The organism is Paenibacillus sp. J2TS4, assembly GCF_018403245.1.
GTDB lineage: Bacteria > Bacillota > Bacilli > Paenibacillales > NBRC-103111 > Paenibacillus_L.
In genome coordinates, this window is sequence record NZ_BOSH01000014.1 from 114,155 (window position 1) to 171,825 (window position 57,671).

The window sequence follows — 57,671 nt, forward strand, 5'->3', positions numbered from 1 at the left end:
GTCCGCAGAAATGGGAGCAAGGGGACATTACACTCGCAACTACTCACCAGCTCCTTCGTTTTCACGGGTACTTCGATATGGCTATCATCGATGAATTGGATGCCTTTCCTTTTCATAATAATCCCATGCTTCAGTTTGCGGCACGCAAAGTGTTGGCTGAACACGGCAGAACGGTATTTTTGTCTGCAACCCCGCCTTTGCCGATGCAGAAGGCAGCCGCCCGCAAGAAGCTTCCTCACGTGAAGGTACCCGTTCGCTACCACAGACACCCGCTCCCGGTACCCGTCATTATTCGGACCAAACGAATTCAGGATTACATCAAGAAACAAAAGTTGCCTTCGGGCTTATTGAATGAATTGCAGGCCTCCTTACAGAGAGAAGCCCAAATATTTGTCTTCATCTCCAGAATCAAATGGGTCGAACCGATGGTAGAGCTGCTGAGACAACATTTTCCCGATACCGTTATCGAGGGGACCTCTTCCATGGACCCTCTTCGCACGGAGAAAGTGATCCTGTTTCGGGAGAACAAGATTGGCCTTTTGGTAACGACGACTATTCTGGAAAGAGGAGTGACGGTGCCACGTACCGATGTGTTCATTCTGAACGCGGATGCAGAGTTGTTCGACGAGGCTTCATTGGTCCAGATGGCCGGTCGGGCCGGCAGATCGAAGGATGATCCGAACGGCAGGGTGTTCTTTGTAGCGGAGGATAAGACCCGTTCCCAGGCAGGGGCGATTAACCAGATGAAGCTGATGAACCGTTTGGCCCGGAACAAAGGATACCTCGTGAACTCAAAGGAGGAATGAACATGCCCGACTCACCCGCTTTCTCGATTTATAATAAAATTAGAATATGGGCCCGTCAGGCAGGTGAGTGGATGGCGCCTCCGTCTGAGGAATGCGTATACTGTCAAGCCACTATCCGCTCCTGTTCCAATCCGTTAGGGCTTTGTGACTCCTGCTACAGTAAAATCCCCTGGATAACCGAAATCGAATGTGAACAGTGCGGCCGAGCGGAGTCATGCTCGGATTGCGTTCGCCGTAAAGAAACCTATTTTGTAAGAAATCGCAGTGCCGTGAAGTATGATCCGGTTATGAAGGATCTGCTCGCATTGTATAAGTATCGCGGCAATGAGAGATTGCTTTCCGTATTTTCAGCCATGCTGGTTCATGCCTTTAATCTTCACTTGCAGAGGGAATCGCTTCAAGTGGAAGATTTTCAATGCATTACCTATGTACCGGTGAATGAAGAGCGGTTGGAGGAAAGAGGATTTAATCAAGCAGAGTGCTTTGCGTCCGGGCTGGCGGCGAAGCTGGGTCTCCCTCACCGGGGTACTCTCATCCGTACCCGGAACACCCCTAAGCAAAGCTTCAAATCGAGGAAAGAACGATTGTCCGATTTGGAGGATGCCTTTACTCTCCATCCTTCGGTTTATGAGGACCCGATGTTCGCCCCATTCCCAGGGCGGCCCGCACTAAAAATTTTATTGATTGACGATGTTTACACAACAGGCAGTACGTTGAATCAATGCAGCCGCTTATTGAGTTCAAGCTTGAATGCTCGGGTGTACGGGCTGACCTGGGCCAGATGAGCGCTGTCGATCGATAGTTTGATCTCTATACAAAAGTGAAGAAAGCCGATAAACTATATTAAATAGACAAGGAAGGCTCGTTCAAGGATGGGAGGCTATTTAAATTGGGGATGAATGTCGACAATTGCCCTCGCTGCGGTAAAATTTTTGTAAAAAACTACAAGGATGTATGTCCTGCCTGCATCAAGGATATTGAGCAGCAATATGAGGCCTGCTATCATTTTTTGAGAGAAAATCGAAAGGCTAATTTACAAGAGCTCCATGAGGGGACGAAAGTTTCCTATAAACAAATCATAAAATTTATTAAAGAAGGTCGAATTTCGATCTATGACATGCCCAACATGACTTATCCTTGTGAAGTTTGTGGAACCATGATCCGCGAGCATACCATGTGCGATTCTTGCCGTAAACGGCTGGTCAGCGATATTCATCATACGATGTCGGATGACAGACTGGCCCAGGATAAGAATAACGGAGGCTTCAACATTCAAGATCGATTAAAGAACCGTTTGAATTAAATCTAAACAATAGAGTCCTTGATGCCGATAAAAAATGTAATGGTTTTATCGGCTTTTCTTTTACCAGCTTAAATAAACGCATCCGTCCACGGAAGACGGCAAAGCAGGCTATGTTGTAAACGGGGTGAAAAGGATGAAAATAAACGACATACAGCGCATAGGAGCGATCAATCCCTACCAGAGAAATCAACACTCTTATGCTCAGGTGCAAGCGAACAAGAAGGGCAAGCAGAAGGATGAGGTGCAAATTTCGCCGGAAGCGAAGGAGCTTCTAAGCTCCCGGGCAGCATCGTCCCATGCGGAGGTCAATGAATCCCGCGAGAAGAAAATTGAGGATCTCAAACAGGCCGTATCCACCGGAACGTATCATATAGAAGCGGGAAAAATAGCGGAGAAGCTGTATCCCTATATTAAGTAAATCGAGCTGAGAATCATTAAGCAAATGTTCAAAGAGGCAACTTTTCAGCACCGAGAATCTTTTGTGATTAAGTAAAGCTTCGGGAATTGGGTGAATTCTATGGCAATCAAGCAATTAGTGCTCATTCTGAACCGGTTGACGGAAGTCCATGAGGCTTTGTTGGAAACCGGACAAGAGAAGAAGCAAGCGATAATTCAGAACGATGTACCCTTGCTGAACCAACTGACCAGTAAGGAAAACAAGCTGATTAAGCAGATGGGGCAGTTCGAACAGCAGAGGACTCTCGTAACCAATGACTTCCTGCTGTCTAAAGGCTATAAGGCGAGCGATCGGATTACGGTGGCGGAAATTGCCAAGCTGATTTTTAACGCGGAGGAGAAGGGTTCTCTGTTGGAAGCTCAGGAAAAGCTCGTTAACGTGCTGCATGAATTAAAACGGGTGAATGAAATCAACCAAGAGCTGGTCAGACAGTCCTTGGATTTCATCGAATTCTCTATTGACGTTATGTCGGGATCCGAAGAAGAGTGGTCTTACAGACATCCCGATCAATCAGCGCCCAAGTCGCAGAGAGCCGGACTATTTGACACTAGAGCATAAAGGAGTGATAGAGAATGAGATCGACCTTCCATAATTTGGAGACGGTCCGGAGGAGCTTGTTTACCCATCAGACTGCACTGTCCACGACAGGTCATAATGTGGCGAATATTAACACACCGGGCTATTCCAAACAAGTGGTGAACATGAGGACTGCTCTTCCGCTGGAACCGGTAGGGATGCAGCGGACGAACATTCCAGGACAATTGGGGACCGGGGTGGAGTTCGATTCGATTACAAGGGTTAGAAATCAATTTTTGGATGATCAATTTCGTAACGAAGTTAAGCACTATGGAAGCTGGTACATACGTGCGGATGCTTTGAGCAAGCTCGAAGGGATTGTTAACGAACCGTCGGACACCGGATTAAGGACGGTTATCGATAACTTCTGGAAGTCGTGGAACGATCTGGCTAAAGATCCAGAGAATCCGACCGGGCGCAAGCTTGTTAAGGAGTCGGGGATCGCTTTGGCGGATGCCTTCAACTTCGCGAGCAAGCAGCTCAAGGATCTTCGTGACGATTTAACGAGCAGCATTGACGTTCGAGTGACGGAGATTAATTCCTTGGCCGAAGGAATTGCCAGCCTGAACCGTGAAATTCAGCGAATTGAAGGTCTGGGGCATAATGCCAACGATCTGCGGGATGAGAGAGATTTCATGACCGACCAATTGGCTCAGATTGCGAACATCACCGTACAGGATGGGCCGCAAGGATACACCATTGATTTGGCCGGCGCCAATTTGGTACAGGGGAGGAACTTCACCCCGACTACAGCGGCTAATCTGGAGGCCGCTTTTGGAACCGGGGCGCTTAATGGCGGTGAAATTCACGGCATGATCGTCGCCCGTGACCGTCATGTTGCTGATTATTTGAATCAGCTCGATGAATTGGCCAATACAATTGCAAACGGTGAGGTAACGATCACCCTTCCGGAGGGCTCCGTGCTCCCAGATAATACGACCGTATCTCGAGTCATGCCGGATGGCACTGTACAGCCGGTTACTCTGACGGGAGCGGCTAGAGAAATCGGTCCCGGCGGTATGAAGATCGTGGTGAACGGCCTTAACGGCCTGCACAAGCTTGGCTATACATTGGGTGATCCCATACAGCAAGGCGGAGATTTCTTCGGCTCCAAAGATGGAGGACCGATTACAGCGGAAAGCTTCCAGTTGAATCCGGATATTGCCGCCAACCCTGAGAGAATAGCCTCTTCTTTGCGGACCGATTCATCCGGAGGAAGTGAGAAGGTAGTCAAAGGCAATAACACGCTGGCTTTGTTAATGAGCGGTTTGCGGGATGCCTCCTTTCAATTTGGGACGGGAGCCAATGCCTCTTCCGGGACGGTTGACGAGCATTTTCGATCGATTGTGGGGCAGATGGGCGTTCAATCCAAGGAAGCTCAGCGCTATCTGGACAATCAGGTATCCAAGGTGGCTCAAATCGACGGGGGCCGGCAGTCGGTCAGCGGAGTGTCCATCGACGAAGAGATGGGCGACATGATTCGTTTTCAACATGCGTACACTGCGGCCGCCCGGATGATGACCGCATTTGATGAAATGCTGGACAAGGTCATTAACGGTATGGGAGTCGTCGGCAGGTAATCGTCCTAATGATGAAGGAGGGATAGTATGTCTCTAAGAATAACCCAGGGCATGATGCACACTCAGCTCATGCGTGATCTGAATCGGAACCTTGGCCGCATGCAAAAGCTTCAGGAGCAAATGAACTCCGGAATGAAAATCAACCGGCCATCGGACGACCCGGTAGGCATTACTTATGGACTAAGATATAGAAGCGAATTATCAACTAATGATCAGTATCAGAAGAATGTCAGTATGGCTAATTCTTGGTTGGAATTTTCAGATAAGATGCTCACTCAGACCGAAGCTGTTTTTCACCGTTTAAAGGAACTGACCATTAAGGCTTCCACAGGATCAAATCCTCAAGCAGCGCTGGATGCGATTAGAGTAGAAGTGGAAGAACTGCGTGATCAATTAATAGATATAGGAAATAGTAAGTTGAATGGCAAATACGTGTTTAATGGGCAGTTTACAGATGAAGCCCCGTATACCGCTGGCAACGCAGCTGATGACCGGACAGACTCGAGCCGTATTCCGCTAGTGCTTGGAGCCGGAGTAGAAGTTACAATTAATATATCTGGTAACGATATATTTGGGGAACCGGGTACTGATGATAACGCCTTTAAATTAGTGGATGATCTCATTACTGCGCTACAAGACGGCGATTTTGCCGGTATTTCTGCCTCATTGGATAAACAAGAACAGAGAATGGATAAAGTACTCGCCATGCACGCAGAGATCGGAGCCAGAACCAATCGCGTAGAATTAATTGAAAACCGTCTTAAAGATTTAGGATTGAACTTGGAAGCTATGCAATCCAAGGTAGAAGATGCCGATTATGGTGACTTAATTATTAAATCTAAAATTAACGAGAGCATTTATAATGCTTCTCTGTCCGTCGGAGCTAAAATTATTACTCCCAGCTTAGTTGATTTCTTGAGATAGGAAGGAGATAGGTCGCATGATTCCTTTTCCTTCTATTCAGATACGTCAGCAATACGGCAAGATCGGGATTGACGCCGATTTGGGACAGTATACGATTCGACAGCCGAAGGCAACGTTGGAGATTCAAACAACGGCCGCACAATTAGAAATAGAGAGCCCTCCAATGGAATTTGAAGTAGATCAGAACCGGGCCTGGGATGCCATTAATGGAGGAAAATATGAGAGGTTTAATAATCGCATTTATTCTCAAATGCCGGATATTCTGTTGGAAGGCATCGCCTTGATGGTGGAGAAGGGGAATCGAATGGCTGCTATACATGTGAGAACGAATGCTATAGCCGATTCCGCGGAGTCTGCCCAATATAATCATGCCAAGGTTCAATACTTTGGACCGGCATCTTTTGATAATGTGGATGTATACATTACAACGCATAAGCCAATCATCAGGATGATAGAAGGTGGAGTGGATATATACTCCCGTCCTAACCGGCCAGAAATTGAATATGAACGAGGGAAACTTGATATTTACATGCGACAATACGCCCAACTGGAAATCATCCCGCCACAAGTGGATACGAAACGATAGTGCGATATATAATCTAGCTATAGTACATAACTATGGCTTTTTCTTTTTGTACGGCAGATTGATAAACGAGAGGGGATTAGAATGAAAATTACAACAAGTCGTTTTGGAGAATTGGATATTGAAGAGAGCTCTATAATCTATTTTACCCAAGGAATTCCGGGTTTCGAGGAACTGTCTAAATATGTGCTGATTTACCCTGAGGACTCGCAGCCATTTGCTTATCTGCAATCCCTGGAGTGGGGGGAACTGGCCTTCATTGTTACCGATCCTTTTCTGTTTAACCCTCAGTATCAGTTCGAGGTTACAGATCATCAGAAAGAAGAACTGCAGATCAAGAGCAATGAGGATATTAGCGTATGGGTAATTGTGACGGTAACTAACCGACTCCAAGAGGCTACAATGAATTTAATGGCACCGATAATCGTTAATGCTAAGTCAAAGAAGGCTAAACAATTCGTACTTCATAATACTTCATACCAAACAAAGCATCCGTTGCTTCCAACCACGGCAATAGATACAAGGGGGGATAGCGATGCTCGTTCTCACCCGTAAAAAAGGCGAGTCCATTATGATAGGAGATCAGATTGAAATGGTTATTCTGGGAACGGAAGGAGATACGGTTAAAGTGGGCATTGTCGCCTCTAAGGAGATAGAAGTTTACCGAAAAGAAGTATATCAGGCTATTCGCCAGGCTAATACAGAGGCTTCTTCTAACGAAATCGACTTGTCGGAATTGAATCGAATGTGGAATGAAAGAGATAGGAAATAGAAGATAAACATAGAAAACAGATAGATAAATGCCTGGATATGGCGAAAATATTGGAATAATAGGAGAATATGCCTGATTATCGACCTTTATAAATTGGTGAAAATAATACGATATAAAATATAGAGCCTGTTACCGGGGCGGCCGACCTGGTAATCGGGAAACCACAAGGATGTGGGTAAACAACACTTCAAGGAGGAAGTATACAATGATTATCAACCACAATATTACTGCATTGAACACCCATCGCCAAATGGGTATGAACAATCTGAACGCTGGCAAGAACATGGAGAAGCTCTCTTCCGGTCTTCGCATCAACCGTGCGGCTGACGATGCGGCTGGGCTGTCCATCTCCGAGAAAATGAGAGGCCAAATCCGTGGTATGGAGCAAGCTCAACGCAATTCCCAAGACGGAATCTCTCTGATCCAAACCGCCGAAGGTGCCATGAACGAAGTATCCGCTATGCTTACTCGTATGAAAGAGCTTGCAGTTCAGAAGGAAAACGGCACTTACAATACTCAAGATAAGGCTAATATCGATAAAGAGCTGACAAATCTGATTGAAGAAATTGCCAACATTCAAGACAAAACTTCTTTCAACGATATCAAGTTGTTGGATGGCACTCAATCTAGCATTAGTATTCAAATCAACCATGCAGATGGCGATACAATGACTATGACATTGGTTAATTTGGGAACCGAAATGGGATCGATTAGCCTTGAAACGGTTGATGTAAGCGAAGCCACAATTTCCAATATTGATGCGGCTATTGACAATATCAGCGCTGCTCGCGCTCAGCTTGGTGCGTACCAAAACCGTTTGGAGCATACCGTTAATAACTTGGGAACAACTTCCGAGAACTTATCTGCAGCTGAATCCCGGATCCGCGATACGGACATGGCTAAAGAAATGGTCGCTCTGTCGAAGAACAACATTCTTCTGCAAGCTTCCCAAGCTATGCTGGCTCAAGCGAACCAGCAGCCGCAAGGCGTTCTGCAGTTGCTTCGTTAATCCGATTTTCAATTATAGAGACCTTAGTTTTTCTAAGGTCTCTTTTTTCAATCAATAGACGAATGAGGTATAAGAATGAATAGGCCTAGCATATCTTTATGTATGATTGTCAAAGACGAGGAAGATTGTTTGGAGAGATGTTTAAGAAGCGTTCAAGGACATGTGGATGAAATCGTCATAGTAGACACTGGGTCAACAGATAGAACAGTTAATATTGCCGAGTCTTTTAATGCTCGCGTTATTTATCATGAGTGGAAACAGGACTTTGCTTCCGCGAGAAACAAGTCCATAATGTATGCTACTAAAGATTACATTCTGCAATTGGATGCGGATGAATATTTAGATGATCGAACGGATTTCGTAGAGGCACTATCTAGTAAACTTGATTTTTATTATGTAAATATTCGCAATTATAAAACCGACGGATTATCCGTTGCTCATAAAAGCGTCAGGCTTTTCAAAAGAAGACCTGAACTTAAGTATATAGGTAGAATTCACGAACAAATAGATATTAGTGAACCAAATGTTCACGGTGGAACTGCAGAGGTCTTAATTCACCATACGGGTTATATGGCTAACATTTATAAAGAGAAAAAGAAACATAAACGTAACATGGAGATTCTTATCCAAGAGGTTCAACAGAATCGAACTGGATTTAATCTATATAATTTGGGGAATCAATACGCCCAGGAAGGAAGCTATAAGAAAGCCCTTTCTGCGTTTCAAGATGCATTTGGTTTGGGAAAAGATCGTTCGTATATACCTGATTTGCTATCACAAATGGTGATCTGCTTAACGCATTTGAAACGATATGAAGAGGGACTTCGTTTAGCTAAAGATGCCATTGCAGTATATCCGTCACATGCTGATCTTTATGCCGTTCAGGGAAATTTGTATAAGCAGATGGAACATTATGAAGATGCATTAATATGCTACAAACAATTTTTGGAGATAGAAGGAGGTCGACGATCTACTTTTACCCAAAGGGTTGAATCTTTTTTGGTGGAATATTTAATGGCTCAGGTGCACCTAGAGTTAGGGGATGAGGAGGAAGCGTATCAAGCCATCGTCAGGTCCTTGAAGCTAAATAGAAATTACATGTATTCCATGTTGATGTTGGTCCAATGGATGCGATACCGACATAAGACTGGCACGGAGATAATTTCAACGCTAAATTCTATTGCCCCGAATTCAATCGATTATAACACCCTATTTTCTTTGCTATATAGCATCAGACATCCTGATCTATTGCAAGTGATTCAATCGGGTAATTTTAAAGTTGATAATTGCGTGATAGCAGTTGCTTATCAATATGCTGGCCAATATGATGAGGCGCGAAAGCTGTGGCATGACATCGGGGAAGTACGTGAGGATAATGGTAAAGATGTATTACTGCTAGGCATCCTTACCCAGGATTTTCAGTTATTACAGATGTTCAGAGCGATAATCAATCTAAGCGATAAAGAATTCAAAGCCATTAAGGCTATTATGAACAAAGAACCGCTTCAAAGTCTGACTTCATCATCTTCATTGGAGGCTAATTTGTTAGAGCTTGGTCGAGGGTTCATCCTGTTGCAAGAATTTGACTGGTTTGAATACTTATCTACCCAACTGAGCGGAATTTCGGCCAGGTATCGTTATCTCTTTTCCAAACTTATGTATGACTATAATTTCTCGGAACCGGCAGTAGATTTAATTCTTCCAGGCTTGCGTGCTGAGCCCCATAACCCCGATTTGCTGCAATTATTAGGCGATATCTGTATGAAGTGCGGATATTACAAAGACGCTAGGGATTGTTATACCGATCTGGTTAAATTTAAGCCCGACATGGCTTCCTATACCAGGCTGATTCGTTTATTGAAAAATCAAGGCGACAAACATCATATGCATAAATCTAAGCAGGCATTGCAAACGAAGTATCCCTTGTCAAAATGGGCGGCTATGGCGGAATAAACATGGAAGGTGGAAAGGGGAGATATTTTGATAAAGCTGTCACTAGTCATGATTGTCAGGAATGAAGAGAAAAAGCTAGAACGTTGCCTGAAGAGTGTACAAGCGCTAGTGGATGAAATCGTCATTGTGGATACCGGTTCGGAAGATAGCACGTTAGAAATAGCGAAAGCCTACAATGTGAAGTTGTTCCAATATCCATGGAATAACCATTTTTCCGAGGCTCGAAATTTCGCTTTAAGTAAATCGACGGGAGACTGGAACTTAATATTAGATGCGGATGAGTGGGTAACTAAAGGGAATCGTCAGCAGCTAAATACAATTATGGACAATCAACAAGCCATTGGCCGTATCCGTATTACCAGTTCATTTTTTGACGGGGAAGAAAGCTACACCCACTGCTATACTTCCCGTCTCATTCCAAGAGGCATTTTTTATAAAGGAAGGATTCATGAACAGATTGATTCTGCTCTACCCCGTGTAGATTGTGAGCTGGAAGTAGCTCATGACGGATATTACAAGACCGACAAATCCGAAAGAAATTTGGCACTTCTGCTAAGTGAAATTCAGGATTATCCAGATGATCCCTATTTACACTATCAAACAGCTAAAGAATATTATGGAATTTCTGACTATGAAAATGCGAATAAACATTATGTCCTTTCGTACACTTACCTAAGCGGATACGAGAATTATTACCCTAATGTTGTGGTTGATTATTTATATAATATAATGAAGTATGGGAATATGCAGAAGGGATTGGAGATTATACAATCGGAAGAAACCCGGATGAGGGATTTTCCGGATTTTTATTTTGTATGCGGTCTATTCTATATGAACCTGGTATCAAGTGATGTGTCCAAGTACCTTCATCTGCTCCTCCAAATTCAATCAAATTACATCAAGGCACTCGAGATTGGAGAAACATCCAAATACCTCACCGTGGAAGGAACGGGCAGCTATGCGGCCGCCTACAATTTGGGAGTGTTTTATGAAACAACAGGGGATACACAAGAAGCCATTAGGTATTATAAGGAAGCCGAGAAATACAATTATAGGCCTGCCCTAAATCGTTTAGCAGCTCTAAATCATTAGTACTTGCTCGTTGCCAATCTCATCGGTGATACAGCAGCTAGAAAAGGCCATCATCATGTACTGGTAGTTTTATAATGCATACTGCGTCAACCAAACCAGCGGTAGCCTTCTGAAAGGTTCATATAGTTTATGAAAAAGATGTCTTCAGTGATCTGCGCTTAACCGAAGACATCTTTTCCTTTATATGATTTTGTTAGGAGTAGCAGCGATATATTGTTGAAGCAGCTCCTTTTCCTTTATCGTCGTAAATGGACAAGTTATCACTTCGTTGTAATGTTGTTGTAGAGCGCAAACCATGGAATTAAACAAGTCCATACATTCAGTTAGATCGTATTTAATAATTTTTTCACACATGGAGATCATATAGGACCATTCAGAATATTTTGCTCTTGCCGTAATTTCCGGAACAGCTTTGCTTAAAAATAACGTCCGTTCATGAAAAGCTGCAAGATACTCTTCCAATAGATCAGGAGATAGCTTATTAGTTTGAATGAAACTCGTCATATTTCCGCAATGCTTGGTAAAGCGGTACAGAGGGACTCCTTTGGCTGCCACAGTATTAGCTTTTGCAAATACTTTATATATAATATGAATATCGTCCACAAGCACGTTCTCTTTAAAGTTTATGCCTTTGAACAGCTCTTTCCTAAATAACTTGGCAGGGGGAGCTACATTATATTTTTCTCGCTTTAATAGCTCGTCAAGCCCCTGTACTTTATTTAGAACCAGTAAATCCTCAAATACAAAGTAGGGCTCTAATTCACCGTTATAATCGTTCCAACTGCCGCAGATGGCAATATCGGCATGATGTCTATTAGATAAATTCCATAAAAACTCGAGCATTTGAGGCTCGCAATAATCATCATCATCTATAATGGTAACGTAATCGCATGAGGCTAATTCAAGCCCTTTGTTTCTTCCAGCGGGGGCCCCATTATTTTGGATAATATGGAACAATTTTATTCTATTGTCCCGCTTTGCATATTCCTCGCAGACTTGATCACTGCCATCCGTAGAACCGTTGTTAATTAGAATAAACTCAAAGCTTTCAAATGACTGTGCGAGTAGACTTTCTATAGACCGGGAAAGAAATGATTTTCGGTTATATGTGGACATAATAACACTGATTGCAGGTAGTCGGTTACGCATGATTCCACTTCCTCAATTTATACTGCTGGTTTCGTTGAAGTCATCGATATTCAATAGATTCTGCTTGCAAATTGAGAGTCGCTAAGTCCAAAGTCCTTAAGCTGCCTGGTTATAGAATCTGCAGCATGCGGGCTTTGTGTTGACACGATTACAAATATATCATTGGTACTGTCAGACGAGCGGTTATTAAGGATACCTGGCTTACTTACCGGCAGTCCATTAATCTGAGAGCCATCTTTGAATTCACTATTATCTAGAAAGCCTTTAACGTGATAACCCGCTTGTTGTAATATCCGTGCAGTACCTTCTCCATTATATCCCGTAGGAAATATATAGATATCTTTTTGCTCTTTTCCATAAATCAGTTCAAGAGTTTTTTCAATTGTAAATGTGCGATACAAACAGAGTCCCAGGTATTCCCCGTAATTGTTTATAAAGTTATACAAATCTATTTTTTCGGGTATATCACTTAACATGGCGAGAATGTCCCTGTTTCTTTCCAAAATATCAGATGACTCATGCAGTTGTTCCGTATCCAATGTGTCGACCCGCGTTGCGAATAAACCTAGCAAAAAACGAACACGGGAATAAATAAGATGGCAACGGTTATCCGTGTATTTTTTTTCTTTCAAAAACCGGAGTAAGTTCAAAGCTACGGTTAGATGAGATTTACTGTTAGCATAAGTTTTAATAGATGTTATCGAACCTGTAGCCCGGGGGCGATAGCAGTAGAAAGGCTCGGTAAGCAAACTAAACGAGTCAGAGCAGCAAATCACCCTGGGGAACCATTCCTCATCCTCCGAGTGACAGCCTTCTGGAAACATAATGTGATTGGATACTAGCATATCCCGCTTAACAATGAGTCTCCATGGTGTGCACAGTAAGTTAGGCAAACTGAGCAAATATTTGGCCATATCACTTGAGTTGCTGTTTTCAATGATTTTCGGGTCTAGCTGTATATCATTACATACAAAAGCCCCTTTTTCAGGCATGCAAATAAATTGCCCGATAATTGCGGAAGGAGAGGAGCCCTTTAGCAAATTAGTAATATGAGAGAATGCGTCCTTTACATAAACATCATCGCTGTCGCAGAAGTGTACATATTCCCCGGTCGCTATATGTAAACCGGCGTTCCTTGCCCCTGCGGGAAGAAGATTTGATTTAAGATGTATGGCTTTAATGGATGTGTAATTTGCTGCATATTTGTCACATATTCGGCCGCTATTATCCGTGGAGGCATTATCGACTAATATAATTTCATAGTCGCTGAAAGTTTGATTAAGTATACTTTCGAGACAGTCATTAATATATTTTTCCACGTTATAGACAGGTATGATTATACTTAACAACGGCAATATCTGATCACCTCAAAGGAAATATCTGCAATCGATTATTAATTTGTCAGGATACTTTCTGTCTATTCCAGCAAAACTATCCCAAGCAGTAATGATAACAAGAATGTCTGAGCTTTCACATATACTCTTTAAGCTATTACAATAAGTAATTTCTTTAAAGTTATATTGTCTATCAAAGGCCTCGTTGGCAACAGGATCGAATGCAAGAATATTGTTATAACCGGCATCTAATAAAAGTGAAATGATTTTCGCTGATGAACTATCCCGAACATCGTCTGAACCGGGTTTAAAAGATAAACCAAGAATTCCAATTCTGTTGGAAGGCTTGGCCGCTTGCTTAATCTTGTCCGCCATATAACGAGGCATCGATTCATTGATCTCGATTACATTCTGCAGCAAAAGCGGGTCATATCCTTTAGATACGGCTTGCGCATGCATGGCTCGGGTATCCTTCGGAAGACAATAGCCGCCATACCCACATCCCGGATATACATAGGAAGCCATATTACTTCCATTCCAGCGTTTATCCAAGTGGAGGATCCGAAATGCTTCTTTGATCTGAATATCTCCAATAACATCTGCTATTTTGGACATTTCATTTGAATAACTGATCATAGTTGCTAGAAGCGTATTAGATAAATATTTAATAAACTCGCCTGTATTAAGAGAGACGGGGAAGAATGGGGCATCAAATTCGCTATATAACGATCGAAGCATACTCTCTCCTAAAGCATCCGAGACACCGCAAACAATACGATCAGCATGAATGGCGTCATCCCAGCATTTTCCTTCCCGTAAAAACTCCGGGTTATTCGCGACACTAAAATTTTCACCTGGAGTCAATCCCTTTTCTATAAAATAGGGAATAATCCGCTCTTTTGTCGTGGACGGGGGAACGGTAGATTTGACAACGATAACACGATGTTTTCCATCGTTCAGAATCGTTGAAAATAGATCAATGGCCGAATAAATATACCTTAAATCGGCCGCTCCTTGTTCATCGCTAGGTGTACCCACACATAAAAAAACAAAGTCGCTTGCCTGAACTGCGGCTTCGACGTCATTTGTAATTGAAAAATTTTTATCGATATGACGTATTAGTGCACTGTCTAATCCTGGTTCAGCAAAAGGTAGTTTACCAGATCTAATCAAGTGCACTCTCTGGTGATTAATATCAAAACCGTAAACTTTATGGTTTTTCTCGGCGAAGGCCAAGGAAGTAGTAAGACCGACGAAACCTAGACCAAATACTGTAATGGTATATTGCATGGATAGACGTCCTTTTCATATTATTAGTTAGAAGATGCTTCTTTGTACCGGATGCCCTCTAAATAAACACGTTGCATACGCGGTGCTACGGTGTCAACGGAGTAATCATTAAGACGGTCTATGTCAACTACTCTACTGTCATGCTTTTCTATAATAGATAGAATGTATTCTGCCCAATATTTTTCACCCTTCTCAAGCGGAATGTAATCAACAAGACCTAGATTTGGTTCCGGTTGGCAAGCAGTAGATACGAAGCAAGGGACGCCCGCCGCTTGTGCTTCAATGAGTACATTGCCAAAGCCTTCATATATAGAAGGCAGCAAAAAATAATCGGATGCTGCCAAAGCAAGAGGAATATCGGTATTGCTATCAAGCATGGTAACGTGATTTTCAAGTTTAAGTGTTTTAATATGATGTTTTATTTCACCTTCGAGAGGACCCGGTCCGGTAAGCAATAGATGCAAATCATCTCGCTTTTTTACCATTTCTGCAAAAAAATTGAGAAGGAAGATTTGATTTTTTTGCGGCGCATATCTTCCTACATGGATAAAATTAATATTCTCAGAAGCAACATTAAGCTGCTTACAGGCTTCTGTTTTATCGCATGGTTTTGCCATAAATTTTTTTATGTTTACGGGATTTTCGGGGACCTCTGCCCTATTATCCTTCATGATATCTTTACCGAATAAATACTCGCAGGCTGCCCGTGAACATCCCCAAATATGGGTAGCGTATCGTTTGCAGAATACTATTCGCAGCTTTCTGGTTAAAACTCTCATCAGATTAAGTTTTTTTGTTTCGTCAAATCCAGTGTTTCTACTATGAACAATTCTAACGGGTACGCCTGCCAATTTAGCGGCTATGATTACAAAACCATCAAGATGCGGGTACACAATATGTACAGCACTGTAAGGGCCGTTATTTTTTAATATTTTGTAGAAACTGTATATGGAGTAAAAATCCATATAGACACTCCATTTTTTATTCCCTTTATGCTTAGTTTTTTCAAACAGATTAAAAATTTTACCGCCGTATGATTCAATTTCATTATGAAATCGGCCTTTTTGCGGTTTTCTTACAACGAAATCGATTAACAGCTTTTCCCTTTCGATTCCCCGATAAATATCCATTATGGACTTTTCTATACCGCCTATATCAATAGGTACTCCACTTACAAATAGAACTCTGTTTGGATTCTTGTCCATATTTCCCCTCGTTCATTGAAATAGCTATTGTCTCATGCAAAGTTTTCAGAAATTTACTCAATGGTTGCGTAACAAACGGTTTCCGAGGAACTATTGTTATAGTGTCGCAAATAAAATTTATATTCTGGAACGAGATTATTTAAAAATATCGGAATTTCCACAATATCAAGCGGATTGTGATAGACACAGATCGCTAATTTAGGCCTATATTTCCGAATGCTGTCTTGTGCACCTTTGAGTGCTTCCAACTCAGCTCCTTCAATATCCATCTTAATAAATGTTACGGGATCACCGTTCAGTATTTCATCAATCGATGTAACGGGAATTTGGATATTCCCTTCATTGCTGATTTGGCTGGTGCCGGAATTTGTTGATTGGAAACGCAAAACTCCATGTTTCCTCCAAAGACCATAGGGAAGCAGCTTAATGTTGCTGTCTTGAGAAAATTTGTCCATAAATTGTTGATGCTTTGTTTTTTCGGGTTCGAATGAGTAGATCTTGGCAAAGTTGCCGTTTGTGACTTTGAGAAATTCAATAACCGTGTCTCCTGTATAAGCACCACCATCTATAAAAATTTCATTCTCGGTTAGAGTTAAGATTTCCGGATCAAAGTATTGAGGGGAATGGCTTTGTAAAGGGATTAGATATTGATTGTCAGCTGTAATACAATAATTGATTCTATCGTAAAAAACTTTTCGCGAATATTCGTCAGCGAGTAGATTGTAAACTTCAGAAAACTTAGCTAGATGGTTGTTGACGACATTAAAGTAATCTTTAAAATTTTCAAAAAAAGGAGTTTCCGATACTATGACATTATTTGCTGAGGGCTCGACAACATTATTATGCAAATAGTGTTCCTTCAGTTGTTGGAATATTTGTTCGCGATATTTAAAGGATGTGATAATAATATAGCTATCACTATATTTGGTCCTCAGCTCTTCGAAGCTAATAACAGGGAATCCTTCTATTCGACACCCCCATTTACTAGGATTATTATCGCAAAAAAGCAATTGCCCGGAGAGATTGAATTTTTTGAAATATTCCAGATTTATTAATCCAATAATGCCTGTGCCGAACAATATAATAGGTTTGTTCTTGTTTTTTAATAGATGGGAGCAATTGTTTAGCAGAAGTTCAATTTGATTTGGGCTATTCGAAATCTTATTTATAGAAAATTGATCTACCATTCAATTTCTCTCCTGTCGCATTCGTTTAGGTAATTCAAATATCTTTTGATCCCATCCTCAATATGAACTCTCGGTTCGAATTGAAGTAATTTCCTTGCTTTGGATATATCCGGACAGCGACGATTAGGGTTATCTGTTAAATAATCTTTGTCTGGATGAATGTCAAACCGAATGTCGCCTCTATAATCTAAAAACTCCCGACCGATTTTCTGATACAATTCTGCTAACTGAAGAATGGAAAGCTCAGGACTATCGGAGCCAATGTTAAATATATCGAATTTTCCGTATAAGGCACATTTGATATACCCCACTGTAGCATCGGCTATATAATCAAATGTGCGAGTAGGCTTGCCATCCGAGTAGATAATTAAATCTTCGCGATTAATTACTGCTTTCGCGAAATCGGCCACCACTCTTTGATCATTAATTCTCATTCCTGGACCGTAATTATTGAAAGGTCGGACAATAGTAATCGGCATGTTGTATTGACGGGCAAAGTTATAACATAATGTTTCTCCAAAGCGTTTGGATTCGTCATAGCAGGCTCTTGGCCCAGATGTATTTACATTCCCCCAGTAGCTCTCATGAGTAGGGATTTGTGAAGGGTCTGGATCACCATATATCTCACTGCTGGAGTAAAATAGAAAACCTTTAATTTGATTATTCTTATAAAAATCAAGTAAACGCCGGAGACCTGTAACATCCGCGTCAATAGTTTCAATCGGATGCTGCCGATAATAAACCGGTGATGCAAGAGAAGCCATATGGAAAATAAGATTAGAACTCTTGGCAAAATCAAAATCACATGTAATTACATCGAGTTTGCGCAGATCGAATAGCGGATGCTCAATTATTCGATCGAGCCAACTTGGCTTCCCGAACATATAATTGTCGATACCGTACACTTTTTTTATACCGAGCCGTTCACCATATTCAAGAAAAAAATGCAGCAATGTATAACCGAGGGAACCTGCAAATCCTGTTATTAAGACAGTCGATTCTGCAAGTCTTTGTTTATCTATGTCTGATAAAGAACGATAAATCAAATCGATATCCTGTTTCGTAATGACTGGAATTCCCATCTACCTGTTATCTCCTTATCATTCATTTGGCAATGCGGCATCAGTCCCACAGTTTCCATGGAGCCTTATGCTCCTTCCAAAGCTGTTCGAGGACTCCTTTGTCACGTTGAGTATCCATGCATTGCCAGAAGCCGTAGTGCTTATAGGCGCTCAATTTTCCCTCTTCGGCAATTTTAACCAACGTATTACTTTCAAAGATAGTCTGGTCGTTTTCAATATAGTCAAAAACTTGCGGTTCGACGACCATGAATCCGCCATTGATCCATCCGCCATCCTCTTTTGATTTCTCTGTGAAACGTTCCACTCGATTTGTCACGTCTTCTATATCGAGCACTCCAAAACGACCACCTGGTTGAATTGCAGTCATAGTAATATATCCATTGGAATTGGTATGATATTCTTCGAGCGCCTTTATATCAACATCAGATACTCCATCGCCGTACGTTAACATAAATCGTTCATTATCTACATATTTCTTAATTCTCTTTATCCGGCCGCCTGTCATCGTATCCAGCCCTGTGTCCACAAGGGTTACACGCCAAGGCTCCGACACATTATTATGGATTGTCAGCATGTTTTTATTGACAAAATCAAAGGTTACGTCCGATGTGTGCAGATAGTAATCGGCAAAAAACTCTTTTATTACATACCCCTTGTAACCAAGACAGATTACAAAATCGTTATAGCCATAGTGGCTATAAATTTTCATAATATGCCACAATATGGGCCTTCCGCCTATTTCAATCATAGGTTTTGGTCTTAAATGACTTTCTTCACTTATTCTTGTTCCATATCCTCCGGCTAAGATAACGACCTTCATACTTAAAGTCCACTTCCCTTTTCTAATAGATGGTTTCTAATTCCCTTTGAATCATGATTCGAGTCGAATCATCTTTGCAAGCCTCTGCTGCTTGGTGATAAAGTTTTCTAGCTTCTGCTTTTAGCCCTGCATTAAAACAAGCTTGTGCTGCTAATGTCAATGCATTGGAATCGTCGGCATAAAACACTCTCAATACTGTCGCGGTTTCAAGCGCTGTAAGCAAGTCTCCGTTTAATGTCAGGAGGTATAATTTACTGCAAAGCGCTTCCTTATCAAGCGGGCAAACATTGAGTATTTGAAGAAGCAGTTCAGCTGCTTTTTCATAATTTTCTTCTGAAATAAATGTTTTAACAAAATCATTTGCTTTTGATATAGGGTTAAGATCCATCGGTTTAGTACTATATTTATTTATCAGTGATTTAAGCTGATCATAATTTTCATTTCCTACATACCGGATACAGATATTGGTTGCTTGGGCATAATCGGAGTTAATTAAAGCACGAAGCAATTCAGGATCTGAAGCCAGGAATTCATTCTTAATAGGATGGTCCTTGTCCTTTACAAGGAAGTCCTTCCCCGTAAGTGAAAGGAAGCTTGGCAGTAACATGGCTCCAAATTGATGTTTATTGTTTTGGTCGCATATAGACGAGAGATAGAGCAAAAAGGCGTTGGGAATATTTGCTCGCGGCGAAGCCGCCATGTTTATAGACCTGAACAGGCGGCATAAATAGTGATTAGCCACATGGGCAGGCTCAGGCTCGTTCATGTTATCGATTATTTGGTCAATACTATTTTGAACGTCTATAAAAATATTGTTTATTAATCCGTTGTCTTCAAGGACTTGATAGACAGCCCGATCGGATAATATGGTCTCTATTACCTCTAGTCTATCTTGGATGGAGGTAGACGTAGCTTTGGCAGCAACTTCAAAACAATCCTTTAGCGATGCGTATAATACATTGGCGATGAAATTCAAATTTTGGTCCGTCAGTTGGTTCCACGATTTTAACAGCGATCTGCTCTCATCATAAATTATTTTATAGTCGAGATACCTTGTTTTATCAATCTGTGCGTTGTACAAGGAGTTTTTTCTCATTCTATAATAGTGCAGGACTTTATTCAGGCCGACAACCGATTTAGAGACACGTAAAAAATCGAAACATATGACCGTATCTTTGCCATTAACCAAATTTACTGGTCTTGTATTTCTATATTCCAATCGTTTGCTAATCGTAGAAACTTTAAATAATTTCCCCCAAATCGGTCTAAAGCATCCGTAAATTTGCGGGAGCATTTTAGCTAAACTAGTAATATCATCGGTATAAAAATCAGGAGGACAACGCGTACCTCGCATTTGAATATTCTCCTCCTGGAACATCTCTGTCCCGCCGACAGCGATATCCGCGTCATGCTCTATAGCGGCTGTATACATTTCTTTCAAAAAATCACGATGAAGAAAGTCGTCACTATCCAATACGCACCAATATTCCGATTGCAAGCTGCTGCAATATTCAACAAATTCAGGATTAAATGGTTCATTAAAAACAATAGAGTTTCTTTCGTTTTTGAATAATTTTATTCTGCCATCTTTTCTTGCATAGCCTTCTAGAATCTCACTTGTTCTATCTGTACTTCCATTATCCAATACTACCCACTCGAAGTTGGCAAATGATTGGTTTAGCACGCTCTCTGCACATTCAACAATATAATTCTCTACATTATAAGCAAGTGTTTGTATAGTTACTGCCGGTGTTTTCTTATCCAATTGAAGTTTCTCCTTTATGGAACGTGTCATCGACTTATAGGTCACGTATTATATATATCGGTAGAAAGCATCCTATTCTAAAGATGATTAATTAATTTCCCCCATAGAAATAAATGGAATAAAATAAATGGGGATACAGCTGGGGCAAATAATATAAAATCAAATTATTTTCTAAAACTTCTAACACATTAGCCCCGTTTAACCGATATATACATTAAAATGTATATCTTTCAGGAGGTAAACTTCATGGCCTCTAACCTGCAAATTGGCCCTGTCGGGTCTGTTACGGGGACATCCTTCCCTAAAGAAAGAAGCCAAGAATCGGACCTATCCACAACTGCTAACTCGGATCAGTTGAGGAGAATTAAGAACATACATCAGGCAGAGCTTCAGGGAGAGAAGATTTCCATTAGCGATGCTCAATTAATGAGAGCGATTGAACGGGCGATCAAAGCAATGGAAGGCCCGTATACGATGTTTGAAGTATCCGTGCATGAGAAGACGAATGCCGTTATGGTCAAAGTGCTTGATCGGGATTCCGGTGACCTCATTCGGGAGATTCCACCGGAGAAAACGTTGGATCTGGTAGCAAAAATGATGGAGTTTGCGGGCATTCTGATCGACGAGCGCCGCTAATGCTAACGATGAAGTGGAGGGATAAGAGTGCGGATTAATGGATTTTCCGGAATGGACATCGATAAGATGGTAAAAGAATTGATGCAGGCTCACCGGAAGCCGCTGGATAAATTAACTCAACAGAAACAAACCATAGAATGGCAGAGGGAGAAGTATAGGGAAATCAACTCGAAGCTTGTCGATTTCCGTAACAATAAGCTATTTAATCTCAATATGAACAGCACATTAGGCGCTTTGAAATCGACGGTTACCGGAAATACAGCAGCTGTTTCAGCCAAAGCAGTATCTGGTTCAACAGCAGGCTCTATAGAGATTCAAGTGGAGAGCCTTGCATCAGCAGCCAGAGCCACAGGAGAAAGTATAGGGACTAATATAAACCCTAATGATATAAAATTAAGTGACCTTCACTCAGGTACTATTGGAGAAATTACCATAAATGGAGCAATAATAGAGTTAAGTCCGGATGATACGATTCAAACAGTGATAAATAAAATTAACAATAATAAAGACGCCAAAGTAACGGCTTTTTTTGACTCCCAATCCGGGCGTATGTCTATGATTTCTAAAGAAACAGGAAAAATAAACACTGACGGCAACATCTCCTTCGGAGATAATAATCCGTTGGTTGAAATTTTTAAATTGAACTCTTTCGAACCGGGTACAGATGCATCCGTAACGATCAACGGTATAAAAACCACCCGCTCCAGCAATACCTTTATGGTCAATGGAGTCGAAATTACACTCCATGCTCCTACCGGAACGCAATCTTCCATGATTACTACTTCCATGGATGCAGATAAAGTAGTCGACACGATTAAATCTTTCATAGAAGATTATAACTCACTACTTAAATTACTAAACGATACGGTGGAAGAGAAAAAGTACCGCGACTTTCAACCATTAACCAGCGATCAGAAAAAAGAATTAAAGGAAGATGACATTAAACGCTGGGAAGAGAAGGCCCAAAGTGGCTTACTCCGTAACGACAGCATTTTGAAAAAGATGATCTCCGATCTGAGGCTGGACATTATGTCCCCGGTAACCATCGGTAAGGATGCGGATGGCAACGACATTAAGATCATCCTAGACGAGGTCGGGATAACGACGGGCAAATGGGAAGATAAAGGAAAGCTTGTACTTAAAGATGAAGCTAAATTAAGAGATATGCTCGAGAAGAATCCGGAGGATGTCATTGCCTTATTCACTTCAAAAGGAACACCGGATGCGGATGGCAATACGCCCAAGAACACACAAGGAATTTTTCAAAAAATGTACGATGATGTTAAAGCGACTCTCGATTCTTTGTTTGAAAAAGCGGGAACTTCTAGATTTACCGACGCGCTGGAAGCCCCATTGAATGAGGAAAGTGTTATTGGAAAAGAATTAAAGAGTCTGGATCTGAAAATTAAGGATACAAATAGAAAATTATTGACGTTGGAGAACCGTTATTATAGACAATTTACCGCTATGGAAGTAGCCATGAACAAGTTTAATGCTCAGTCCGGTTTCCTGATGAATGCCTTCGGTGGATAATAATTGAAGGAGTGACAGCTATGATTTCTACGCCACAGAATAAGTATTTGAATCATACCGTTCAGACGGCGACTCCTGCACAGCTGCTGATCATGCTGTATGATGGCTGTATCCGTTTTTGCAAGCTGGCGATTCATGGGCTGGAGCAGAACGACCTCCAGCTAGTAAACACCAACTTGGTTAAGGCCCAGGCGATCATCAATGAATTAATCGTGACTCTCGATATGAACATTCCTCTATCTCAGGATTTACGACAAATCTACGATTATTGGAACCATCAGTTAATTGCAGCCAATATGGGAAAGCAAAAGGAGCCTGTTGAGGAAGTACTAGGTTTTCTGACGGAAATGAAAGAAACATGGGTACAAGCGGCCAGAAGCATAAATGCTGCTAAGCCCGCAGGCGGTCCCTATGGATAAGCTGATTGACGAATTGGATCTTCTGACGGTTCAATTCGTGGAACGAATGGATCAAGCTACTTACGAGGAAGTCGAGAAATTTGTCGAAGATAGAGAAAAATTAGTTCTATCCATTCGACAGAAGTGGACTTTAAAAGATAATCAAGATGTTGAGCCGTACAAAAATAAAATCGCCCGCGTTTTAAGCTACGATTCTGCAATTGAGGCTGTTATCCACAAACTAAAAACGGAAGCGGAACAGCATTTGGGGAAAAGTGCTCAAGCCAAGAGGCAAAGGGCAGCTTATGAGCCTCAAGTTTCTCCGGACGCATTTATGTTCGACAAAAAAAATTAATCCACATCAATTACCGTTGGAGACCTTCCGGCGGTTATTTTTTTGCATGATTTGGCTCCGACAGGACTGAGATATACACACAATCAGTTATCCTCAACCTGTGGATAATGTGCATAACTTTGTGAATAACTAATGAAAATAAGGTTTCATCCTGTGAATAAAAGAGTTGATGAAATGTGAATTGTGTATTTTCTGATAATTTGGTCCCAATTGTATATTATTGACAATCAATTGACACGAGTGGTATAGTCAAGTTGTGAATGCGCTTCACATTTATTTGAATAAGGAAGGGAATGTTCCGAATGCAAGGTAAAGTGAAATGGTTTAACGCAGAAAAAGGATACGGTTTCATTGAGACGGATGAGGGCGGGGACGTATTCGTACACTTCTCAGCGATTCAACAAGAGGGTTTCAAGTCTTTGGACGAGGGACAGGCTGTAGAATTCGATATTGTAGAAGGCGCTCGCGGTCCTCAAGCAGCTAACGTAACCAAAATCTGATTCTCCGGCTGACAGCCGCTGCTTAATACAAAAGTTACTTATAAAAGATAGCACTTAACCCCCGGATTTTCCGGGGTTTTTTCATGCTTATTTGCTTTGAAGTGCGACGTCAAATGGATTATAATGAAGGTAGAAGGGAGGAGTTGTTACCATGAAATATAACATTCGCGGCAAGAACATTGAAGTGACCAACGCATTGAGGGAATACGTTCAGAAGAAGCTGGACAAGATCGAAAGGTACTTTGAGAGTCCGCTTGCTTCCGAAGCCAACGTAACCTTAAGCGTGATCAAAGACAAACAGAACGTGGAAGTAACTATCCCTCTTACTGGCGTTATGTTAAGGGCTGAGGTCAGAGGCAGCGACATGTACGCATCCATTGATCTGGTTGTGGACAAACTGGAACGACAAATCCGCAAATATAAAACGAGAGTAAACCGCAAGCTCCGTCAGGAGAACGGATTGAAGAATTATTTCGTGGAAGATCCGGCGTCCCAGGGACGAATTCATGAAGAAGAGGAAGATTTCGAACTGGTCCGCACCAAGCGCTTTAACCTGAAGCCTATGGATGTGGAAGAGGCCATTCTCCAGATGAACATGGTAGGCCACAGTTTCTTCGTCTTCTCCAATACTGACGATTCGGAGAATGTCAATGTCGTATACCGGCGTCAGGATGGTACTTATGGTTTGATTGAACCTGCTAAATAGCAATTATTTCCAAAGCCTGTTCCTCTCTAAGGGGGATCGGGCTTTTTAAGTTACAGGGCAGCCCCCTTTTCTTTCCGGTTGTTGCGGCTTTAAGAGCAAACTGTTACAATTTCTGTATACTTGTCTTTTGTGAATTTTCACTTGTGAAAGGGGTAAACCCATGCTTGGACTTGTAAAAAAAATATTTGGCGATTCAAATGAACGTGAAATAAAAAGAATGCTCAAAACCGTAGACCAGATCAATCAACTGGAGCCGAAATTCGAGGTCCTGTCGGATGAGCAGCTGCGTTCCAAGACCGACGAATTTAAATCGCGGTTAGATAAAGGGGAAACGCTTGACGATCTGCTTCCGGAAGCCTATGCCACCGTGCGTGAAGCTTCCAAGCGGACTCTGGGCAAGCGTCATTTTGACGTTCAGCTTATAGGGGGAATGGTTCTTCACGAAGGCCGCATAGCGGAGATGAAGACCGGAGAAGGAAAGACGCTGGTCGCTACCCTGCCGGTTTATCTTAACGCGCTTTCCGGCAAGGGTGTTCACCTCGTCACCGTGAATGATTATCTGGCTACCGTCGGCTGTGAGGAAATGGGGCAAATCTATAACTTCTTGGGCATGACCGTCGGGCTTAACCTGAATAATATGGACCATGCGGAGAAGCAAGCGGCTTACGCATGCGATATTACTTATGGGACGAACAATGAGTTCGGCTTCGACTATTTGCGGGATAACATGGTCCTGTACAAGGAGCAGATGGTCCAGCGTCCTTTAAACTTTGCTATTATCGACGAAGTGGACTCCATTCTGATCGATGAAGCGCGTACGCCTCTGATCATATCCGGACAAGCGGCCAAATCGACCGATCTGTATTACGCGGCCGATCGGTTTGTGAGCGGATTGAAGGAAGAAGAGGATTATACGATTGATATTAAAATGCGTGCTGTAGCCTTGACCGAGGATGGGGTTGCCAAGGCGGAGAGAGCATTTGGCATCGAGAACTTATTCGATCACCAGAATGTGACGCTCAATCATCACGTCACTCAGGCTCTTAAAGCACACGTCATTATGAAGAGGGACACCGACTACGTCGTGCAAGAGGATGAGGTCGTCATTGTCGACGAGTTTACAGGGCGGCTGATGACCGGCCGTCGTTACAGCGAAGGCTTGCACCAAGCGATTGAAGCCAAGGAGAAGCTCAAGGTTCAGAATGAGAGCATGACCTTGGCGACGATTACGTTCCAGAACTACTTCCGGATGTATCGCAAGCTGGCGGGTATGACCGGTACGGCTAAAACGGAAGAAGAGGAATTCAAGAAAATTTATGGCCTCGAGGTTATCGTCGTGCCGACGAACCGTCCGATGATCCGTAAAGATATGCCGGATATCGTCTATAAGTCGATTAACAGCAAATTCCGGGCGGTTGTGGATCAGATCGTAGAGAAGCATCAGAATAAGCAGCCCGTTCTGGTTGGTACCGTCTCGATTGAGAACTCCGAGCGTCTGTCGGATATGCTTAAGAAGAAGGGCGTATCGCATAAAGTGCTGAATGCGAAGTATCATGCCGAAGAGGCGGAGATTGTATCTCGCGCCGGGCAGCCCGGTTCGGTGACGATAGCTACCAACATGGCCGGCCGCGGAACGGATATTTTGTTAGGCGATGGAGTGGCTGAGCTTGGCGGTCTGCATATTATAGGTACGGAAAGACACGAAAGCCGGAGAATTGACAACCAGCTTCGTGGACGTTCCGGCCGTCAAGGCGACCCGGGCTCGTCTCAATTCTTCCTCTCGCTGGAGGATGAATTGATGCGCCGTTTTGGCGCCGAGAATATCATGGGCATGATGGATCGGCTCGGGTTTGAAGAAGACCAGGAAATCGAAAGCCGTCTTATTACGAAGGCGATTGAATCCGCGCAGAAGCGGGTGGAAGGCAATAACTTCGATGTTCGTAAAATCGTCCTTCAATATGACGACGTTATGAATCAACAGCGGAACATCATCTATAAGCAGCGCCGGGAAGTACTCGAATCGGAAAATATCCGGGAGATTACATTAAACATGATCTATCCGGTTATTGAGAGAATTATCGAGGCTCATTGTCCGGGGGACCAGGTTCCCGAGGAATGGGATCTGCAGGCGGTCGCCGATTACTCCAACTCTACCTTCCTGCAGGAAGGAACGCTTACGGCCGATGAACTGTGGGGCAAAGAGAAGGAAGAAATCGTCGAATATATTAAAGAGAAGATGCAGAAGCTGTATGAGGAAAGAGAGCAGCAAATTGGCGAAGACTACATGCGGGAGTTTGAAAAGGTCGTCGTCCTCAGGGCGGTAGACAGCAAGTGGATGGATCACATCGATGCGATGGATCAGCTCCGGCAAGGGATTCACTTGAGAGCCTACGGCGGAACAGATCCGCTGAGAGAATATCAATTCGAAGGGTTCGAAATGTTCCAGCAAATGATCGAGAGCATTCAGGAAGAGGTCGCTACCTATATTATGAAGGCTCACGTCGAAACGAATCTGGAGAGAAAAGCGGTGGCCGAAGGCCAGGCAGTCGACCCGAGCGGAGAACCGCAGGCCAAAAGACCGGTTGTCAAAAAAGAGGATAAAATCGGACGCAATGAGGCTTGTCCTTGCGGAAGCGGGAAAAAATATAAGCAGTGCTGCGGTAAATAAAGGTTAAATAATAGCATATTAGTTCCATCGGTGGCCGCTTGACCTGTTGTGGCTGCCGGGAGCTACGATCGTTAATTTGTGAAAGAGGTGCATAGCATGATCGAAGGCGGATGGAAACAGAGCTTGAAGGAAATGGCAAGGCGACTACTTGAATTACGGGGGTCTCTTTGACTTAGATTACAAGCATGAGCAGATTGCCGATTTTGAAGAAAAAATGAGCGCCCCTGATTTTTGGGACGATAACGATAAGGCCCAGAAGCTGATTGCTGAGCTCAATGCGGTGAAAGATATTGTCGCCGAATTTGAGCAACTGTCCAAGGAATACGAGGACTTGGAAGTTATGATGATGCTGGCTGAGGAAGAGGACGATGAGAGTTTGGCCTCCGAGCTGGAAGCCAGCGTAGCCCAATTGGAAGAGAAGCTTCAAGGCTATGAGCTTCAGCTTCTGCTGAACGAGCCGTACGACCGGATGAACGCCATTCTTGAGCTTCACCCGGGAGCCGGCGGCACCGAATCCCAGGACTGGGCGGAGATGCTGCTGCGCATGTATCGGCGATGGTCAGAGAAGCGGGATTATAAAGTTGAGGTTCTTGATTATTTGCCCGGGGATGAAGCTGGAGTGAAGAGCGTAACCCTGCTAATCAAGGGACACAATGCTTACGGCTACCTCAAAACGGAAAAGGGAGTGCACCGGCTGGTCCGCATATCGCCTTTCGATTCTTCCGGCAGAAGGCATACCTCCTTCGTGTCGTGTGACGTGGTGCCTGAAATCGACGATGACGTCGAGGTGGGCATTCGGCCCGAAGAATTAAAGATCGATACTTACCGCTCCAGCGGTGCCGGGGGTCAGCACGTTAATACGACGGACTCCGCGGTTCGCATTACCCACTTGCCGAGCGGGATTGTCGTCACTTGCCAGACTGAGCGTTCCCAGATCAAGAACAGGGAGCGGGCCATGAAAATTTTACGATCCAAGCTGTATGAGAAGAAAATTGAAGAGCAAAGACAGCATCTGGCGGAAATTCGCGGCGAACAGCGGGAAATTGGCTGGGGCAGCCAGATCCGATCTTATGTTTTTCACCCGTACAGTATGGTCAAGGATCATAGAACCCAAGCGGAATCCGGCAATATCGGCGCGGTTATGGACGGAGAGATCGACTTCTTGATCGATGCCTACCTCCGTCATCAGGTCGATGCGAAGCCGAAGCGGGAGTCCTCATAAAGTGAGGCAGGTTGTAACATCCTACACATGAACCTGGAATGTGTAGGATGTTTTTATGAAAAGAGGTGGGCCCGTTGAAAATTAACAAAGACCGAGGCAAGTCGGCGATTCTTCCTGCTGCCTCGCCTATTAAGGAATATTTGCTGCTGCTCATTGGCGCTTTCATCATGGCGGTCAGCTTTAATGTCTTCCTCAATCCGAACCAGATCGCTTCCGGCGGAGTGACGGGTATCTCCACGATCATCCAGCATTTGATCGGCATTAAACCTGCTTTTATCCAATGGGTGCTCAATCTGTTGTTGTTTGCCGCCGGCGTTAAATTTCTGGGTAAGGACTTTGCTTATAAAACAGCGGTGGGCACCGTCGTGTTCCCGCTATTTGTGCTTTTGACGGAAGGAATGCCTGTCCCCACGGAAAATGTGCTGCTGGCTTCGCTATATGGCGGCATTTTAACCGGAATCGGGTTAGGGATTGTATTTAAAGCCAGAGGATCAACAGGCGGCCTGGCTTTGGCTTCCCAGCTTATTCACCGCTATACGGGAATCAGTCTCGGCGTAGCCGTAGCTATGCTGGACGGGCTAGTGATTTTGACAGCGGGTCTTGTCTTTTCTCCGGAGAAAGCTTTATATGCCTTAATCGGTTTATATGTAACGAGCAAAACGATCGACTTGATCCAATCCGGCATCAATTTCTCCAAAGTAGCTTTTATTATATCGAAGGAAACGGATACGATTTCTCAAGCTGTGCTCGTTGATCTGAACCGGGGCTTGACCAAGCTGAACGGGCTGGGAGGATATACAGGGGATGAAAGAGTTGTCTTAATGATCGTGTTAAATCAGTCGGAGGTTTCGAGGTTAAAAAGTATTGTAAAAACGGTTGATCCTAACGCCTTCGTCATTATAAGCGATACGAAGGAAGTTTTAGGAGAAGGGTTTCAAGTAAACCAATAAATATGTAAAATAGAAGAATCGATATAAAATAGAGAATCCGCATGGGGGCACAAAGATTGAAGCTTCGGAGGGGATTGAAGATGGTTGCGAAGTTTCTTTTTTTTAGCTTGCAGGCAGGCTTGAAAAATGTTGTGCTCCGGGTAGATCTCTTATTGAATTTTTATACCTTCAGACGTATAATAATACATAAGTTTTTTGTCCAATTATAAGGATTTATAAGATTCACACTTATAATCATGCTTATAATTCACCGCGAAACGTCAATCTACCGTTAAAAGACGGCGGCAGCCGTTTACGCTTGGTTTGCATGGAAGAGGGGGAGTTTTAATATGAATACACCAATAAGAGCAGCGATTATCGGCGCGACAGGATATGGTGGGGTTGAACTCATTCGGTTTTTGCTAAGGCATCCCAAGGTGGAAATCACTTCGGTCATTTCCTCTTCGAGCGCCGGGACTCCTTTGTCCGATGGGTTTCCTCATCTAACCGAAATTATTGTGGACCATCTGGATGCCGTCGACATTCCTTTAATTCGGCAAAAGGCGGATGTCGTTTTTGCTGCAACACCGCATGGGGTAAGTACAGAACTGGTGCCTCAATTGCTGGAAGCCGGGTTGAAGGTTATCGATTTGTCGGGAGACTTCCGCTTGAAGTCGCCCGCAGCCTATGAGCAATATTACAAGCGCAAGCCGGCGGCTGACGATTATTTGGCTAAAGCGGTTTATGGTTTGGCCGAAGTATATGGCGAGAATTGCCATGACGTCGATTTTATATCGAATCCTGGCTGTTATCCGACCGCTACCTTGCTCGGGCTGATTCCGGCGGTTAAGGCGGGCTGGGTCGATCCATCGACCATCATTGTGGACGCTAAATCCGGGGTTTCGGGTGCCGGACGCGGATTGAACCAATCTTTCCATTATCCGGAAATCAATGAGAACTTCCGGGCTTATAAAGTCAATCGTCATCAGCATACTCCTGAAATTGAACAGGGGTTGAGTGAGGCAGCTGGACAGGAAGTGGTGGCCACCTTCACAACGCATCTGGTGCCTATGACGCGGGGAATTCTTTGTACGATGTACGCCCAATTAAACGGCAAGCGGAGCGAACAAGAACTAATCGAATTGTACCGGAATTACTACAAAGGGCGCCCGTTCGTCCGTATTCGTGATTTAGGCCAATGGCCGGCCACTAAAGAAGTGTGGGGTTCGAACTATTGCGATATCGGGTTCTCCGTAGATGATCGCACCGGAAGGGTGACGATTATTTCCGTCATCGACAATCTGGTCAAGGGAGCCGCGGGGCAGGCGATCCAGAATTTGAATTTGATGATGGGCTGGGACGAAACGACAGGATTGGAGTTTACGCCGGTATATCCGTAATTTGCTGGTATACCCGTAATGATGAGGGATAGGTGAATAATAATGAGCGATAACAAGCAATATGTCGTTATGCCTGAAGGCGGGATAACGACGCCCGCCGGATTTCGTGCCGGCGGCCTTCATTGCGGGCTGAAGAAAATGAGCCGCTACGATTTGGGAGCGATCGTATGCGAGGTGCCGGCAGCCGCGGCTGCGGTCTACACGCTTAACGCTTTTCAGGCGGCTCCGCTTAAGGTGACCAAGGAAAGCTTGGCCGCCGGAGGCAAGCTGCAAGCTGTAGTGGTCAACAGCGGCAATGCCAATGCGTGCACGGGCCTCCAAGGGGAGGAAGATGCCCGGTCCATGCGCGCAGCGGCCGCCCAAGCGTTCGGCGTGGAGGAGCACCACGTTGGCGTCGCCTCCACCGGCGTAATCGGCGAATTGCTGCCGATGGATAAATTGGGCGGAGGCATCGCCCAGCTTCCCGAGCGGCTGCGAGCGGACGGGAGCGACGATTTCTGCCAGGCGATTCTGACGACGGATCTGGTGCAGAAGATGATCTGCGTCCAGATGAACGTCAGCGGCCGCCCGGTTCATATTGCGGGAGCAGCCAAAGGCTCGGGCATGATTCATCCGAACATGGCGACCATGCTCGGATTCATCACAACGGATGCGAACATCGAGGCTGACGTGCTGCAGAAGCTGCTGGGCGAGGTTACGGATTCGACGTTCAACATGATTACAGTTGACGGCGATACTAGCACGAACGATATGGTCGTTGTCATGGCGAGCGGATTGGCCGGCAGCGAGGAGAAGCTTGATCCGGCTCATCCGGACTGGGAGGCGTTCGCGGCCGGCTTCCGGCATGTTAGCGAGTACTTGGCCAAGGCGATTGCCCGTGACGGAGAAGGAGCGACCAAGCTGGTGGAAGTGCAGGTGAACGGAGCGGTCTCCGTTGAGGCAGCGCGAGCCATTGCCAAGACGATTGTTGGATCGAGTCTGGTCAAGTCGGCTTGCTTCGGGGCAGATGCCAACTGGGGGCGGATCATTGCCGCCGCTGGAAGGGCCGGACAGCCCATCGATGTCGACAAGGTCGATATTCGGATCGGCGACATTTCGGTGCTTGAGCAATCCCGCCCGGTTCGTTTTGACGAAGAGCGAGCTGCGGAGTACTTGAAGGGCGAGCTGGTGCAGATTCACGTCAATCTAAACATGGCCCATGCTCAGGCAACGGCATGGGGCTGCGATTTGACTTATGATTATGTGCGGATCAACGCTGCCTACAGGACATGACCGAAGGGACATCTATATAAAATGAGCTAAAGAATATATAGATCATGTAGTGGAGAAAGAAAGATGCTTCCAGGGCGAGTTTTGGCTTTGTATTCCTACCATCCGAAGGCCCATCTATATAGAAGGAATCTGTTGGTTTCGGGGTCCCCGAAAAGTACCTGGAATTGCTTCGAAGCTCATCTTCACTTTTTGGGGAAGGAGTATGATGTTTGAAGCTTCGGAGGCACTTTCCTTCGGAACGGAATGATCGCTTTCTTAAGTGCCACTTATATAGATAGAAGGATTTAAGAGAGAAGGTTTTAACTATGAGTCATCATTGTTTTGTTATTAAATGTGGAGGAAGCACCTTGGCGGCTCTTCCGGCCTCTTTTTTTAACGATATGAAGAAGCTTCAGGACGAAGGCGCCATCCCGGTTATCGTCCACGGCGGAGGACCTGCAATCTCGGGGATACTCGATCGATTGGGGATTGAGAGCGAGTTTGTAAATGGTCTTCGCAAGACGAGTGATGAGGTGCTGGACGTCGTCGAGATGGTTCTTGCCGGGAGGATCAATAAAGAAATCGTACGCAAAATCCAGGAATCAGGTGCCAAAGCGCTTGGATTGTCCGGAGTGGACGGCCATTTGATCGAAGCGGAGCCGGTGGCGAACTCCGAAGAGATCGGATGGGTTGGCGATGTCACTTCCGTCAATGCCGATCTGGTGCGCGGGATCGCAGCCATGGGCTACATTCCGGTCATTGCTCCGATAGGAATTGGCGAGGACGGCAGTCAGCGGTTTAATATTAACGCCGATACGGCTGCTGGAGCCGTCGCTTCCCAAATCGGAGTCGACCGGATGATCGTCGTGACGGATGTGCCGGGGATTATGGCAACCGTCAATGGACAGAAGGAGGTATTGCCCTCTGTCACGGTGGAACAGATCGATCAGATGATCGAGTCCGGGGAAATCTATGGTGGGATGATTCCGAAGGTCCGAGCGGCGGTGCAATGCATTCAAGGCCAGGTTCGTGAAGTGGTGATCGTGGACGGATCGGTACCGGAAGTGTTGAGCAAGACTGTGCGAGGAGAAGCGATTGGGACGAAAATCGTCAAAAATGGGGAGGGAACAAGCGATGGGGGAAGTAAGTGATAGCAAAAGTTCGTTATTTCCGACGTATGCCAGATACCCGATGGCAATGGTTAAAGGAGAAGGGAGTCGTCTGTGGGACGATCAAGGGAACCGCTATTTGGATTTGATGACCGGGCTGGCCGTTACCAGTCTGGGCCATTCACCGGCTAAGGTGAAGGAGAAGCTCGTGGAGCAGCTGGATGACCTGTGGCATGTCAGTAATCTGTTCCATATTCCAAATCAGGAGAAGCTGGCTCGGCTGCTCACGGATAACAGCTGTATGGATGCGGTTTTCTTCTGCAACAGTGGAGCGGAGGCGAATGAAGCGGCTATCAAGCTGGCCCGCCGTTACCATCAGAAGGTATTGGGGACCGGACGATATGAAATCATTACATTCAAGCAGTCTTTTCATGGTCGTACGCTGGCGACTCTGACCGCTACGGGACAAGAGAAGGTGCAGGATGGCTTCCAACCGCTTCCTCAGGGCTTCGTGTATGCACCGTTTAACGATGCCGAAGCGCTTGCTGGATATATTAACGATAAGACTTGTGCCATTATGCTGGAGATGGTACAGGCGGAGGGCGGAGTACGGATTGCCGATCCCGCCTTTGTTAAAGAAGTGGCGAAATTATGCAAGGAGCACAACTTGCTTCTAATTGTCGATGAAATTCAAACCGGGCTGGGGCGTACAGGCAAATTATTCGCATACGAGCATTATGGGATTGAGCCCGACATTATAACATTAGCAAAAGCACTGGGCAGCGGGTTTCCGATCGGGGCCATGCTGGGCAAGGAGAAACTCACGGAGGCTTTCACCGCTGGAAGCCATGGATCTACCTTCGGTGGGACGCCAATCGCTACGGCGGCTGGAATAGCTACCGTCGAAATCATCGTGGGTGACAAGCTGTCCGACAGAGCGGCTGAGATGGGTCAATATGCGGTGGAGAAACTGAAGGCTAAGCTGGAAGGTCACCCTATGGTTAAGGAAATCCGCGCCATGGGCTTATTGATTGGAATTGAATGTACTCGCCCGGTTGCCGATCTGATAGCGGAAATTCACGGGCACGGAGTATTGGTCGTGTCGGCTGGTCCGGAAGTGATTCGCCTGCTGCCTAGCTTGTTAGTGACGCATGAAGAACTGGATGAGGGAATCGAAGTGATCGGCAAGGTGCTGGCAGGACATACGATGGCGGTTAATGAGTAAGTAAATTTGGAAGGAGCGATGACATGACAAATTCGACTCAAAAGGATACTGGCTTGAATTTAAGAGGAAGAGACTTTATTGGATTAGCGGATTATTCTTCGGAAGAAATTCAATATTTGATCGATTTGGCGGTGGAGCTGAAGCGCAAGCAAAAGGAAGGGGAGGTGTATCAGCCCCTTAAAGGAAAAACATTGGGAATGATTTTTGAAAAATCGTCAACACGCACAAGAGTATCCTTCGAAGTCGGAATGTTCCAACTGGGGGGGCATGCCCTCTTTTTGAGCCGCAACGACCTGCAAATCGGTCGTGGAGAGACGATTTGGGATACAGCCCAGACTCTCTCCCGGTATTTGGACGGGATCATGATTCGTACGTTTGCTCACCGGACGGTAATCGAGCTGGCCAGAGGAGCCACCATTCCGATTATTAACGGACTGTCCGATCTATCCCATCCTTGTCAGGCTCTTGCTGACTATCAGACCATTTATGAGAGAAAAGGCAGTCTGAAGGGACTCAAGCTGGCCTACATCGGTGATGGAAATAACATGGTTCACTCGCTTATGGTTGGGGGATGCAAGCTCGGGATGAATGTCTCCGTGGCTTCTCCGGAAGGCTATGGACCCGATCGGGAAATGATCGAGGCTTCCCGGGAAATCGCAGCTCAAACCGGCTCCCAGCTGCAGATCGTCACCGATCCGAAGGAAGCCGTGGCCGATGCGGATGTCATTTATACCGATGTATGGGCTAGCATGGGCTTTGAAGAGGAGCAGGCTGAGCGCGTAGTCGCGTTCCGCAATTATCAGGTAAACGAAGAATTGGTGAAATACGCTAAGCCGGATTATTTATTCATGCATTGTCTGCCGGCTCACCGGGGCGAAGAGGTTAGCGAAGGGATTATCGATGGAAGCCATTCGATCGTATTCGATCAGGCGGAGAACCGTCTGCATGCGCAAAAAGCAATTATGGCCGCTATTCTGTAGCTAATAATCATGGCCGCATGGGGTCGATGTCGCCGCCATTCGGCCAAGAAAGCTTGATAGAACTGGATGAAACTTGATGGAACTAGTGAAAGAAGGGTGAACGATAGTATGGCTAAAGACAAAATTGTTCTCGCCTATTCGGGCGGCTTGGATACCTCCGTTATTTTGGCTTGGTTGAAAGAAACCTATGATGCAGAGATTATTGCATTTACGGCGGATATCGGTCAACAAGACGAACTGGACGGCCTGGAGGAAAAGGCGCTGAAAACCGGCGCATCCAAAGTTTATATCGATGATTTACGCGAAGAATTCGCACGCGACTTTATCTTTCCGATGTTCCAATCGGGCGCTTTGTATGAAGGGCAATACTTGCTGGGCACCAGCATTGCTCGCCCGTTGATCGCCAAGCGGATGGTCGAAATCGCCAGAGCGGAAGGAGCGACAGCTATCGCTCACGGCGCTACAGGCAAAGGGAACGACCAGGTGCGCTTTGAGCTGACGGCTGCTGCGCTTGCTCCGGAAATTGGCGTGATTGCCCCGTGGCGGCTGGAGTCGTTCCGCGAGCAGTTCCCGGGCCGTGCCGAGATGATCGCTTATGCCGAGAAGCATGGCATCCCCGTGCAGGCGACGGCGTCCAAGCCTTATTCGACAGATCGCAATCTGCTGCATATCAGCTTCGAAAGCGGAATGCTGGAGGACCCTTGGTTCGACGCGAGTGCCGAATCCTGCAAGGAGATGTATGTGTTGAGCGTATCCCCGGAGGATGCACCGGACGCTCCGGAATATTTGGAACTGGAATTCGAAGCAGGCAACTGCGTCGGATTGAATGGGCAAGCGATGACTCCTCTTCAAGTGATGGAGACACTGAACGAGCTTGGCGGCAAGCATGGGATCGGCCGGGTCGATATGGTCGAGAACCGCTTTGTCGGAATGAAGAGCCGGGGAGTTTATGAAACTCCGGGCGGGACGATCCTGTTCCAGGCGCATCGCCAGATGGAATCGTTGACGATGGATCGGGATGTCATGCATTTGCGCGATTCTTTAATCTCGAAGTACAGCACATTGGTCTACAACGGCTTCTGGTTTGCACCAGAGCGGCTGGCCCTTCAGGCATTGGTGACCGAGAGCCAGAAGAATGTGACCGGAACAGTTCGCGTCAAGCTGTATAAGGGCAATGTAATTGCTGCAGGGGTGAAGAGCCCGGTCAGCCTGTACAATCCGGATATCGCTACGATGGAGGCGGATCCGACGCAAGCTTACAATCAGGCGGATGCCGCCGGATTTATTAGCCTGAATGCACTGCGTTTGAAGGTTGCTTCGGGTGTAGAGCAGAATAAACGGAAATAATAACCAGCGGGCCGCCTGATGCGGCTCGCTTGTTGATGGAAAGGAGCAGCACAGGTGTCTAAATTATGGGGTGGCCGGTTCACCAAAAAAACGGATCAGCTAGTCGAAGAATATACAGCATCCATTCTGTTCGATAAAGAATTGGCTGAAGAAGATATTCAAGGCAGTCTGGCGCACATCGCCATGCTGGCCCAATGCGGCATTGTTCCGACGGAAGATGCGGATACGATTAAAGAAGGGCTGCTCAAGGTTCTGGAACGGATTCGCCGCGGGGAACTGGAATTCTCCGTTAGCGACGAGGATATTCATATGAACATCGAGAAAGCGCTCATTGAGGAAATCGGTCCGGTTGGAGGCAAGCTTCATACGGGCCGCAGCCGGAATGATCAGGTCGCAACAGACATGCATCTATACCTGCGCAAAAGAGTAGTTGAATTTGTCGACATGCTCCACAAGCTGCAAGAAGCTCTCATTGGGCAGGCCAAGGACAATCTGGATACCATTGTGCCTGGCTATACGCATCTCCAGAGAGCTCAGCCTATTTTATTCGCCCATCATCTTATGGCTTATGTCTCCATGTTCCAACGCGATATTGAGCGCCTTCAGGACAGCTATAAAAGGATTAATATCCTTCCGCTGGGAGCGGGGGCATTGGCGGGTACAACCTTCCCGATTGACCGTCATTTCGTTGCCGAACAGCTTGGATTCGACCGGGTGTATGAGAACAGCCTGGATGCGGTAAGCGATCGTGATTTCATCGTAGAGTTTCTGTCCAACGCTTCGCTGATCATGATGCATCTGTCTCGCCTGTGTGAAGAAATGGTCATGTGGTCAAGCACGGAGTTTACCTTCATTGAGCTCGACGACGCTTTTTGTACGGGCAGCAGCATCATGCCGCAGAAGAAAAACCCGGACGTGGCGGAATTGGTAAGAGGCAAAACCGGCCGCGTCTACGGCAATTTAGTCGGCTTATTGACCGTCCTCAAGGCACTTCCTTTAGCCTACAACAAGGACATGCAGGAAGATAAGGAAGGGATGTTCGATACCGTGAAGACATTGCAGGGCGCGCTTCAATTATTCGCCCCCATGGTCTCCACGATGAAAGTCAATCGGGATCGGATGAGACAAGCCGTCAATCAGGATTTCTCCAATGCGACGGATATTGCCGATTACTTGGTGGGCAAAGGCATTCCGTTCCGACAAGCGCACGAAATCATCGGCAAGACCGTGCTGTATTGCATTCAGAACAAAAAATATTTGCTAGATCTGTCGATGGATGAATTCAAGCAATTCTCCGAATTATTCGATGATCAGATCTATGAAGTGCTTCAACCCGAGCAGGTCGTCAACGCCCGTAATGTTTACGGGGGAACGGCTTCCGGGCAAGTGACGCAAGCCATCTCCCGAGCGGAGGAGGTCTCCGCGAAGACGGCGGATTGGGTCCGACAATATTTGGAGAGATGAGGAAAACAGGAACAGACCTCCCTTGCAGGAGGTCTGTTTTGCCACATATAGAATTATATAAGCTGCTGTTCCCATTCTCAAAGTTCTCCGATAGGAGTTTTTCTCAACGAGAGCGGACGGTGATGCTTCCAATCTCGGTGTAGATTTTAACCGGAGGGCCATCACTTCCGAAGGAAGCCGTATAGTTCGACTTATCTTGTTGGTCTACAGTCATTTCAGGGAGATCGGTGCGGATGCTTCCAATACTGGTCTGCAGTTCAACCTTCATCGGGGTCATCTCCTCGACGGTCACTTGAACGGCGCCGATTTCCGTCTGAATGTTTATGGGGTGAAGGACAGAAGTCATATCGACGGACACCTTTCCTATGCTACTGTTCACGTTCATATCCGCTTTGATCTCACTTAATTGAACGCGTCCGATATCGGTTTGAACTTCCAACTGCTCTCCAGAATAATGGCTTAGCTCTACGGATCCCGTTTTGCTGCTCAAGTAGAGCTGGTTTGCTTCCAGGTCGGCTATCCTGACGCTGCCTATGTCTGAAGAGGCTTTAATATCGGCATAGATCTTGTCTGGGATCTCCACCTCCAATTTCGTGAGCAGATTATCTCTCTCTTCGGATATCCAATCTTGCAGGAGACTGAGATTAATTCCTTTCTGCTTAGGATGGCGGACCTCCACGGTCAATTTATCTTTTTCCTGCTTGGTGATAAGCTCAGGCTTATATTTATCAGTGGTGGTGCCGTTTAAGCGGACCGTAATGAGGTCCGATGAGCTTGGGACAAAAATGATATCGGCGATATCAGTATAGATGTCAAGCTGATGGATAGAGGTAGAATCAAACGCACGCTCCTGATCCGTATGATTGCTTTCAGCCGAGACGGTGGGCTTCCAGGCAAAGGTTAAGCCCAGTCCGATAGCTCCTACCAGGAAGCAGACTAAAGAGAATAAGACCACGACAACCACCATTTTTCTCTTCATGTCTATTCCCCCCTTATCAGATTGACATTAATCCTAATATATTTGCTTACTATGATAACGTACCATTTAATCGAGTAAACCATCGCAATTCCTATCAGCATTCCAAGACCGAAGGTAGACATGGACAAAAAGAGCTTATGGACCATTAACGTTTCTGTAAAAGGCGGAAGCCATATAAAGATAGACATGGCAAGAAGGGCAATGGAAACGATGGAAAGAGCTAACAGCACGGCGCTAACGACCATAAATGGCGTCAAGACAACAATTAAATTAAACAGCCCTAGGGCAACACTGGCCATCAGTGCTCTCGCCCCTTGGGCCGAACTATGATTTGATATATGCTGATGCTGGACGAAGCGGGCATACGAATGATCATCCTGAGAGGCATATCCTAGATAGGAGGCTACCTCATTTTCGTCCTTGCCGTTTTCGGATGCAGTTTGGAACAAATCTTCATAAACTTGAATAATCTGCCGTCGTTCTTGTTCTGGAAGTCCTTTCAGCTTGTATTCCAGATTACGGAAGAAAGCTTCCTTCGACATTGGTTTTGTCACCTCTTCGTTGATCCGTAACCCTAGGTTACAAGAAGAAGAGAACATTGCCAAGTCACTGAAGTCATATGACTTGTCACAAAAAAGAGAGCGAAATAGGCTCTCAGCTTATCTGAAACCGGACGGTGAAGAGAGCCTATCCCACAGCGGATTAACGCCCCCGGAGCCCGTCTTCCACAATGGGGGAAGATTCTTTGCTTGGGTTCTCTGCTTTGGCGTCGTTAGGAGTCGCGATTAATACAGGCTGCGCGGCATAGGTATCTTTGGAAATAAGTTGGGATTCTTTTTTCTGCCCATTTTCGAATTGAATCCGGTAGGTTTCGACAATGTACCCTGGTTTTCCCTTCTGAATTAACTGTTCTTTAGTCAGGGAAGGATTGTACACATATTTGATGGAGGGCTCCACTTCCTTCACGACAACCGACTCAATATCATAAGTAATATGACTCGGAGCCCGACCGAACACTTTGACGGTGAGCCGATTTTCTTCCATCTGGGTCTTGATCAGCAAGTAATGACCGGTATTGTTGCGGAATTTGAAGTTGATATAGCCATCCGCGTAGGTGGCGTCCTGACCTAATTCGACATAACTGACAGGCAAGGTATGGTTCCTTCTTTCCACAATTTCGAGTCCGCCTCGCAGAACAGCGTTATACAATGTGCTGGATACTTGGCAAATTCCACCGCCTATTCCGGTCACGAGCTGTCCGTTGACAATCACCGGAGCCTCCTTGAACCCGAATTGAGTTTCCGCTTGCCGTACCGTCTGGCCATAGTCAAATTGTTCCTCTGGCCCAAGCAGCGTGTTGTCCACTATTTGAGCGGCCGATTGTATGTTGTGTACACGCCCTGCCTCATTTGTTAAATAGAGGGTAGTGAATTCACTCAGCTTGCGGTCGATTCCCTGAGCCTCAAGATCGGCAGCGCTAATTTGAGGATTTTCTGCCAATAAGGGCAGCTTTAGCGATATTTGATCGGAGCTGTCGACCCATCCGTTCCATTCGTTGTCGAACCATTCCAGAATGGTTCTTTTCAACACTTGCTCATCAACGCGAAAAGCGGCTTTTTCTGGAATAATTTCAACCTGATCGTCCTTGGTAATCACTCTCCGGGCATCTTGAGGGGATTGTTCATACATCGGGGACCATACAGATTTCAACATTTTTTGCATTGCAATGTCATTAAAAGATAAGGTAAGCTTTAAAGATGAGCCAGAGAGCGTCCAGCGGTTTTTGGCCTGCTCCAAGCGATTTCCGGATCGAAGCAGCTGCAGGGAATCAAAAAAAGCCTGCATGTCGATTTGTATACCGAGCTGCTCCATTGTCAATGAAGCGGGAACGGCCTCGGGGCGGTCGGAAGTGAAGGAAATAGTGATCCGGGAGAAATCCGAAGCAGTTTGCTTAAGCTTGGCAGCAACTTGAAAATAGGGCTTTCCGGCAATTTTCCAGCCGTGCAGGCTCATTCCTCTCGGAAAGCTTTTTTGCGCAGTATAGCCGATGAGAGAGAAAAAGATTAAAGCCAGCGCGGTCAAAGCCGAAATAATAAATAATAGAGCTCTCCTTGACCATGGCATGAGATGAACCTCCCTTCATTCACTTTGCAGAAACGGGCCTGGATTGGGACAAGACTTTTACATGAACTATATTTTCTCGTAACATTTCGGACTTAAAGGAGAAGAAGAGTTTAGAGCAGCCTCTCTAAAGGATTGTATGAGGGATGTCCTTGATATATTTCAACAACTCTCCTGGCAGCATCGTTCGTCACCGATCGGGAAACAAGGCGATGATGTGAAAAAAAACGAAGAAATGTTACCTTTTTGTTACCTTTCTAAAGGAATTTAAAGAGTTATGTCGAAGTTTTAGAGGGTTACTACAAACAGGATGTGATAGCATGATAGAAATGCAAGACGTCTGGAAGACCTATCCGGACGGTACGCACGCGATAAAAGGCATCAACCTGAAAGTAAATGCGAACGAGTTTGTTTATATTGTCGGTCCGTCAGGGGCGGGTAAATCGACTTTTATGAAGATGATATATAGGGAAGAAAGACCTACCAAAGGCCAGATTTTTGTTAACGGATTTAATCTGGAGAAGCTGAAGGCGAGGAAGATTCCTTATGTTCGCCGCAATATCGGAGTGGTTTTTCAAGATTTTAGACTGCTGCCCAAATTAACCGTTTATGAAAATATTGCCTTTGCTATGGAAGCGATAGAAGCACCTAAGAAGTTGATCAAGAAAAGAACGATGGAAGTGCTGGAGCTCGTTAAGCTGAAGGATAAAACGACTTCCTTTCCGACTCAGCTGTCCGGCGGAGAGCAGCAGAGGATTGCGATTGCCCGCGCAATTGTCAATAATCCGGCAGTCATTATTGCGGACGAGCCTACGGGAAATCTGGATCCCGAAACGTCTTGGGGAATTATGAATTTGCTGGAGGAAATTAATTACCGGGGAACGACCATCATCATGGCTACGCACAACAAAGAGATAGTTAACACCATCCGCAAAAGAGTGATCGCTATCGAACAAGGCCAAATTGCCCGTGACCAGGCGAGAGGGGAGTACGGGTATGACGATTAATACATTTGGCCGGCATTTCAGAGAGGGCGGCAAGAATATTATCCGCAACGGCTGGATGACCTTTGCCTCCGTCAGTTCGATTTCGATTTCTTTGTTTATATTGGGATTATTCCTAATTTTGTCTCTTAATGTAAATTATTTGACGGAGCAGATTGAGAAGCAAGTCGAGATTCGGGTGTTTCTGGAACTGGAGATTACCCCGGAAGAGATTTCAGCGATTGAAGCCAGCATTGCTGGCATGCCGGAGGTGGCCAAGAATACGTTCATCTCGAAAGAGGAAGGGCTGGAGATTTTGCGGGAGAAGATGGGAGATTCCGCTGAAGCTTATTTGGATGGGCTGGACGGTGAAAACAATCCGTTGAACGATTCCTTCACCGTAGAAGTAAAGCAGCCGAGCGAAGTAGGATTGGTAGCGGAGAAGATTGGAGCTTTGAACGCCGGTAAAGATCCTGCACCGATTGTCGATGTGAATTATGGCAAAGGCACGGTTGATACCTTGTTTAAAGTGACTTCCATTATCCGCAACGTCGGTCTTGTTCTGGTCGCCTGTCTGGCCTTGACGGCGATGTTCCTGATTTCGAACACGATCAAGCTGACCATTATGGCAAGAAACCGGGAAATTAAAATTATGAAGCTGGTAGGAGCAACCAACAGCTTTATCAACTGGCCATTTTTTATAGAAGGGGCGCTTCTTGGGTTGATCGGTTCCGCTATTCCTATTGGAATTCTGGCTTACGGATATTTTGAGCTGCTCAAAGGGACCCAGGCGGATATTAGCGTATTTATGGTTCAATTTAAGCCTCTCGTTGATGTTATCTATCCCGTCGGCATTCTTTTGCTTTCGATAGGATTAGTCATTGGAATCTGGGGTAGCTTGATATCGGTCCGCAAGTATTTAAAAGTGTAGGAGGAATACTGTTGAAAAAGTTATCGCTGTCTCTCGCAACCGTAGTCATAGCCATATGCCTGGTCATTCCACCGTATACCGGTTATGCCGGCCCAATAGACGATATCAACCGTAAGCTGGAGCAGCTTCAGAAGCAGGAGCAGGAAGCAGCCAAAAAGCGAAAAGAAGCCGAAGAGCTCAAGGCTTCCTTGTCGGAGCAAAAAAGGGTAGAGATTATAACGCTGAAGGAATTGCAGGAAGAGATAGAGCAGCAGGTGGCCAAGCTGAACGATCTGAACGAGCAGGTTAACGCCGTGACGGTGGCTCTTCAAGAGACGACTCAGCAATTAATGGATGCAGAGGATCGAGTGGAGGAAAGAGACCAGCAGTTAAAGTCCAGAGTTCGGGCTATGTACAAGAACGGAACGGTCTCGTATCTTGACGTCATTCTGAGCGCAACCAGCTTCTCGGACTTTATTGAACGGTTCAATACATTGAAATTAATATCCGGCAACGATAAGCGACTGCTGGAGGCGAACAAAAAGGACCGTGACCTCATCGCGGAGAAGAAGGCAGAGGTCGAAGTTCAGCTTCAGGAAGCAGAAAGACTATATGCGGAAGCGGAGGATGTGCGGCAGCAGCTGTTAGTTAGAGAGAAGCAAAAAGAAGTCGCTATCGCCAGCTTGTCAGCACAAGAACACGAAGCGGAAAGCATCAGCGAGGAACAAGAGCAGAGCTTGGTAGCTCTCGCTAAGGAAAAGTCCGAGCTGTATAGTGAAAGAAATAAATTGATCCAGCAGCAAAAAGCTAAGGAGGCAAAGCTGAAGACGACCAATGTGAGCCGCGCAGGTGGGCAACTGGCTTGGCCTGTTCCGGACAGCGGACTCATCACTTCCGAGTTCGGTTATCGGATAGATCCGATTGCCAAGACGAGGAAGCTTCATGCGGGCATGGATATCGCGGCCCCTAACGGAACTACAATCGTAGCGGCGGATGATGGGGTTGTGCTGATCGCTTCCTGGGTAAGAGGATATGGTAATACGGTTGTAGTCGATCACGGCGGTGGCATGTGGACCTGGTATGGACATATTCGTCAGAACGGTATTAAAGTAAGTGAGGGAGACTCCGTTACGAGAGGACAAAAAATTGCGGAAGTGGGATCGACTGGAGACTCGACCGGAAATCATCTTCATTTCGAAGTAAGAATCAACGAAAAGCCGGTCAACCCGAGACCTTATGTTGAATAAAATTATTAAAGTGCCGTAATAGCACTCGTTCGTCCTCTTTTTCAAAATTTTTTAATAGATTGGAATAATAAACCGTACATGCTTGTCATATACTAGCAGGTAAGTCAGGGTAGCAAAGGTGGTGCAAGGTGAATGGTCTTTAAAGGCCGTACGGTTTTGGCTTTTATCGTGATGGCTATGTTCGCCAGCAGTATTTTAACTTTAACGATTGTAAGTCCTTCTCTAGTAACCGGCGACTCCATCAAAGAAGAAGTGACGAGCAAAGATTTGGACAAAGTGAAGACGGCCTATGAACTCATACGTACGCGTTATTTAGAAGATGTAGATCATGATAAAATTATTGACGGGGCTATACACGGAATGTTGTCTTCTTTGGAAGATCCGTTCTCTACGTATATGACGACAGAGGAAGCCAAGCAGTTTCAAGAGAATATCAGTTCCTCTTTTCAAGGGATTGGGGCAGAGGTTTCGTTGAACAATGGAAGGGTGACGATTGTTTCGCCGATTAAAGGGTCTCCTGCGGAAAAATCCGGTCTGCAGGCCAAGGATATTATTCTAAGTGTGAATGGGGAATCGCTGGATGGGCTGACCTTGAACGAAGCCGTAGCTAAGATCCGCGGCCCTAAAGGAACCGAAGCGAAACTGAGCATCCTGCGTCTCGGGGCTTCTGAACCGGTAGAGATCGCTATCGTGCGGGACGACATTCCGCTGGAAACCGTCTATGCTGAAATGCTGGCGAATTCGATTGGCAAAATTGAAATTACTCAGTTTTCGTATGAAACGAATAAAAGATTCAAGGAAGAGCTGACCAAGCTGGAAGATCAGGGAATGAAAGCTTTGATTATTGATGTGCGGAATGATCCCGGCGGACTGCTGGACCGGGTCATCGATATCGTACAGCCCTTCATTGAAAAGGGAAAGCCGATCATTCAGATGGAAGATCGCGAGGGGAATCGGCAGCCGACATTGTCCAAGAATCCTAATTCCGCTAAACCGTATCCTGTTGCCGTGCTTATTAACCAGGGCAGCGCCAGCGCTTCGGAAATATTGGCCGGAGCATTGAAAGAATCCGCCGGAAGTCATCTTGTTGGACAGACGACTTACGGTAAAGGGACGGTTCAGATGACTTTTGAAAAAGAAATGGGAGACGGCAGCAATATTAAAATGACCACTTTAAAATGGCTGACTCCCGAAGGAAATTGGATTAATGAGGTAGGCATTGAGCCGGATTTGAAAGTGGACCAGCCGGAGTTTTTTACGGTCAGGCCATTTAGTAAACAGAGCACACTAACCGTCGATATGACGAATGAAGATGTCAAAACGCTGCAAACCATGCTCCAGGGCCTCGGTTATTCTCCTGATCGAATAGACGGCTATTTCAGCTTGCAGACCGCTGAAGCAGTCAAAGCTTTTCAAAGGGACAACCAGCTTGCAGCGAACGGTGAAGTCGACGAGCAATTGATGGGACTGCTGGAAAGTAAAGTGATAGAAGCTATACGCGATCCGATCCATGATGCACAGTTAAAAGCAGCTGTTCAATACTTGCAAGATAAGCTGGCACAGTCATAGAAGGATGGAAGGAAATTTCAGGAATCGGCAGGAAATTGAATAGGGACGTAGAATTTTGAAGAAGGCCGGTATGAATCAACCGTACCGCCTTCTTATCTTTTTTTAAGGAGCTGTCGAATGAATCCTTTTATAGAGTGGGGAGAACAGGGGCTTCGAGCTTTGGTTCAACTATTGCTGAACCCTTTTTATTACATAGGAATAGCCTTCATTGTTCTACAGTATAGAAGGCAGATCTCACTGGAGCGCAAATTGTTTAATTCACGTCTTCACTCCTTCTTGGGTGAAGCTTGGCGGACGTTGCTGTGGGGTTGGCTCGGGGGACTGATGGCTTCGGTGCTCATGATTCTGTTCGGCGTTACCTTACCCTTTAATGCGATGCTGCTGATTTGGGCGATTGCGTTCCTCCTGATGCTTGCTCGCGTTCGATACTTTTGCATCGCCTACTCGGTAGGGGTCCTAGGTATCCTTCATTTCATTGCGCTAGTCGCTCCTGTGGCAGAGGAGTGGCCGGTAGCAGGCTGGGTATTCCACACCGCTTTGTCTGTGAATATGCCTTCTTTATTGGCACTGGCGGGAGTGCTTCATCTGGTGGAAGGACTGCTGATGCGCTGGCAGGGAAGCCGCTTGGCTATGCCTCTCTTCCTGGAGAGCAAACGGGGCAAATTGGTGGGGGCCTATCATCTTCAGGGTTTCTGGCCTGTTCCGTTGTTTTTGCTGGTTCCGTCGCAATCGGGAATGCAACTGCCTTGGAATCCGTGGTTTATAGAAAGTGGATCGGCCGCTGGGTGGGGAATCATTGCTTTCCCCGCGTTGATCGGTTTTACTTCTTCAACCCTATCCCGTCTGCCGGCTTGGAAAGCTAGATTCGATTCGACGATATTGATGGGTTACTCAATCATCATTCTTGCCGGGGCAATAGGCAGCTACTATTGGTCTCCGTTTATTCTGCCAGCCTCGTTATTAGTCATCTTATTGCATGAAGGAATGATCGCCTATTCCAATCGTAAAGAAGAATCTGCGAATCCGATGTATGTCCATGATTCCAGAGGATTAAAGATCTTGGCCGTGCTGCCTCAAAGTCCGGCTGCCGAGCTAGGCATTCAGGCGGGCGAAATTATCCATAAGGTTAATCAGATTAAGGTAGCTACGAAGGAAGAGTTTCATCAAGCGATGCAAGCGAACTCGGCCTTCTGTAAGCTGGAAATCATTAATCTGGAGGGGCACTCCAAGTTTGTCAGCAGGGCCGTGTTTGCCGGAGAGCATCACCAGTTGGGGCTGATTCTCTGTCCCGATGATAAAGCGATGTACTATGTTGAACAGAGGCCGGTATCCATCTTTGCCTATTTTCGTAAAAAGAAGAATGGACTGCGCTCTCACAGATCGTCAGCCTCTTCTTAATCTGCTGCACCCTTTGCTAATTCGGAATAGGATATGGGCTGATTTTTAGCGCGGGCTTTGAGTGAATCGAAACGGATATAGAGATAATATACTAATTACTCCACATCACAACAAAAACCTGACGGGAAGCCGTCAGGTTTTTAATATATTTTACAGTGGGGATTATCTAAGGACTATAATTTCTACTCGACGGTTTTTTTGCCGGTTCTCGTTGGATGTATTCGGAACAATAGGTTTCGTGTCGGCAAAGGCGGTAGAGATGAACATGGATTCGGGCAGCTCCGCTTCATTGGTAAAGTATCTCAACACGGACAACGATCTTTCGGAACTCAGTCTCCAGTTGTCTTTATAGTAAGCGCCGGTGGCCAGCGGAAGATCGTCGGTATGCCCTTCGATACTGATCTTTGTGTTCAGTGTCGGGAACAGGCTCGCCAGCTTCTCCAGAATAGGATAGGCCGGATCCTTCAGATCGGCTTTACCCAAATCAAACAGAAGCAAATCATTCAATGTAATTGCAACCCCTCTTGGGGTGTCGCCGACGGATACCGTTCCCTGCAATTGGTTTTCATCTATATATTCATTAACGACCTTGACCAAGTCTCGCAGTCCTTGTTCTTTCTGTCTCTCCATTTCCTCAAGAAACTTGTTAAATTCTTTCGAATTCCCATCCATCCCTTTGCCTACATCCATACCGCCTATTACGCCAGCTCCCTGGGGCAGGACAGAATCACCCTTGCTGCTGAATTGCAGTTGCAGCGTTTGGGCCAATTCGTTATATTTAGCTGTATCCACCTTGCTCATGGCATACATAATAACAAAAAATATAAGCAGGAGCGTAATCAGGTCCGCGTAAGTAATTAGCCAACGCTCATGGTTCTCAGGAACTTCCGGTTTCTTACCTCTCCTCGCCAAATTCTCCACCTACTTCCGCTTTTGAGTTATTCTTTTGATGAAGGAAGGAGGTCAGCTTTTTACGGATTAACTGAGGGTTTTCACCTGCCTGTAAGGCCAGGATGCCTTCCAGCATCAGCTCCATAGTGGAGATTTGTTCCTTGCTGCGGGCTTTGATTTTACTTCCCATAGGTAGGTAGATAACGTTAGCGGTGGCAACTCCATACAGAGTGGCCGCGAACGCGACGGCAATCGCCGGGCCCAGTGAATCCGGGTCACTGAGACTGCCGAGAACGTGAATTAACCCCATGACTGTACCGACAATCCCCATCGTCGGGGCATATCCCCCTGCAGTTTCAAAAATTTTGGCATATCCTTCGTGACGGGCCTCAATCGCATCCATCTCGAGCTCCAAAATTTGCCGGGTAAGCTCAGGATCGGTTCCGTCGATCACCATCATTAGCCCATCTTTAAGAAACGGGTCCCTGTACTCAACAGCCCTCTGCTCCAGCGCGAGCACACCTTCCCGGCGGGCGATAGTAGCCATTTCTACGATGTCGTCGATAATGACCTCGGGTTCCTGCTTCTGTTCTTTGAAAGCCATAACCAGTGCTTTAGGAAATTCCTTGAGCTGTTTCCACGGAAAACTGACTACAGTTGCGCCTATAGTACCGCCGACGACGATGAGCAGTGCGCTGGGAACGAATAGAGCACTTAAGTGCCCTCCATCCCAAATATAGCCCATGATGAGTGCCAGCAAGCCCGCAATTAATCCAATAATTGTTGTTAAATCCACGTTAGATACCACTCCTAGTTCAGCTTATAGTAGTTGGGAGGATAAGGAACCAATCTTGATTTGCAACCCAGATGCAAACAAGGTATAATAGTAGGAACAAACATTCCTATATTTCAACAGAAAATGATAAACGGCTGTGCCGTTTGCTATCCTTTTTATCGACCGTATGGGAATAAAAGTTTAGAGGAAATCGCATTCCGAATTTAACGGAGGATTCTAATGAGCGATCTCGTATTAAATAATAAGAAGTTTGAGCTGGTTTCGGAATTTGAGCCTCAGGGCGATCAGCCCCAGGCTATTGAGAAAATCGTTAACAGCATTCAAAGCGGACAGAGGCACCAGACGCTGCTTGGAGCGACGGGAACCGGGAAAACTTTTACGGCGGCACAGGTGATTGCCCGGTTAAATCGGCCTACCCTTGTCATTGCCCATAATAAAACACTAGCCGCGCAATTATGCAGCGAGTTCAAGGAATTCTTTCCCAATAACGCTGTTGAATATTTTGTAAGCTACTACGATTACTACCAACCGGAGGCCTATATTCCGTCCTCCGACACGTTTATTGAGAAGGATTCGAGTATTAACGATGAGATAGACAAGCTTCGCCACTCAGCTACGAGTTCGCTGTTCGAGCGTCGCGACGTCATCATTGTAGCGAGCGTATCTTGTATCTATGGACTCGGTTCTCCGAAGGAGTACCGGGATCTTTTGCTTTCTTTAAGAGTCGGTATGGAGTTGCCGAGGAACCAGATGCTTCATCGACTGGTCGATATTCAGTATCAGCGGAACGACATCAACTTTGTTCGGGGTACGTTCAGAGTCCGCGGGGACGTCGTCGAAATTTTTCCCGCTTCTCGAAGCGAGCATGCCGTTCGGGTGGAGTTGTTCGGCGATGAGATTGAGCGGATAACCGAGATTGATGTGTTGACTGGAGAGATATTGGGAGAGCGGGATCATATCGCGATATTCCCTGCTTCCCACTTCGTCACGCATGAGGATACGATGAAGCGGGCCATAGTCAATATCGAGAGAGAATTGGAAGAGCGGCTGGCCGAATTCCGGGAGCAGGGCAAGCTGCTGGAGGCCCAGAGGCTGGAGCAGCGGACCCGCTACGATATCGAGATGATGCTCGAAATGGGCTTCTGCTCGGGGATTGAGAACTATTCCGGTCCGCTTACCTTCCGTGAACGGGGAGCCACTCCGTACACGCTGTTTGATTATTTTCCCGATGATATGCTCGTAGTGGTGGATGAGTCACACGTTTCGCTGCCGCAAATTCGGGGGATGTACAACGGAGACAGAGCGAGGAAGGAAGTTCTGGTGGAGCACGGCTTCCGTCTTCCGTCTGCATTGGACAATCGGCCGCTCCGCTTCGAGGAGTTCGAGGGCAAAGTGAAGCAGGCCTTGTACGTATCGGCGACTCCAGGTCCGTATGAGCTGGAGCATTGCCCCGACATGATCGAACAGATCATTCGGCCGACCGGTCTGCTCGATCCGGTCATCGAGGTCAGGCCAACGCAGGGTCAGATTGATGATTTGATCGAGGATATCCAGGACAGAGTCAAGAAGGACGAACGGGTGCTGGTCACTACCTTGACGAAGAAAATGGCCGAGGATCTGACCGATTATTTGAAGGAAATAGGCATTCGTGTCCGGTATCTTCACTCCGATATCAAAACGTTGGAGAGGATGCAGATATTAAGAGACTTGCGGATCGGTACATTTCACGTACTGGTCGGAATCAATCTGCTCAGGGAAGGGCTGGACTTGCCGGAGGTTTCATTGGTAGCCATTCTCGATGCGGATAAAGAAGGATTTTTGCGGGCGGAACGTTCCCTGATTCAGACGATCGGGCGTGCAGCGAGGAATTCTGAGGGCAAGGTTATTATGTACGCTGATAAATACACGGATTCGATGAATAAAGCGATTCAGGAAACCGAGCGTCGTCGATCTATTCAAATCGCACATAACGAAAAGTATGGAATAACCCCTCAGACCATCCAGAAGAAAGTACGTGAAGTCATTGAAGCAACCAAAGTGGCTGAACAGAAGGCCGACTATTTGACCGACATCCAGATGAACAAAATGTCGAAAAAGGATCGGGCCGCTCTTATCGAGCGTATGGAAGCGGAGATGAAAGATGCGGCCAAGAGTCTGCAGTTCGAGAGAGCGGCAGAGCTGCGGGACGCTATTATGGAGCTAAAAGCCCAATCATGAGAGGAGGGAGGGGTAACGTGGCCAGTGATCAGATCGTCATTAAAGGGGCACGCGCCCATAATTTAAAAAATATCGATGTAACGATTCCGAGGGATCAATTTGTCGTCCTGACCGGTTTAAGCGGCTCGGGCAAATCCTCTCTTGCATTTGATACGATTTATGCGGAAGGCCAGAGAAGATATGTAGAGTCCTTGTCTGCCTATGCCAGGCAGTTCCTTGGACAGATGGATAAACCGGATGTCGATTCAATTGACGGTCTTTCTCCGGCGATATCCATTGATCAGAAGACGACCAGCCGGAATCCTCGTTCCACGGTAGGGACGGTAACGGAGATATACGATTACCTGCGTCTGCTGTTCGCCCGAATCGGGCGGCCTCACTGTCCAGTACACGGGGTAGAGATAACGGCGCAAACCGTGGAACAAATGGTCGACCGGATTATGGAATATCCGGAACGGACCCGGCTGCAAATATTGGCTCCGCTTGTTTCCGGCCGGAAAGGAGAGCACGTGAAGCTGCTCTCGGATATTCAGAAGCAGGGTTTCGTTCGTGTGCGGGTGAACGGAGAGATTATCGATCTATCCGAGAAAATCGAGCTGGAGAAAAATAAGAAACACTCCATCGAAGTGGTCGTCGACCGAATCGTCGTTAAGGAAGGGGTCGAAACTCGTCTCGCCGATTCTCTGGAGATCGCGCTAAAGCTGGCGGAAGGCAGAGTGCTGGTAGATGTAATGGAGCAGGAGGAGCTGCTGTTCAGCCAGAATCTGGCCTGTCCGGAATGCGGCTTTAGTATGGAAGAGCTGGCCCCTCGCATGTTCTCCTTTAACAGTCCTTTCGGGGCCTGTCCGGAATGTGACGGCTTGGGCAGCAAAATGATCGTCGATCCCGAATTGCTCGTTCCAGACTCCAGCAAATCAATAGACGAGGGGGCTTTTGAAGCATGGGCTGGAAGCACCTCTAATTATTATCCTCAGTTTTTAGCTGCGGTTTGCGAGCACTACAAGATTCCAACTGACGTTCCGGTTTCGGAAATAACCGATGAGCAGATGAAGACTATTCTTTATGGAACCAAAGGGGAACGGATTCGGTTTCGCTATGAGAATGAATTCGGGAGCACCAAGGAGGCCATGGTTCCTTTTGAAGGGATTATCCACAATTTGGAAAGAAGATACCGGGATACGGCTTCCGATGGAATTCGGGAACATATTGAAGCTTATATGAGCGCCAAGCCATGCGGTAAGTGTAAAGGCGACCGGCTCAAGCCGGAAACCTTAGCGGTAACGATCAATGATAAGAATATCGCTTATGCGACCCAACTGTCGGTAGGAGAGGCGCAGCATTTCTTTGGCAATCTGAAGCTTAATGAGAAAGAAAAGACGATCTCCAATCTTATTTTGCGGGAAATCAATTCCCGACTGGGCTTTCTTGTCAATGTCGGACTCGATTATTTGACACTCAGCCGGTCGGCGGGTACGCTCTCCGGCGGAGAAGCGCAGCGTATCAGATTGGCTACCCAGATCGGCTCCAGCTTGATGGGGGTTCTGTATATATTAGACGAGCCGAGCATCGGTTTGCATCAGCGGGATAATGACCGTCTGATTCAGACACTGGAGCATATGCGCAACTTAGGGAATACTTTGATCGTTGTAGAGCATGATGAGGATACGATGCTCGCAGCGGATTATATAATCGACATTGGACCGGGTGCGGGCATACACGGGGGCCAGGTTGTAGCTCAGGGTACTCCCCAAGAAATAATGGAGAACCAAGCTTCGTTAACCGGCCAATATTTAAGCGGCCGCAAGTTTATCCCGGTGCCATTGGAACGCAGGAAGCCTAATGGCAAATGGTTGGAAGTCAAGGGGGCCAAGGAGAACAATCTGCGCAGCGTTAATCTGAAGCTGCCGCTGGGGACGTTTGTCTGTGTGACCGGCGTGTCCGGGTCAGGCAAGAGTACGCTGATCAACGAAATTCTGTATAAAACTTTGGCGAGAGACTTGAATGGAGCCAAGGTACGCCCTGGACATTATAAAGAAATTAAAGGACTGGAGCATGTCGAGAAGGTCATTGATATCGACCAATCTCCGATTGGACGGACCCCTCGTTCGAATCCGGCGACATATACGGGAGTATTTGATGATATTCGCGATGTGTTCGCCGCAACAACGGAAGCCAAAGTTCGCGGTTACAAGAAGGGGCGGTTCAGCTTTAACGTCAAGGGAGGACGCTGTGAGGCTTGCCGAGGAGATGGAATCATCAAGATAGAGATGCATTTCCTGCCCGATGTCTATGTTCCTTGCGAAGTATGCAAAGGCAAGAGATACAATCGCGAAACGCTCGAGATTAAATATAAAGGCAAAAACATTGCCGATATCTTGCAAATGACGATAGAAGATGCATGTGAGTTTTTCAAGAACATTCCCCGCATTCACCGGAAAATAAAAACATTGCAGGACGTAGGCCTAGGTTATATGGATCTGGGACAGCCTGCGACTACGCTATCCGGCGGAGAGGCGCAGCGAGTTAAGCTGGCAGCAGAATTGTACCGCCGGAATACGGGCAAGTCGATTTATATTTTGGATGAGCCGACTACGGGACTGCATATTCACGATATCGACCGGCTGCTTAACGTACTCCATCGTCTCGTTGAGAATGGAGAATCGGTTATCGTGATCGAGCATAATCTGGATGTCATCAAGACGGCGGATTATATCGTTGATCTGGGGCCAGAGGGGGGTCATCGTGGAGGGACAATTATCGCACAAGGAACTCCCGAACATATTGTGGCCTCGTCAAAGTCCTACACCGGAAAGTATTTAAAGCCTGTATTAGAGAGGGATAGGAAACGCTCGGAAGAAACTTCCTCTACCCTTCTGCAGAAAGAAGATGCGGTCGTCTAAAGAAGGAGAGTGGGCTGCCGGATAGGAGAGGCGGCCCGCTATACTTCTCCGCTATTAACTTTAATAGGATGAAATATTGGATTTATGTTATAGAATGTCGGGGTTCGTCTATAATAATGGTGACAATGTTGTTACAGATCAAATAAATGACTTGCAACATTGCCCTGCAGAAGATAACATAAGATAAGATAAGCTATGATAAGGAGGACTCTCGATGTTTTTGGCAGAAGGGGCGGAAGCGGCTGCACAATCCACCAGCACATTTAGCTTTTTCGATATTTTTGTATTAATTATAACGGTTATTATCGCGATCGGTTTCGTTAGACTGGTCACAGCACCGCGTAAAAATTTATTTGCTATCGGCTTCGGTTTCGTTAGCTTGGCCGTATTTTTGTTTATGGATTTCGTGATGATTAAAGGTTGGATGGGTTAATGCCCGCTGCCCAGCCAGTGGTCAGAACATGAAAAAGCCCTTTGATCGATGAAGATCGGATTAAAGGGCTTTTTGTTATCTAATTATGTTGAGGAAGCCGAGGAGGTGGCGATGCGGCATGGCCGGGAGGGACTTACACCCACCACATATCTGCCAGCGGCTCCTTGATCAGCACTTGCTGCAGGTTTTGCACTGCTTTTGTAAAGCCTTCGTCTATCGACATCAGACCGTCTTCATGCTCAATGCTGACGACGTAATCGTAGTTAACCAATCGAAGAGCGCTGATGATGTCCGCCCATACCTTCATATCATGGCCATAACCGACGGTACGGAACTGCCAGGCCCGATCCAGCATATGAGTATAGGATTGCATATCGGTCAAGCCATGCATGTTAACGTTGTTTGCATCCAATGACGTATCTTTAGCATGGAAGTGATGAATCGCTCCGGCCTTCCCAAGAATAAGAACGGCTTGTACCGGATCGATTCCTTGCCACCACATATGGCTGGGATCCAGATTGGCTCCAATTGCTTCTCCCGCCGCTTCCCGGAGGCGAAGCATCGTAGCCGGAGTATGTACGGAGAAACCGCCGTGCAGCTCCAAACCGATTTTGACATGATGATCTGAGGCAAATTTGCCTGTCTCCGTCCAATAAGGGATGATTTTATTTTCCCACTGCCACTTCAAAATTTCCTGATAATCATTCGGCCATGGAGCGACCGGCCAGTTCGGATACTTGGCATCCTCATGGTCTCCCGGGCAGCCGGAGAAGGTGTTGACTACAGGAACCTCCAGCTTCTCTGCCAATTGGATCGTCTTCGTAATCAAATCCTGGGCTTCCTTCGCAATCGCCTTCTGGGGATGGAGTGGATTAGAATGACAGCTTAGTGCACTGATAATTAACCCGCGAGACTCGACGGCCTGCTTGAATTGTTTAAGCTTGGCAGCATCATGGAGCAGAGTATCGGGATCACAGTGGCTATTACCAGGGTAGCCGCCAGTTCCGATCTCAACAGCGTCCAACCCTTTGGCTGCAATATAATCCAATGCCTCCTCCAATGGTTTTTGAGAAAACAGTACGGTAAATACCCCCAATTTCATACGGGCACCTCCTAAGAGTAGTATAAAAGAAAGGTTCGACCAAGCTTCTCGTGCTGACTGATTTGTCTGGTTTCATTATAAAAGAACCGAACGATGATGCTAAACCCCTTCTCGTGATATCACACGACCCTATATATGTGGCACTAAAGAAAGCTATCATTCCGTTCCGAAGGAAAGTGCCTCCGAAGCTTCAAACATCTTGTTTTGTATTCCTTATTTATTGAATAGGCCTTCGGATAGTAGGAATACAAAGCCAAAACTCGCCCTGGAAGCATCTTTCTTTCTCCACTTCATGAGCTTTGAAATCTTTAGTGCCGAGTATATAGATATCGGTCCATTAGAATTTCCTATAAAATCAAGATCATTATACCACTGCCTATCTTTAAAAAGAAGGAAAGGAAAGCAGGCCGCGGTAAATTTTCATTGCGATTTCGATATTTCCAGAATAAACGATAACGGAAAAGGCGACCAGCGTCTGGGTCCAGATAATCCGGAAATAGTAATAAGGCTTGGACACTTTTTTCTTATTGACGAGCGAAAAGCCGAACAGGTTCTCCAGGGCAATCAAGCACCCATGATATAGTCCGTAGAGCAAATAAGGCCAGGTGTATCCGTGCCACAAACCGATTAGCACCATGATTAATAGCGATAAAGAGGCCCCCGTCGTTTTGGAGATCGCTTTGCGCGAGAAGAACATGAAGATGTGCTCCCGGAACCAATCTCCTAGAGAAGCATGCCAATTCCGCCAAAATTGTGTCATCGACGGAGAAAGGAAAGGCTTTTTGAAGTTTTCCGGAATCTGATAGCCAAGCAGTCGTCCGAAGCCGATAGCAATGTCCGAATACCCGGAGAAATCAACGTAGATTAATAGATAGAACCAGAAAAGCAGGAAAATCGAGTGATAGACCATCAATTCCTGACCTGCAATATAATCAAAGGCGGTTCTCATGTAGAAAGAAAGGACGACCGCTTTGAACAAGCCGAGAATAATCCGTTTAACATTGGCTTCGATTTGAGCCGAATCGACCGAATAGGGCTTCTTGGAATCTGCAATAAAATCACGGAACCTCAAGATCGGGCCGGATGTAAATGTAGGAATAAATAAAATAAAATTCGCATAATCGAGTGCCGCCGCTTGTCCATCTTTACGAAAGAAATAGGCGAAATAGTAAGCGTCGATCACTTTTAACACATTATAAATAAGTCCGATGGCGACAACAAGATCGGCCGCAGGATGATTAAACCAACCGTATTCCAGAAAACGGGTCAGCGAGACTATGCCAATATTCACAAGGATAAATCCAATGAACCACGCCAGCCGAGCATAGGTAACCCGGCAAAGGAACCGATAGCCGGCATAGTTTATCGCTGTATAAGCGGCATAGAACAAAAAAAGCTTGTAGTTGAACACAAGCAAAAAGCCAAAATTAAATAGAAGGAGCAGGACTCGCTTGTTATCCTTCCAATGCCGGGTTAATAGAAGGACGGCGATCATGCCGGCCAACCCTATAATTG

At 45.8% G+C, this 57,671-nt stretch carries 52 protein-coding genes (2 of these 52 running past the window's edge); 37 read left to right on the top strand and 15 right to left on the bottom strand.

Going from position 1 to position 57,671, the window contains the following annotated elements; genetic code table 11:
- From KJS69_RS23735 to KJS69_RS23795, 13 genes are all read left to right on the top strand, one after another.
- On the top strand, positions 1 to 806 hold the 3' end of the coding sequence (locus KJS69_RS23735) for an ATP-dependent helicase ComFA (RefSeq protein WP_213586280.1). Its footprint begins 1,057 nt before the window's first position; 806 of the gene's 1,863 nt are visible here — the last part of the coding sequence; its start codon lies off the left edge, out of view; it ends in the stop codon at positions 804 to 806.
- 2 nt (positions 807 to 808) lie between these two features.
- Complete coding sequence (locus KJS69_RS23740; RefSeq protein WP_213586281.1) at positions 809 to 1,591, top strand: ComFC family protein; 783 nt, start codon at positions 809 to 811, stop codon at positions 1,589 to 1,591.
- A gap of 110 nt (positions 1,592 to 1,701) precedes the next feature.
- A complete protein-coding gene (locus KJS69_RS23745) occupies positions 1,702 to 2,109 on the top strand; it encodes a TIGR03826 family flagellar region protein (protein WP_213586350.1) in 408 nt (135 codons plus the stop codon).
- 133 nt (positions 2,110 to 2,242) lie between these two features.
- Entirely contained in the window at positions 2,243 to 2,527 is a 285-nt protein-coding gene (flgM, locus tag KJS69_RS23750; RefSeq protein ID WP_213586282.1) for a flagellar biosynthesis anti-sigma factor FlgM, read from the top strand.
- Positions 2,528 to 2,626: 99 nt separating this feature from the next.
- Entirely contained in the window at positions 2,627 to 3,124 is a 498-nt protein-coding gene (locus KJS69_RS23755) for a flagellar protein FlgN (protein ID WP_213586283.1), read from the top strand.
- A gap of 14 nt (positions 3,125 to 3,138) precedes the next feature.
- Positions 3,139 to 4,722, top strand: coding sequence for a flagellar hook-associated protein FlgK (gene flgK / locus KJS69_RS23760; protein ID WP_213586284.1), 1,584 nt, complete (start codon positions 3,139 to 3,141; stop codon positions 4,720 to 4,722).
- Between the two features lie 27 nt (positions 4,723 to 4,749).
- Positions 4,750 to 5,646 (top strand): flagellar hook-associated protein FlgL, encoded by an 897-nt coding sequence (gene flgL / locus KJS69_RS23765; protein ID WP_213586285.1) that lies wholly within the window; start codon positions 4,750 to 4,752, stop codon positions 5,644 to 5,646.
- A gap of 16 nt (positions 5,647 to 5,662) precedes the next feature.
- Positions 5,663 to 6,232 (top strand): DUF6470 family protein, encoded by a 570-nt coding sequence (locus tag KJS69_RS23770; RefSeq protein WP_213586286.1) that lies wholly within the window; start codon positions 5,663 to 5,665, stop codon positions 6,230 to 6,232.
- Positions 6,233 to 6,313: 81 nt separating this feature from the next.
- Entirely contained in the window at positions 6,314 to 6,784 is a 471-nt protein-coding gene (gene fliW / locus KJS69_RS23775; protein WP_213586287.1) for a flagellar assembly protein FliW, read from the top strand.
- Positions 6,765 to 7,001 carry a carbon storage regulator CsrA gene (gene csrA, locus KJS69_RS23780; protein ID WP_213586288.1) on the top strand — a complete coding sequence of 79 codons (237 nt, stop codon included), beginning with the start codon at positions 6,765 to 6,767 and terminating at the stop codon, positions 6,999 to 7,001. Before fliW ends, csrA begins: the two co-directional genes overlap by 20 nt.
- A gap of 205 nt (positions 7,002 to 7,206) precedes the next feature.
- The gene (locus KJS69_RS23785; RefSeq protein ID WP_213586289.1) at positions 7,207 to 8,010 is read left to right on the top strand and encodes a flagellin N-terminal helical domain-containing protein; all 804 of its coding nucleotides are present in this window, start codon (positions 7,207 to 7,209) and stop codon (positions 8,008 to 8,010) included.
- A 75-nt stretch (positions 8,011 to 8,085) separates the two neighbouring features.
- Complete coding sequence (locus KJS69_RS23790; protein ID WP_213586290.1) at positions 8,086 to 9,963, top strand: TPR domain-containing glycosyltransferase; 1,878 nt, start codon at positions 8,086 to 8,088, stop codon at positions 9,961 to 9,963.
- Between the two features lie 27 nt (positions 9,964 to 9,990).
- A complete protein-coding gene (locus tag KJS69_RS23795) occupies positions 9,991 to 11,055 on the top strand; it encodes a glycosyltransferase (protein WP_213586291.1) in 1,065 nt (354 codons plus the stop codon).
- Positions 11,056 to 11,235: 180 nt separating this feature from the next.
- Here the strand turns inward: KJS69_RS23795 and KJS69_RS23800 are convergent, their stop codons facing one another.
- The 8 genes from KJS69_RS23800 to KJS69_RS23835 are packed head-to-tail and all read right to left on the bottom strand — an operon-like array spanning position 11,236 to position 20,887.
- Positions 11,236 to 12,204: a glycosyltransferase family 2 protein gene (locus KJS69_RS23800; protein ID WP_213586292.1), complete on the bottom strand. Its 969-nt coding sequence runs from the start codon at positions 12,202 to 12,204 to the stop codon at positions 11,236 to 11,238.
- 50 nt (positions 12,205 to 12,254) lie between these two features.
- Positions 12,255 to 13,559, bottom strand: coding sequence for a glycosyltransferase family A protein (locus KJS69_RS23805; RefSeq protein WP_213586293.1), 1,305 nt, complete (start codon positions 13,557 to 13,559; stop codon positions 12,255 to 12,257).
- A 12-nt stretch (positions 13,560 to 13,571) separates the two neighbouring features.
- A complete protein-coding gene (locus tag KJS69_RS23810; protein WP_213586294.1) occupies positions 13,572 to 14,828 on the bottom strand; it encodes a UDP-glucose dehydrogenase family protein in 1,257 nt (418 codons plus the stop codon).
- A gap of 23 nt (positions 14,829 to 14,851) precedes the next feature.
- Positions 14,852 to 16,033: a glycosyltransferase gene (locus KJS69_RS23815; protein WP_213586295.1), complete on the bottom strand. Its 1,182-nt coding sequence runs from the start codon at positions 16,031 to 16,033 to the stop codon at positions 14,852 to 14,854.
- Between the two features lie 53 nt (positions 16,034 to 16,086).
- The gene (locus KJS69_RS23820) at positions 16,087 to 17,220 is read right to left on the bottom strand and encodes an FkbM family methyltransferase (RefSeq protein ID WP_213586296.1); all 1,134 of its coding nucleotides are present in this window, start codon (positions 17,218 to 17,220) and stop codon (positions 16,087 to 16,089) included.
- Positions 17,214 to 18,302 carry an NAD-dependent epimerase/dehydratase family protein gene (locus KJS69_RS23825; protein ID WP_213586297.1) on the bottom strand — a complete coding sequence of 363 codons (1,089 nt, stop codon included), beginning with the start codon at positions 18,300 to 18,302 and terminating at the stop codon, positions 17,214 to 17,216. The genes KJS69_RS23820 and KJS69_RS23825 overlap by 7 nt, the downstream gene beginning before the upstream one ends.
- Before the next feature lie 40 nt (positions 18,303 to 18,342).
- Positions 18,343 to 19,122 carry a glucose-1-phosphate cytidylyltransferase gene (gene rfbF / locus KJS69_RS23830; protein WP_213586298.1) on the bottom strand — a complete coding sequence of 260 codons (780 nt, stop codon included), beginning with the start codon at positions 19,120 to 19,122 and terminating at the stop codon, positions 18,343 to 18,345.
- 22 nt (positions 19,123 to 19,144) lie between these two features.
- Entirely contained in the window at positions 19,145 to 20,887 is a 1,743-nt protein-coding gene (locus KJS69_RS23835; protein ID WP_213586299.1) for a glycosyltransferase family 2 protein, read from the bottom strand.
- A 246-nt stretch (positions 20,888 to 21,133) separates the two neighbouring features.
- On the opposite strand from KJS69_RS23835, the gene KJS69_RS23840 reads away from it, so the two are divergent.
- The 16 genes from KJS69_RS23840 to argH all read left to right on the top strand — a co-directional run bounded on the left by KJS69_RS23840 (position 21,134) and on the right by argH (position 38,610).
- Positions 21,134 to 21,523 (top strand): flagellar protein FlaG, encoded by a 390-nt coding sequence (locus KJS69_RS23840; RefSeq protein WP_213586300.1) that lies wholly within the window; start codon positions 21,134 to 21,136, stop codon positions 21,521 to 21,523.
- 27 nt (positions 21,524 to 21,550) lie between these two features.
- A complete protein-coding gene (gene fliD, locus KJS69_RS23845) occupies positions 21,551 to 23,056 on the top strand; it encodes a flagellar filament capping protein FliD (RefSeq protein WP_213586301.1) in 1,506 nt (501 codons plus the stop codon).
- 20 nt (positions 23,057 to 23,076) lie between these two features.
- Positions 23,077 to 23,475 (top strand): flagellar export chaperone FliS, encoded by a 399-nt coding sequence (gene fliS / locus KJS69_RS23850; protein ID WP_213586302.1) that lies wholly within the window; start codon positions 23,077 to 23,079, stop codon positions 23,473 to 23,475.
- On the top strand, positions 23,468 to 23,809 hold the full coding sequence (fliT, locus tag KJS69_RS23855; RefSeq protein WP_213586303.1) for a flagellar protein FliT: 342 nt from the start codon (positions 23,468 to 23,470) through the stop codon (positions 23,807 to 23,809). Before fliS ends, fliT begins: the two co-directional genes overlap by 8 nt.
- A gap of 302 nt (positions 23,810 to 24,111) precedes the next feature.
- Entirely contained in the window at positions 24,112 to 24,309 is a 198-nt protein-coding gene (locus tag KJS69_RS23860; protein ID WP_213586304.1) for a cold shock domain-containing protein, read from the top strand.
- Positions 24,310 to 24,460: 151 nt separating this feature from the next.
- Entirely contained in the window at positions 24,461 to 25,015 is a 555-nt protein-coding gene (gene hpf, locus KJS69_RS23865) for a ribosome hibernation-promoting factor, HPF/YfiA family (RefSeq protein ID WP_213586305.1), read from the top strand.
- A 160-nt stretch (positions 25,016 to 25,175) separates the two neighbouring features.
- Positions 25,176 to 27,683 (top strand): preprotein translocase subunit SecA, encoded by a 2,508-nt coding sequence (secA, locus tag KJS69_RS23870; protein WP_213586306.1) that lies wholly within the window; start codon positions 25,176 to 25,178, stop codon positions 27,681 to 27,683.
- 96 nt (positions 27,684 to 27,779) lie between these two features.
- A protein-coding gene (gene prfB / locus KJS69_RS23875; protein ID WP_213586307.1) for a peptide chain release factor 2 occupies positions 27,780 to 28,905 on the top strand; the annotation gives its coding sequence in 2 pieces (ribosomal slippage) (positions 27,780 to 27,851 and positions 27,853 to 28,905; 1,125 coding nt in all).
- A 74-nt stretch (positions 28,906 to 28,979) separates the two neighbouring features.
- A complete protein-coding gene (locus KJS69_RS23880) occupies positions 28,980 to 29,855 on the top strand; it encodes a YitT family protein (protein ID WP_213586308.1) in 876 nt (291 codons plus the stop codon).
- Between the two features lie 329 nt (positions 29,856 to 30,184).
- Positions 30,185 to 31,234, top strand: a complete 1,050-nt coding sequence (gene argC, locus KJS69_RS23885) for an N-acetyl-gamma-glutamyl-phosphate reductase (protein WP_213586309.1) — start codon at positions 30,185 to 30,187, stop codon at positions 31,232 to 31,234.
- 42 nt (positions 31,235 to 31,276) lie between these two features.
- Positions 31,277 to 32,506, top strand: a complete 1,230-nt coding sequence (argJ, locus tag KJS69_RS23890) for a bifunctional glutamate N-acetyltransferase/amino-acid acetyltransferase ArgJ (protein WP_213586310.1) — start codon at positions 31,277 to 31,279, stop codon at positions 32,504 to 32,506.
- A 305-nt stretch (positions 32,507 to 32,811) separates the two neighbouring features.
- A complete protein-coding gene (gene argB / locus KJS69_RS23895) occupies positions 32,812 to 33,636 on the top strand; it encodes an acetylglutamate kinase (protein WP_213586311.1) in 825 nt (274 codons plus the stop codon).
- A complete protein-coding gene (locus KJS69_RS23900) occupies positions 33,620 to 34,819 on the top strand; it encodes an acetylornithine transaminase (RefSeq protein WP_249730686.1) in 1,200 nt (399 codons plus the stop codon). The genes argB and KJS69_RS23900 overlap by 17 nt, the downstream gene beginning before the upstream one ends.
- A gap of 23 nt (positions 34,820 to 34,842) precedes the next feature.
- Positions 34,843 to 35,799: an ornithine carbamoyltransferase gene (gene argF, locus KJS69_RS23905; RefSeq protein WP_213586312.1), complete on the top strand. Its 957-nt coding sequence runs from the start codon at positions 34,843 to 34,845 to the stop codon at positions 35,797 to 35,799.
- Positions 35,800 to 35,907: 108 nt separating this feature from the next.
- Complete coding sequence (locus KJS69_RS23910) at positions 35,908 to 37,146, top strand: argininosuccinate synthase (RefSeq protein WP_213586313.1); 1,239 nt, start codon at positions 35,908 to 35,910, stop codon at positions 37,144 to 37,146.
- Between the two features lie 54 nt (positions 37,147 to 37,200).
- On the top strand, positions 37,201 to 38,610 hold the full coding sequence (gene argH / locus KJS69_RS23915) for an argininosuccinate lyase (RefSeq protein WP_213586314.1): 1,410 nt from the start codon (positions 37,201 to 37,203) through the stop codon (positions 38,608 to 38,610).
- Positions 38,611 to 38,713: 103 nt separating this feature from the next.
- On the opposite strand, the gene KJS69_RS23920 is transcribed toward argH, so the two are convergent.
- The 3 genes from KJS69_RS23920 to KJS69_RS23930 form a co-directional block, all read right to left on the bottom strand.
- On the bottom strand, positions 38,714 to 39,589 hold the full coding sequence (locus KJS69_RS23920) for a DUF4097 family beta strand repeat-containing protein (protein WP_213586315.1): 876 nt from the start codon (positions 39,587 to 39,589) through the stop codon (positions 38,714 to 38,716).
- A 2-nt stretch (positions 39,590 to 39,591) separates the two neighbouring features.
- Positions 39,592 to 40,131, bottom strand: a complete 540-nt coding sequence (locus KJS69_RS23925; protein WP_213586316.1) for a DUF1700 domain-containing protein — start codon at positions 40,129 to 40,131, stop codon at positions 39,592 to 39,594.
- 160 nt (positions 40,132 to 40,291) lie between these two features.
- A complete protein-coding gene (locus tag KJS69_RS23930; RefSeq protein ID WP_213586317.1) occupies positions 40,292 to 41,713 on the bottom strand; it encodes a VanW family protein in 1,422 nt (473 codons plus the stop codon).
- Positions 41,714 to 42,030: 317 nt separating this feature from the next.
- Here KJS69_RS23930 and ftsE point away from each other — a divergent pair, with 317 nt between their 5' ends.
- From ftsE to KJS69_RS23955, 5 genes are all read left to right on the top strand, one after another.
- Positions 42,031 to 42,717, top strand: coding sequence for a cell division ATP-binding protein FtsE (gene ftsE / locus KJS69_RS23935; RefSeq protein WP_213586318.1), 687 nt, complete (start codon positions 42,031 to 42,033; stop codon positions 42,715 to 42,717).
- A complete protein-coding gene (gene ftsX, locus KJS69_RS23940) occupies positions 42,707 to 43,624 on the top strand; it encodes a permease-like cell division protein FtsX (RefSeq protein WP_213586319.1) in 918 nt (305 codons plus the stop codon). The genes ftsE and ftsX overlap by 11 nt, the downstream gene beginning before the upstream one ends.
- Positions 43,625 to 43,635: 11 nt before the next feature.
- On the top strand, positions 43,636 to 44,850 hold the full coding sequence (locus tag KJS69_RS23945; protein WP_213586320.1) for a murein hydrolase activator EnvC family protein: 1,215 nt from the start codon (positions 43,636 to 43,638) through the stop codon (positions 44,848 to 44,850).
- 132 nt (positions 44,851 to 44,982) lie between these two features.
- A complete protein-coding gene (locus KJS69_RS23950) occupies positions 44,983 to 46,419 on the top strand; it encodes a S41 family peptidase (protein WP_213586321.1) in 1,437 nt (478 codons plus the stop codon).
- A gap of 117 nt (positions 46,420 to 46,536) precedes the next feature.
- The gene (locus KJS69_RS23955; RefSeq protein WP_213586322.1) at positions 46,537 to 47,817 is read left to right on the top strand and encodes a PDZ domain-containing protein; all 1,281 of its coding nucleotides are present in this window, start codon (positions 46,537 to 46,539) and stop codon (positions 47,815 to 47,817) included.
- A 162-nt stretch (positions 47,818 to 47,979) separates the two neighbouring features.
- On the opposite strand, the gene KJS69_RS23960 is transcribed toward KJS69_RS23955, so the two are convergent.
- Together KJS69_RS23960 and KJS69_RS23965 are read right to left on the bottom strand one after the other, a co-directional pair.
- Positions 47,980 to 48,729 carry a flagellar motor protein MotB gene (locus tag KJS69_RS23960; RefSeq protein ID WP_213586323.1) on the bottom strand — a complete coding sequence of 250 codons (750 nt, stop codon included), beginning with the start codon at positions 48,727 to 48,729 and terminating at the stop codon, positions 47,980 to 47,982.
- On the bottom strand, positions 48,713 to 49,504 hold the full coding sequence (locus tag KJS69_RS23965) for a flagellar motor protein (RefSeq protein ID WP_213586324.1): 792 nt from the start codon (positions 49,502 to 49,504) through the stop codon (positions 48,713 to 48,715). The genes KJS69_RS23960 and KJS69_RS23965 overlap by 17 nt, the downstream gene beginning before the upstream one ends.
- A gap of 219 nt (positions 49,505 to 49,723) precedes the next feature.
- On the opposite strand from KJS69_RS23965, the gene uvrB reads away from it, so the two are divergent.
- The 3 genes from uvrB to KJS69_RS23980 all read left to right on the top strand — a co-directional run bounded on the left by uvrB (position 49,724) and on the right by KJS69_RS23980 (position 55,054).
- The gene (gene uvrB, locus KJS69_RS23970; protein ID WP_213586325.1) at positions 49,724 to 51,721 is read left to right on the top strand and encodes an excinuclease ABC subunit UvrB; all 1,998 of its coding nucleotides are present in this window, start codon (positions 49,724 to 49,726) and stop codon (positions 51,719 to 51,721) included.
- Positions 51,722 to 51,738: 17 nt separating this feature from the next.
- Positions 51,739 to 54,621 carry an excinuclease ABC subunit UvrA gene (gene uvrA / locus KJS69_RS23975; protein ID WP_213586326.1) on the top strand — a complete coding sequence of 961 codons (2,883 nt, stop codon included), beginning with the start codon at positions 51,739 to 51,741 and terminating at the stop codon, positions 54,619 to 54,621.
- Between the two features lie 214 nt (positions 54,622 to 54,835).
- On the top strand, positions 54,836 to 55,054 hold the full coding sequence (locus KJS69_RS23980) for a hypothetical protein (RefSeq protein ID WP_213586327.1): 219 nt from the start codon (positions 54,836 to 54,838) through the stop codon (positions 55,052 to 55,054).
- Between the two features lie 133 nt (positions 55,055 to 55,187).
- Here the strand turns inward: KJS69_RS23980 and KJS69_RS23985 are convergent, their stop codons facing one another.
- Both KJS69_RS23985 and KJS69_RS23990 read right to left on the bottom strand, forming a co-directional pair.
- Positions 55,188 to 56,156, bottom strand: coding sequence for a sugar phosphate isomerase/epimerase family protein (locus KJS69_RS23985; RefSeq protein WP_213586328.1), 969 nt, complete (start codon positions 56,154 to 56,156; stop codon positions 55,188 to 55,190).
- Positions 56,157 to 56,538: 382 nt separating this feature from the next.
- On the bottom strand, positions 56,539 to 57,671 hold the 3' portion of the coding sequence (locus tag KJS69_RS23990; RefSeq protein ID WP_213586329.1) for an MBOAT family O-acyltransferase. It continues 22 nt past the right edge of the window; only the last 1,133 of its 1,155 coding nucleotides appear in the window; its start codon lies off the right edge, out of view; its stop codon occupies positions 56,539 to 56,541.

Excerpts from the sequence above, each read along its gene's own strand:
- KJS69_RS23740 (WP_213586281.1), top strand. The coding sequence starts at position 809 with ATGCCCGACTCACCCGCTTTCTCGATTTATAATAAAATTAGAATATGG.
- KJS69_RS23745 (WP_213586350.1), top strand. The coding sequence starts at position 1,702 with ATGAATGTCGACAATTGCCCTCGCTGCGGTAAAATTTTTGTAAAAAAC.
- flgM (WP_213586282.1), top strand. The coding sequence starts at position 2,243 with ATGAAAATAAACGACATACAGCGCATAGGAGCGATCAATCCCTACCAG.
- KJS69_RS23755 (WP_213586283.1), top strand. The coding sequence starts at position 2,627 with ATGGCAATCAAGCAATTAGTGCTCATTCTGAACCGGTTGACGGAAGTC.
- flgK (WP_213586284.1), top strand. The coding sequence starts at position 3,139 with ATGAGATCGACCTTCCATAATTTGGAGACGGTCCGGAGGAGCTTGTTT.
- flgL (WP_213586285.1), top strand. The coding sequence starts at position 4,750 with ATGTCTCTAAGAATAACCCAGGGCATGATGCACACTCAGCTCATGCGT.
- KJS69_RS23770 (WP_213586286.1), top strand. The coding sequence starts at position 5,663 with ATGATTCCTTTTCCTTCTATTCAGATACGTCAGCAATACGGCAAGATC.
- fliW (WP_213586287.1), top strand. The coding sequence starts at position 6,314 with ATGAAAATTACAACAAGTCGTTTTGGAGAATTGGATATTGAAGAGAGC.
- csrA (WP_213586288.1), top strand. The coding sequence starts at position 6,765 with ATGCTCGTTCTCACCCGTAAAAAAGGCGAGTCCATTATGATAGGAGAT.
- KJS69_RS23785 (WP_213586289.1), top strand. The coding sequence starts at position 7,207 with ATGATTATCAACCACAATATTACTGCATTGAACACCCATCGCCAAATG.
- KJS69_RS23790 (WP_213586290.1), top strand. The coding sequence starts at position 8,086 with ATGAATAGGCCTAGCATATCTTTATGTATGATTGTCAAAGACGAGGAA.
- KJS69_RS23800 (WP_213586292.1), bottom strand. The coding sequence starts at position 12,204 with ATGCGTAACCGACTACCTGCAATCAGTGTTATTATGTCCACATATAAC.
- KJS69_RS23810 (WP_213586294.1), bottom strand. The coding sequence starts at position 14,828 with ATGCAATATACCATTACAGTATTTGGTCTAGGTTTCGTCGGTCTTACT.
- KJS69_RS23815 (WP_213586295.1), bottom strand. The coding sequence starts at position 16,033 with ATGGACAAGAATCCAAACAGAGTTCTATTTGTAAGTGGAGTACCTATT.
- KJS69_RS23820 (WP_213586296.1), bottom strand. The coding sequence starts at position 17,220 with ATGGTAGATCAATTTTCTATAAATAAGATTTCGAATAGCCCAAATCAA.
- KJS69_RS23825 (WP_213586297.1), bottom strand. The coding sequence starts at position 18,302 with ATGGGAATTCCAGTCATTACGAAACAGGATATCGATTTGATTTATCGT.
- rfbF (WP_213586298.1), bottom strand. The coding sequence starts at position 19,122 with ATGAAGGTCGTTATCTTAGCCGGAGGATATGGAACAAGAATAAGTGAA.
- KJS69_RS23840 (WP_213586300.1), top strand. The coding sequence starts at position 21,134 with ATGGCCTCTAACCTGCAAATTGGCCCTGTCGGGTCTGTTACGGGGACA.
- fliS (WP_213586302.1), top strand. The coding sequence starts at position 23,077 with ATGATTTCTACGCCACAGAATAAGTATTTGAATCATACCGTTCAGACG.
- fliT (WP_213586303.1), top strand. The coding sequence starts at position 23,468 with ATGGATAAGCTGATTGACGAATTGGATCTTCTGACGGTTCAATTCGTG.
- KJS69_RS23860 (WP_213586304.1), top strand. The coding sequence starts at position 24,112 with ATGCAAGGTAAAGTGAAATGGTTTAACGCAGAAAAAGGATACGGTTTC.
- hpf (WP_213586305.1), top strand. The coding sequence starts at position 24,461 with ATGAAATATAACATTCGCGGCAAGAACATTGAAGTGACCAACGCATTG.
- secA (WP_213586306.1), top strand. The coding sequence starts at position 25,176 with ATGCTTGGACTTGTAAAAAAAATATTTGGCGATTCAAATGAACGTGAA.
- argC (WP_213586309.1), top strand. The coding sequence starts at position 30,185 with ATGAATACACCAATAAGAGCAGCGATTATCGGCGCGACAGGATATGGT.
- argJ (WP_213586310.1), top strand. The coding sequence starts at position 31,277 with ATGAGCGATAACAAGCAATATGTCGTTATGCCTGAAGGCGGGATAACG.
- argB (WP_213586311.1), top strand. The coding sequence starts at position 32,812 with ATGAGTCATCATTGTTTTGTTATTAAATGTGGAGGAAGCACCTTGGCG.
- KJS69_RS23900 (WP_249730686.1), top strand. The coding sequence starts at position 33,620 with ATGGGGGAAGTAAGTGATAGCAAAAGTTCGTTATTTCCGACGTATGCC.
- argF (WP_213586312.1), top strand. The coding sequence starts at position 34,843 with ATGACAAATTCGACTCAAAAGGATACTGGCTTGAATTTAAGAGGAAGA.
- KJS69_RS23910 (WP_213586313.1), top strand. The coding sequence starts at position 35,908 with ATGGCTAAAGACAAAATTGTTCTCGCCTATTCGGGCGGCTTGGATACC.
- KJS69_RS23920 (WP_213586315.1), bottom strand. The coding sequence starts at position 39,589 with ATGAAGAGAAAAATGGTGGTTGTCGTGGTCTTATTCTCTTTAGTCTGC.
- KJS69_RS23925 (WP_213586316.1), bottom strand. The coding sequence starts at position 40,131 with ATGTCGAAGGAAGCTTTCTTCCGTAATCTGGAATACAAGCTGAAAGGA.
- KJS69_RS23930 (WP_213586317.1), bottom strand. The coding sequence starts at position 41,713 with ATGCCATGGTCAAGGAGAGCTCTATTATTTATTATTTCGGCTTTGACC.
- ftsE (WP_213586318.1), top strand. The coding sequence starts at position 42,031 with ATGATAGAAATGCAAGACGTCTGGAAGACCTATCCGGACGGTACGCAC.
- ftsX (WP_213586319.1), top strand. The coding sequence starts at position 42,707 with ATGACGATTAATACATTTGGCCGGCATTTCAGAGAGGGCGGCAAGAAT.
- KJS69_RS23950 (WP_213586321.1), top strand. The coding sequence starts at position 44,983 with ATGGTCTTTAAAGGCCGTACGGTTTTGGCTTTTATCGTGATGGCTATG.
- KJS69_RS23955 (WP_213586322.1), top strand. The coding sequence starts at position 46,537 with ATGAATCCTTTTATAGAGTGGGGAGAACAGGGGCTTCGAGCTTTGGTT.
- uvrB (WP_213586325.1), top strand. The coding sequence starts at position 49,724 with ATGAGCGATCTCGTATTAAATAATAAGAAGTTTGAGCTGGTTTCGGAA.
- KJS69_RS23980 (WP_213586327.1), top strand. The coding sequence starts at position 54,836 with ATGTTTTTGGCAGAAGGGGCGGAAGCGGCTGCACAATCCACCAGCACA.
- KJS69_RS23985 (WP_213586328.1), bottom strand. The coding sequence starts at position 56,156 with ATGAAATTGGGGGTATTTACCGTACTGTTTTCTCAAAAACCATTGGAG.